The sequence below is a fragment of the Roseateles sp. GW823-FHT07B05 genome (genome assembly GCF_058794515.1).
In genome coordinates this window covers 282185-336125 of the sequence record NZ_JBXAGX010000007.1, presented here as the reverse complement: position 1 = coordinate 336125, position 53941 = coordinate 282185, and the positions used below count along the sequence as shown (strand labels likewise).

General features: G+C 71.0%; 57 protein-coding genes and 1 pseudogene (2 of these 58 cut by a window edge). 15 read left to right on the top strand and 43 right to left on the bottom strand.

The window, feature by feature from the left end; genetic code table 11:
- The 11 genes from AC1Q7O_RS17450 to AC1Q7O_RS17400 form a co-directional block, all read right to left on the bottom strand.
- Positions 1-81: the 5' portion of a protein-glutamate methylesterase/protein-glutamine glutaminase gene (locus AC1Q7O_RS17450; RefSeq protein WP_492660858.1), read on the bottom strand. Its footprint begins 975 nt before the window's first position; only the first 81 of its 1056 coding nucleotides appear in the window; it begins with the start codon at positions 79-81; the stop codon falls past the left edge of the window.
- On the bottom strand, positions 78-578 hold the full coding sequence (locus AC1Q7O_RS17445) for a chemotaxis protein CheD (RefSeq protein ID WP_492660859.1): 501 nt from the start codon (positions 576-578) through the stop codon (positions 78-80). The genes AC1Q7O_RS17450 and AC1Q7O_RS17445 overlap by 4 nt, the downstream gene beginning before the upstream one ends.
- Complete coding sequence (locus AC1Q7O_RS17440) at positions 575-1396, bottom strand: CheR family methyltransferase (protein WP_492660860.1); 822 nt, start codon at positions 1394-1396, stop codon at positions 575-577. The genes AC1Q7O_RS17445 and AC1Q7O_RS17440 overlap by 4 nt, the downstream gene beginning before the upstream one ends.
- A gap of 8 nt (positions 1397-1404) precedes the next feature.
- Positions 1405-1923 (bottom strand): chemotaxis protein CheW, encoded by a 519-nt coding sequence (locus AC1Q7O_RS17435; protein ID WP_492660861.1) that lies wholly within the window; start codon positions 1921-1923, stop codon positions 1405-1407.
- A gap of 15 nt (positions 1924-1938) precedes the next feature.
- Positions 1939-4155, bottom strand: a complete 2217-nt coding sequence (locus AC1Q7O_RS17430) for a methyl-accepting chemotaxis protein (protein ID WP_492660862.1) — start codon at positions 4153-4155, stop codon at positions 1939-1941.
- A 20-nt stretch (positions 4156-4175) separates the two neighbouring features.
- Positions 4176-6188: a methyl-accepting chemotaxis protein gene (locus AC1Q7O_RS17425; protein WP_492660863.1), complete on the bottom strand. Its 2013-nt coding sequence runs from the start codon at positions 6186-6188 to the stop codon at positions 4176-4178.
- Between the two features lie 35 nt (positions 6189-6223).
- The gene (locus tag AC1Q7O_RS17420) at positions 6224-8416 is read right to left on the bottom strand and encodes a chemotaxis protein CheA (protein ID WP_492660864.1); all 2193 of its coding nucleotides are present in this window, start codon (positions 8414-8416) and stop codon (positions 6224-6226) included.
- Entirely contained in the window at positions 8413-8712 is a 300-nt protein-coding gene (locus AC1Q7O_RS17415; RefSeq protein WP_492660865.1) for an STAS domain-containing protein, read from the bottom strand. The genes AC1Q7O_RS17420 and AC1Q7O_RS17415 overlap by 4 nt, the downstream gene beginning before the upstream one ends.
- A gap of 14 nt (positions 8713-8726) precedes the next feature.
- On the bottom strand, positions 8727-9098 hold the full coding sequence (locus tag AC1Q7O_RS17410) for a response regulator (protein ID WP_492660866.1): 372 nt from the start codon (positions 9096-9098) through the stop codon (positions 8727-8729).
- A gap of 9 nt (positions 9099-9107) precedes the next feature.
- Positions 9108-10217, bottom strand: coding sequence for a methyl-accepting chemotaxis protein (locus AC1Q7O_RS17405; protein WP_492660867.1), 1110 nt, complete (start codon positions 10215-10217; stop codon positions 9108-9110).
- A 343-nt stretch (positions 10218-10560) separates the two neighbouring features.
- Positions 10561-10980 carry a PilZ domain-containing protein gene (locus AC1Q7O_RS17400; RefSeq protein ID WP_492660868.1) on the bottom strand — a complete coding sequence of 140 codons (420 nt, stop codon included), beginning with the start codon at positions 10978-10980 and terminating at the stop codon, positions 10561-10563.
- Between the two features lie 240 nt (positions 10981-11220).
- On the opposite strand from AC1Q7O_RS17400, the gene AC1Q7O_RS17395 reads away from it, so the two are divergent.
- Positions 11221-13497 carry a putative bifunctional diguanylate cyclase/phosphodiesterase gene (locus AC1Q7O_RS17395; RefSeq protein WP_492660869.1) on the top strand — a complete coding sequence of 759 codons (2277 nt, stop codon included), beginning with the start codon at positions 11221-11223 and terminating at the stop codon, positions 13495-13497.
- A 178-nt stretch (positions 13498-13675) separates the two neighbouring features.
- Here AC1Q7O_RS17395 and AC1Q7O_RS17390 read toward each other — a convergent pair whose 3' ends face one another.
- On the bottom strand, positions 13676-14023 hold the full coding sequence (locus AC1Q7O_RS17390; protein ID WP_394513351.1) for an FKBP-type peptidyl-prolyl cis-trans isomerase: 348 nt from the start codon (positions 14021-14023) through the stop codon (positions 13676-13678).
- 30 nt (positions 14024-14053) lie between these two features.
- A pseudogene (locus AC1Q7O_RS17385) lies at positions 14054-14398 on the bottom strand (FKBP-type peptidyl-prolyl cis-trans isomerase); the annotation flags it as partial.
- An 84-nt stretch (positions 14399-14482) separates the two neighbouring features.
- Here AC1Q7O_RS17385 and AC1Q7O_RS17380 point away from each other — a divergent pair.
- Positions 14483-14845 carry an ankyrin repeat domain-containing protein gene (locus AC1Q7O_RS17380; protein ID WP_492660870.1) on the top strand — a complete coding sequence of 121 codons (363 nt, stop codon included), beginning with the start codon at positions 14483-14485 and terminating at the stop codon, positions 14843-14845.
- Here the strand turns inward: AC1Q7O_RS17380 and AC1Q7O_RS17375 are convergent.
- The 6 genes from AC1Q7O_RS17375 to AC1Q7O_RS17350 form a co-directional block, all read right to left on the bottom strand.
- Positions 14832-15602 carry a LytR/AlgR family response regulator transcription factor gene (locus tag AC1Q7O_RS17375; RefSeq protein ID WP_492660871.1) on the bottom strand — a complete coding sequence of 257 codons (771 nt, stop codon included), beginning with the start codon at positions 15600-15602 and terminating at the stop codon, positions 14832-14834. The genes AC1Q7O_RS17380 and AC1Q7O_RS17375 overlap by 14 nt on opposite strands.
- On the bottom strand, positions 15599-16618 hold the full coding sequence (locus AC1Q7O_RS17370; RefSeq protein WP_492660872.1) for a sensor histidine kinase: 1020 nt from the start codon (positions 16616-16618) through the stop codon (positions 15599-15601). Before AC1Q7O_RS17370 ends, AC1Q7O_RS17375 begins: the two co-directional genes overlap by 4 nt.
- Entirely contained in the window at positions 16611-17291 is a 681-nt protein-coding gene (locus AC1Q7O_RS17365) for a hypothetical protein (protein ID WP_492660873.1), read from the bottom strand. The genes AC1Q7O_RS17370 and AC1Q7O_RS17365 overlap by 8 nt, the downstream gene beginning before the upstream one ends.
- Positions 17292-17322: 31 nt before the next feature.
- Positions 17323-17985, bottom strand: coding sequence for a hypothetical protein (locus tag AC1Q7O_RS17360; RefSeq protein ID WP_492660874.1), 663 nt, complete (start codon positions 17983-17985; stop codon positions 17323-17325).
- 130 nt (positions 17986-18115) lie between these two features.
- Complete coding sequence (gene gluQRS / locus AC1Q7O_RS17355) at positions 18116-18988, bottom strand: tRNA glutamyl-Q(34) synthetase GluQRS (protein WP_492660875.1); 873 nt, start codon at positions 18986-18988, stop codon at positions 18116-18118.
- Positions 18988-19956 carry a LysR family transcriptional regulator gene (locus AC1Q7O_RS17350; protein WP_492660876.1) on the bottom strand — a complete coding sequence of 323 codons (969 nt, stop codon included), beginning with the start codon at positions 19954-19956 and terminating at the stop codon, positions 18988-18990. The genes gluQRS and AC1Q7O_RS17350 overlap by 1 nt, the downstream gene beginning before the upstream one ends.
- 100 nt (positions 19957-20056) lie before the next feature.
- Here AC1Q7O_RS17350 and AC1Q7O_RS17345 point away from each other — a divergent pair, with 100 nt between their 5' ends.
- The gene (locus tag AC1Q7O_RS17345) at positions 20057-20782 is read left to right on the top strand and encodes a pirin family protein (RefSeq protein ID WP_394394662.1); all 726 of its coding nucleotides are present in this window, start codon (positions 20057-20059) and stop codon (positions 20780-20782) included.
- 30 nt (positions 20783-20812) lie between these two features.
- Entirely contained in the window at positions 20813-21373 is a 561-nt protein-coding gene (locus AC1Q7O_RS17340) for a flavodoxin family protein (protein WP_492660877.1), read from the top strand.
- 151 nt (positions 21374-21524) lie between these two features.
- Here the strand turns inward: AC1Q7O_RS17340 and AC1Q7O_RS17335 are convergent, their stop codons facing one another.
- Positions 21525-22718 carry a DUF1501 domain-containing protein gene (locus AC1Q7O_RS17335; protein ID WP_492660878.1) on the bottom strand — a complete coding sequence of 398 codons (1194 nt, stop codon included), beginning with the start codon at positions 22716-22718 and terminating at the stop codon, positions 21525-21527.
- 4 nt (positions 22719-22722) lie between these two features.
- On the bottom strand, positions 22723-24243 hold the full coding sequence (locus AC1Q7O_RS17330) for a DUF1800 domain-containing protein (protein ID WP_492660879.1): 1521 nt from the start codon (positions 24241-24243) through the stop codon (positions 22723-22725).
- A 213-nt stretch (positions 24244-24456) separates the two neighbouring features.
- On the opposite strand from AC1Q7O_RS17330, the gene AC1Q7O_RS17325 reads away from it, so the two are divergent.
- Positions 24457-25389: an intradiol ring-cleavage dioxygenase gene (locus AC1Q7O_RS17325; RefSeq protein WP_492660880.1), complete on the top strand. Its 933-nt coding sequence runs from the start codon at positions 24457-24459 to the stop codon at positions 25387-25389.
- The gene (locus AC1Q7O_RS17320) at positions 25386-25517 is read left to right on the top strand and encodes a hypothetical protein (protein WP_492660881.1); all 132 of its coding nucleotides are present in this window, start codon (positions 25386-25388) and stop codon (positions 25515-25517) included. The genes AC1Q7O_RS17325 and AC1Q7O_RS17320 overlap by 4 nt, the downstream gene beginning before the upstream one ends.
- Positions 25518-25577: 60 nt before the next feature.
- Here the strand turns inward: AC1Q7O_RS17320 and AC1Q7O_RS17315 are convergent, their stop codons facing one another.
- Together AC1Q7O_RS17315 and AC1Q7O_RS17310 are read right to left on the bottom strand one after the other, a co-directional pair.
- Positions 25578-26567 (bottom strand): sulfate ABC transporter substrate-binding protein, encoded by a 990-nt coding sequence (locus tag AC1Q7O_RS17315; RefSeq protein ID WP_492660882.1) that lies wholly within the window; start codon positions 26565-26567, stop codon positions 25578-25580.
- Positions 26568-26642: 75 nt separating this feature from the next.
- Positions 26643-27602, bottom strand: a complete 960-nt coding sequence (locus tag AC1Q7O_RS17310; protein WP_492660883.1) for a CysB family HTH-type transcriptional regulator — start codon at positions 27600-27602, stop codon at positions 26643-26645.
- A gap of 127 nt (positions 27603-27729) precedes the next feature.
- On the opposite strand from AC1Q7O_RS17310, the gene AC1Q7O_RS17305 reads away from it, so the two are divergent.
- Complete coding sequence (locus tag AC1Q7O_RS17305) at positions 27730-28608, top strand: dienelactone hydrolase family protein (protein WP_492660884.1); 879 nt, start codon at positions 27730-27732, stop codon at positions 28606-28608.
- Between the two features lie 44 nt (positions 28609-28652).
- Here AC1Q7O_RS17305 and AC1Q7O_RS17300 read toward each other — a convergent pair whose 3' ends face one another.
- From AC1Q7O_RS17300 to AC1Q7O_RS17275, 6 genes are all read right to left on the bottom strand, one after another.
- Positions 28653-29240, bottom strand: coding sequence for an RBBP9/YdeN family alpha/beta hydrolase (locus tag AC1Q7O_RS17300; protein ID WP_492660885.1), 588 nt, complete (start codon positions 29238-29240; stop codon positions 28653-28655).
- A 13-nt stretch (positions 29241-29253) separates the two neighbouring features.
- Positions 29254-29472: a TOBE domain-containing protein gene (locus AC1Q7O_RS17295; RefSeq protein WP_492660886.1), complete on the bottom strand. Its 219-nt coding sequence runs from the start codon at positions 29470-29472 to the stop codon at positions 29254-29256.
- A gap of 692 nt (positions 29473-30164) precedes the next feature.
- Entirely contained in the window at positions 30165-31223 is a 1059-nt protein-coding gene (locus AC1Q7O_RS17290) for a sulfate/molybdate ABC transporter ATP-binding protein (RefSeq protein ID WP_492660887.1), read from the bottom strand.
- Positions 31223-32107, bottom strand: coding sequence for a sulfate ABC transporter permease subunit CysW (gene cysW, locus AC1Q7O_RS17285; protein ID WP_492660888.1), 885 nt, complete (start codon positions 32105-32107; stop codon positions 31223-31225). Before cysW ends, AC1Q7O_RS17290 begins: the two co-directional genes overlap by 1 nt.
- A complete protein-coding gene (cysT, locus tag AC1Q7O_RS17280; RefSeq protein ID WP_492660889.1) occupies positions 32104-32970 on the bottom strand; it encodes a sulfate ABC transporter permease subunit CysT in 867 nt (288 codons plus the stop codon). Before cysT ends, cysW begins: the two co-directional genes overlap by 4 nt.
- A gap of 167 nt (positions 32971-33137) precedes the next feature.
- Positions 33138-34148, bottom strand: a complete 1011-nt coding sequence (locus tag AC1Q7O_RS17275) for a sulfate ABC transporter substrate-binding protein (RefSeq protein WP_492660890.1) — start codon at positions 34146-34148, stop codon at positions 33138-33140.
- Positions 34149-34269: 121 nt separating this feature from the next.
- Here AC1Q7O_RS17275 and AC1Q7O_RS17270 point away from each other — a divergent pair, with 121 nt between their 5' ends.
- From AC1Q7O_RS17270 to AC1Q7O_RS17260, 3 genes are all read left to right on the top strand, one after another.
- Positions 34270-35430 (top strand): PAS domain-containing sensor histidine kinase, encoded by a 1161-nt coding sequence (locus AC1Q7O_RS17270; RefSeq protein ID WP_492660891.1) that lies wholly within the window; start codon positions 34270-34272, stop codon positions 35428-35430.
- Between the two features lie 130 nt (positions 35431-35560).
- Positions 35561-36208, top strand: coding sequence for a response regulator (locus AC1Q7O_RS17265; protein WP_492660892.1), 648 nt, complete (start codon positions 35561-35563; stop codon positions 36206-36208).
- Between the two features lie 96 nt (positions 36209-36304).
- On the top strand, positions 36305-37093 hold the full coding sequence (locus tag AC1Q7O_RS17260) for a hypothetical protein (protein WP_492660893.1): 789 nt from the start codon (positions 36305-36307) through the stop codon (positions 37091-37093).
- 26 nt (positions 37094-37119) lie between these two features.
- On the opposite strand, the gene AC1Q7O_RS17255 is transcribed toward AC1Q7O_RS17260, so the two are convergent.
- A complete protein-coding gene (locus AC1Q7O_RS17255) occupies positions 37120-38175 on the bottom strand; it encodes a pirin family protein (protein WP_492660894.1) in 1056 nt (351 codons plus the stop codon).
- A gap of 232 nt (positions 38176-38407) precedes the next feature.
- A complete protein-coding gene (locus tag AC1Q7O_RS17250) occupies positions 38408-39181 on the bottom strand; it encodes an FRG domain-containing protein (protein ID WP_492660895.1) in 774 nt (257 codons plus the stop codon).
- Between the two features lie 225 nt (positions 39182-39406).
- Here AC1Q7O_RS17250 and AC1Q7O_RS17245 point away from each other — a divergent pair, with 225 nt between their 5' ends.
- From AC1Q7O_RS17245 to cynS, 4 genes are read left to right on the top strand one after another with little or no spacing between them, the layout of a single operon-like run.
- Positions 39407-40789 carry a CmpA/NrtA family ABC transporter substrate-binding protein gene (locus AC1Q7O_RS17245; RefSeq protein WP_492660896.1) on the top strand — a complete coding sequence of 461 codons (1383 nt, stop codon included), beginning with the start codon at positions 39407-39409 and terminating at the stop codon, positions 40787-40789.
- 3 nt (positions 40790-40792) lie between these two features.
- Positions 40793-41662, top strand: a complete 870-nt coding sequence (gene ntrB / locus AC1Q7O_RS17240) for a nitrate ABC transporter permease (RefSeq protein WP_492660897.1) — start codon at positions 40793-40795, stop codon at positions 41660-41662.
- Complete coding sequence (locus AC1Q7O_RS17235) at positions 41652-42533, top strand: ABC transporter ATP-binding protein (RefSeq protein WP_492660898.1); 882 nt, start codon at positions 41652-41654, stop codon at positions 42531-42533. Before ntrB ends, AC1Q7O_RS17235 begins: the two co-directional genes overlap by 11 nt.
- Positions 42530-42973 (top strand): cyanase, encoded by a 444-nt coding sequence (cynS, locus tag AC1Q7O_RS17230; RefSeq protein ID WP_492660899.1) that lies wholly within the window; start codon positions 42530-42532, stop codon positions 42971-42973. Before AC1Q7O_RS17235 ends, cynS begins: the two co-directional genes overlap by 4 nt.
- Before the next feature lie 21 nt (positions 42974-42994).
- Here cynS and AC1Q7O_RS17225 read toward each other — a convergent pair whose 3' ends face one another.
- Genes AC1Q7O_RS17225 through modB form a run of 4 tightly spaced genes read right to left on the bottom strand, consistent with a single transcriptional unit; the run spans position 42995 to position 45907 of the window.
- Positions 42995-43792 carry a TOBE domain-containing protein gene (locus tag AC1Q7O_RS17225; RefSeq protein ID WP_492660900.1) on the bottom strand — a complete coding sequence of 266 codons (798 nt, stop codon included), beginning with the start codon at positions 43790-43792 and terminating at the stop codon, positions 42995-42997.
- Positions 43789-44490 (bottom strand): ABC transporter ATP-binding protein, encoded by a 702-nt coding sequence (locus AC1Q7O_RS17220; RefSeq protein ID WP_492660901.1) that lies wholly within the window; start codon positions 44488-44490, stop codon positions 43789-43791. The genes AC1Q7O_RS17225 and AC1Q7O_RS17220 overlap by 4 nt, the downstream gene beginning before the upstream one ends.
- Positions 44487-45224, bottom strand: coding sequence for a molybdate ABC transporter substrate-binding protein (gene modA / locus AC1Q7O_RS17215; protein WP_492660902.1), 738 nt, complete (start codon positions 45222-45224; stop codon positions 44487-44489). The genes AC1Q7O_RS17220 and modA overlap by 4 nt, the downstream gene beginning before the upstream one ends.
- Positions 45221-45907, bottom strand: coding sequence for a molybdate ABC transporter permease subunit (gene modB, locus AC1Q7O_RS17210; protein WP_492660903.1), 687 nt, complete (start codon positions 45905-45907; stop codon positions 45221-45223). The genes modA and modB overlap by 4 nt, the downstream gene beginning before the upstream one ends.
- A gap of 87 nt (positions 45908-45994) precedes the next feature.
- Here modB and AC1Q7O_RS17205 point away from each other — a divergent pair, with 87 nt between their 5' ends.
- Positions 45995-46924 carry a VTT domain-containing protein gene (locus AC1Q7O_RS17205; protein WP_492660904.1) on the top strand — a complete coding sequence of 310 codons (930 nt, stop codon included), beginning with the start codon at positions 45995-45997 and terminating at the stop codon, positions 46922-46924.
- A gap of 10 nt (positions 46925-46934) precedes the next feature.
- Here AC1Q7O_RS17205 and AC1Q7O_RS17200 read toward each other — a convergent pair whose 3' ends face one another.
- The 8 genes in view from AC1Q7O_RS17200 to mdcA are tightly spaced (at most 35 nt apart) and all read right to left on the bottom strand, a layout consistent with a single transcriptional unit that may run on beyond the window.
- Positions 46935-49058, bottom strand: a complete 2124-nt coding sequence (locus AC1Q7O_RS17200; RefSeq protein ID WP_492660905.1) for an alpha/beta hydrolase domain-containing protein — start codon at positions 49056-49058, stop codon at positions 46935-46937.
- Positions 49059-49093: 35 nt separating this feature from the next.
- Positions 49094-50011 carry an ACP S-malonyltransferase gene (locus AC1Q7O_RS17195; RefSeq protein WP_492660906.1) on the bottom strand — a complete coding sequence of 306 codons (918 nt, stop codon included), beginning with the start codon at positions 50009-50011 and terminating at the stop codon, positions 49094-49096.
- Positions 50012-50851 (bottom strand): triphosphoribosyl-dephospho-CoA synthase MdcB, encoded by an 840-nt coding sequence (mdcB, locus tag AC1Q7O_RS17190; RefSeq protein WP_492660907.1) that lies wholly within the window; start codon positions 50849-50851, stop codon positions 50012-50014. It lies immediately after the preceding gene.
- Entirely contained in the window at positions 50848-51501 is a 654-nt protein-coding gene (gene mdcG, locus AC1Q7O_RS17185) for a malonate decarboxylase holo-[acyl-carrier-protein] synthase (protein WP_492660908.1), read from the bottom strand. The genes mdcB and mdcG overlap by 4 nt, the downstream gene beginning before the upstream one ends.
- A complete protein-coding gene (locus AC1Q7O_RS17180; RefSeq protein ID WP_492660909.1) occupies positions 51498-52199 on the bottom strand; it encodes a biotin-independent malonate decarboxylase subunit gamma in 702 nt (233 codons plus the stop codon). The genes mdcG and AC1Q7O_RS17180 overlap by 4 nt, the downstream gene beginning before the upstream one ends.
- A complete protein-coding gene (locus AC1Q7O_RS17175) occupies positions 52199-53059 on the bottom strand; it encodes a biotin-independent malonate decarboxylase subunit beta (protein WP_492660910.1) in 861 nt (286 codons plus the stop codon). Before AC1Q7O_RS17175 ends, AC1Q7O_RS17180 begins: the two co-directional genes overlap by 1 nt.
- Complete coding sequence (gene mdcC, locus AC1Q7O_RS17170) at positions 53056-53370, bottom strand: malonate decarboxylase acyl carrier protein (RefSeq protein ID WP_492660911.1); 315 nt, start codon at positions 53368-53370, stop codon at positions 53056-53058. Before mdcC ends, AC1Q7O_RS17175 begins: the two co-directional genes overlap by 4 nt.
- 8 nt (positions 53371-53378) lie before the next feature.
- On the bottom strand, positions 53379-53941 hold the final stretch of the coding sequence (gene mdcA / locus AC1Q7O_RS17165; protein ID WP_492660912.1) for a malonate decarboxylase subunit alpha. Its footprint extends 1117 nt past the window's final position; the window shows 563 of its 1680 coding nt (coding positions 1118-1680); its start codon lies off the right edge, out of view; its stop codon occupies positions 53379-53381.

Below are 53941 nucleotides of genomic sequence, written 5' to 3'. Positions count from 1 at the left end.
GATGTCGGGCTGGCCCTGCAGCAGGGCCGCCATGGTCTGGCGCACGACGGCGGAATCGTCGATGACGAAGACTTTGATCATGGGGTGCTCGCTTTCGGCGCGGGGGGCGGCGCCATGTGCACGGCCTCGACCTCGGGCGCCTCGGGGCCGACGGTCCAGCGCAGCTTGCGGTAAGCGTGGCCGCCCACCGAGGCGCCCATCACGTGGACGCCGGCGCGTTGCAGGGCGGCCAGAGCCCAGGCCATGTTGGCGGCGCCGACGTTGCCCTGGGCCGCCGTGTCGCCCACCTGGCCCGGGAACATGTTGCCGCCGCCGTAGACCCAGGCCTGGCATTGCCGGGGGTCGATGCCGCGGCTGCGCAGCTGGCGCGCCATCTCGGCCAGCGCGCCGTCGCCGTAGGCGGTGTCGTGCCTGGCGGCGGGGGCGCCGGCATGCACCACATGGCACATCGCGCCGACGGTGCGGCGCGGGTCGGTCAGCACGATGGCCACGCACGACCCGAGCAGCGTCTCCAGCCGGTCGCCGCGGTCCACGCAGGCCACGTCGCCGGGGTGCAGCGTCACGCGCAGGGGTGTCATGGGCGGGCCTCCTTGCGGAAGGCCCCGGGGGCCAGCACGGTGAGCGGCGTCTTGCAGGGCACGCGGCCTTCGGCGGTACCGAGGAAGAACAGCCCGCCCGGGCGCAGTTGCGCGAGCACGCGGTCGACGACGGCGCTCTTGGTCTTGGCGTCGAAGTACAGCAGCACGTTGCGCAGGAAGACGACGTCGAACGGGCCCAGCGGCTCGATGGCGGCGCACAGGTTGAGCTGGCCGAAGCGCACGCGTTCGCGCAGCGTCTCGCGCACCTGCACCAGGCCTTCGCTGTCCCCCTCGCCGCGCAGGCAGTGGCGCTTGAGCCGCTGCGGCGTCACCTCGCGCAGCCGGTCGGCCGGGTAGATGCCCTGCACGGCGCTCTGCAGCACGCGCTCGCTGATGTCGGTGCCCAGCACCGACCAGTCCGGGCCGACGCTGCCCATCATCTCCAGGTCGGCCAGCAGCATGGCGGCGCTGTAGGCCTCGTCGCCGAAGGAGGAAGCGGCGCTCCAGACTGCGAGCTGCTGGGGCCGGGTGCGCTGCAGCTCGGCCTGCAGCAGCGCGAAGTGGGCGGGCTCGCGGAAAAAGTAGGTTTCGTTGGTGGTGAGCAGGTCCACGGCCATCTGGAACTCGCCGCCGTCGTCGGCGCTCTCCAGCAGGTCGATGTAGTCGTCGAAGCCGGCCAGGCCCAGGCGCTGCAGGCGGCCGGCCAGGCGCGAGTGCATCAGCGACTTCTTGTTGGGCCCGTAGGACAGCCCGACGCTGCCGTGCATCAGACGGGCGATGCGGGTGAAGCTGCGGTCGGACAGGGGAATGGAGGCCATTGGCGACCTCAGGCTGCCAGCGCGAGCTGGCCGCTCTCGCACAGCGCGGCCATCTCGTCGATGTCCAGCGCGCGGTCGGGGTCCAGCAGCACGAGGAAACGCTCACCGCGCTTGCCCATGCCGGCGATGAAGTCGCGACGGGTGGTGCCGCCGAACGGCGGGGCGGGCTCGATCTGGCCGGGCTCCAGCGAGATGACCTCGCAGACCGCGTCCACCATCAGCCCCAGCTCGACCCGCTCGCCGTCGCGCAGCGCGTCGAAGATGACGATGCAGGTCTTCTTGCCCACGCTGGCGGCGCCGCGGCCGAAGCGGGCCTGCAGGTCGATGACGGGCACCACGGCGCCGCGCAGGTTGATGACGCCGCGCACGAAGTCGGGCATCAGCGGTACCGGCGTCATGGCGCCGTGCTGGATGATCTCCCGCACGGTGCGGATGTCCAGGGCGAACAGCTCCGCGCCCAGCGTGAAGCTGAGGAACTGGCGCGCCTGGCTTGCGGCCTCGGCGGCTGCATCGACGGTGTGATTCATGCCGGCCTCCGGATGTCAGAAAGGGCGGAAGTTGCCGTGCGTGCCGGTGGCCTGCAGGCGTGTCGTGCCGGTGTTGCGCGGCGCGTTGCCCCGCATCGGCGAATTGGGCGCGCGGCGTTCGACGAAGGGCTGCGCGTCGTAGCGGCTGGGCACCTGGCCGACGCCGCCTTCGCCACGGGTGTTGAAGAACGCCACCGTCTGCTGCAGCTGCTCGGCCTGGCCGGAGAGTTCCTCGGACGTGGCGGCCAGTTCCTCGGACGCGCTGGCGTTCTGCTGCGTGGCCTTGCTGAGCTGGCCCATGGCGCCGCCGATCTGCGTGACGGACTGGCTCTGCTCCTGCGAGGCCGCGGCGATCTCCTGCACCAGTTCGCTGGTCTTCTGGATGCTGGGAACGATCTCGTCGAGCAGCTTGCCGGCGCGTTCGGCGGTGCTGACGCTGTTGCCGGCAAGGTCGCCGATCTCCTTGGCGGCTTCCTGGCTGCGCTCGGCGAGCTTGCGCACCTCGGCGGCGACGACGGCGAAGCCCTTGCCGTGCTCGCCGGCGCGGGCGGCCTCGATGGCGGCGTTCAGCGCCAGCAGGTTGGTCTGGTAGGCGATGTCGTCGACGATGCTGATCTTCTGCGCGATCTGCTTCATCGCGGTCACGGTCTGCGTGACGGCCACGCCGCCATCGGCGGCCTCGCGGCTGGCCTTGGTGGCCATGCCGTCGGTCACGCGGGCGTTGTCGCTGTTCTGGCCGATGCTGGCCGACATCATGTCGATGGACGCGGTGGTCTCCTCCACCGACGAGGCCTGCTCGCTGGCGGACTGCGACAGGCTCTGCGCCGTGGCGCTGACCTGGCCGGCGGCGCCGGTCAGGGCGTCGGCGGCGCTGCGCACTTCCTCAATGACGGCGGCGAGCTTCTCGCAGGTACTGTTGGCGTCGTTCTTGACCTGCTCGTAGGCGCCGTCCACCTCGGCGGTGATGCGCTGCGTGAGGTCGCCGGCCGCCAGACCGCCGAAGACGCGGCCGACGTCGGCGATGACGGCCGCGAGTTTCTCGGACGTGGCGTTGGCATCGTCCCTGAGGCCGCCGAAGACGCCGCTGTAGTCGGCCGTGATGCGCTGCGACAGGTCGCCGGTGGACAGCGCGGCGAACACGCGGCCCACGTCGCCCAGGATGACCGCCGTGGTCTCGATCAGCGCGTTCATGCCCTCGCACAGCGAGGCGACCTGGCCGGTCTTGGCATCCATGGGGATGCGCCGCGACAGGTCGCCGCTGCGTGCGGCGCTGGTCACCTGCTGGGCCTGGGCCACGGCCTCGTCCAGCATGCGCGCGGCACGCACCTGCGCGGTCACGTCGGTGGCGATCTTGACGACCTTCACGACGCGGCCCATCTCGTCCTTGACCGGCGCGTAGACGGCCTGGATCCACACGTCCTGGCCGGCCTTGTTGATGCGGTGGAACACGTCGTTCTGCGGCTTGCCGGCGTTCAGGTCGCGCCAGAACTGGGCGTAGGCCGGGCTGGCGGAGAGCGCGCCATCGCAGAACATGCGGTGGTGGTGGCCCTTCACCTCGTCCAGGCTGTAGCCCATGACGGCGAGGAAGTTCTCGTTGGCCGTCAGCACCTGGCCGTCGAGGTCGAACTCGATGTAGGCGTAGCTGCGGTCGATGGCGGCCAGGATGCCGCGGGCGTTCTGGCGCTCGATCTCCTGCTCGGTGATGTCGTAGCGCACGCCGAGGTATTTCATCGGCTTGCCGTTGTCGCCCAGGATGGGGGCGATGACGGCGTCGACGTAGTAGGGCGTGCCGTCCTTGGCGCGGTTCTTGACGACGCCGCGGAAGATCTCGCCGCGGCCGATGGTGGACCACATCTGCTTGAACACCTCCTTGGGCATGTCGGGGTGGCGCGTGGTGTTGTGGCCGTGGCCGATCAGTTCGCTGCGGCCGTACTTGGAGACCTGCAGGAACTTCTCGTTGATGGACAGGATGTCGCCCTTCCTGTCCGCCTCCGACACGATGCTGGTGACATTCATGATGTCGGTGCGCACCTTGAGTTCCGCCTCGACGAGCTTCAGTCGCGCCTGCATCTCGTCACGCTCGGTCCGCAGCTCATCGCAGCTGCGTTCGGCGGCCGCACGGGCCTGCTCGGCTGCGCTGCGGGCCTCGTCGGCGGTGGCGCGGGCCTGCTCGGCAGCGTCGATGCGATCGCCGGCCAGCATGCGGGTCAGCCAGGGGGTGGTAGCAGTCATGGGTTGCCTCTCGGTGCGGTTCAGAACGGGCGGAAGTTGCCGTGTGTGCCAGTGGCCTGCGCGGTGCTGATGGGCGTGCGCGGGCCTGGCTGGCCGCGCATGGGTGAGTGGGGCGCGCGGCGCTCGACGAAGGGCGCGGCGCCGGGGCGGTTCGATGTCCTCGCGCTGCCTTCCACGCGGGTCGTGAAGAAGGCGACGGACTGCTGCAGCTGCTCGGCCTGGCTGGACAGTTCCTCGGACGTGGCGGCCAGTTCCTCGGACGCGCTGGCGTTCTGCTGCGTGGCCTTGCTGAGCTGGCCCATGGCGTCGCCGATCTGCGAGACCGACTCGCTCTGCTCCTGCGAGGCCGCGGCAATCTCCTGCACCAGTTCGCTGGTCTTCTGGATGCTGGGGACGATCTCGTCGAGCAGCTTGCCGGCGCGCTCGGCGGTGCTGACGCTGTTGCCGGCGAGGTCGCCGATCTCCTTGGCGGCTTCTTGGCTGCGCTCGGCGAGCTTGCGCACCTCGGCGGCGACGACGGCGAAGCCCTTGCCGTGCTCGCCGGCACGGGCGGCCTCGATGGCGGCGTTCAGCGCCAGCAGGTTGGTCTGGTAGGCGATGTCGTCGACGATGCTGATCTTCTGCGCGATCTGCTTCATCGCGGTCACGGTCTGCGTGACGGCCACGCCGCCGTCGGCGGCCTCGCGGCTGGCCTTGGTGGCCATGCCGTCGGTCACGCGGGCGTTGTCGCTGTTCTGGCCGATGCTGGCCGAGATCATCTCGACGGAGGCGGTCGTCTGTTCCGCGGACGCCGCCTGCTCGCTGGCCGACTGCGACAGGCTCTGCGCGGTGGCGCTGACCTGGCCGGCGGCGCCGGTCAGGGCGTCGGCGGCGCTGCGCACCTCCTCGATGACGGCGGCGAGCTTCTCGCCGGTGCCGTTGGCGTCGTCCCGCACCTTGGCGAACACGCCGGCGTAGGCGTGGGTGATGCGCTGCGAGAGGTCGCCTTCCGCCAGCGCGCCAAAGACCCGGCCCACGTCGTCGAAGATGACCGCCGTGGTCTCCATCAGCGCGTTGACGCCCTCGCACAGCGTCCGCACGGCGCCCGACTTGCCGTCCATCGGGATGCGTTGCGCCAGGTCGCCTTCACGGGCGGCGCTGGTCACCTGCTCCGCCTGGGCGACGGCCTCGTTGAGCATGCGGGTGGCGCGCATCTGCTCCGTCACGTCGGTGGCGATCTTGACGACCTTCACGACGCGGCCCATCTCGTCCTTGACCGGCGCGTAGACCGCCTGGATCCACACCTCCTGGCCCGACTTCGCGATGCGGCGGAAAACGTTGTTCTGCGGCCGCCCGGCGTTGAGGTCCTGCCAGAACAGCGCGTACTCGGCGCTGGCGGCGAACGGTGCGTCGCAGAACATGCGGTGGTGCCGGCCCTTGACCTCCTCCAGGCTGTAGCCGAGGGTCTTCAGGAAGTTGTCGTTGGCGTGCAGGACGTGGCCCGTCAGGTCGAACTCGATGAAGGCGTAGCTCTGATCGATGGCGGCCAGGATGCCGCGGGCGTTCTGGCGCTCGATCTCCTGCTCGGTGATGTCGTAGCGCACGCCGAGATATTTCATCGGCTTGCCGTTGTCGCCCAGGATGGGGGCGATGACGGCGTCGACGTAGTAGGGCGTGCCGTCCTTGGCGCGGTTCTTGACGACGCCACGGAAGATCTCGCCGCGGCCGATGGTGGACCACATCTGCTTGAACACCTCCTTGGGCATGTCGGGGTGGCGTGTGGTGTTGTGGCCGTGGCCGATCAGCTCGCTGCGGCCGTACTTGGAGACCTGCAGGAACTTCTCGTTGATGGACAGGATGTCGCCCTTCTTGTCCGCCTCCGACACGATGCTGGTGATGTTCATGATGTCGGTGCGCACCTGCAGTTCGCTTTGTGCGAGCTTGAGGCGGCTCTCGGCATCGGCGCGCGCTGCCTCGGCGGCCAGTCGGGCGTTCTCGGCGGCGTGGAGTTCCTTGCCGGCCAGCAGGCGGGCGATCCAGGAGGGGGAAGTCATGTGGGTTGTCCTTTGCAGCGGTTGCGGTTGCCGGATCAGGAAGATGTGCGTTCGGCGATGGGGGGGCTGGCCAGCCTCGGGCGACGCGGCTCGGCGGCCAGCTGGCCAAGCGCCGGCACGTCGAAGATCAGCGCGACTTCGCCGTTGCCCAGGATGGAGGAGCCCGACACGCCCCGCAGGCTGCGGAACAGCCGCCCCAGCGGCTTGATGACCGTCTGGTGCTGGCCGAGCAGCGCATCCACGAGCACGCCGAAGCGGGCATGCCCCGACTTCAGCACGACGATGCTGCCGCGCGCGGCGACAGGCCCGCCGATGTCGTACAGCGTGCGCAGGCTGACGACCGGCAGCACCTGCCCGCGCAGCTCGACGACGCCGCGCCCGCGGCTGTCGAGGGTGGCGTCGCCCGCCCGGCCCTCGATGACCTCCACGACGGTATCGAGCGGGAAGATGAAGCGCGCGTCGCCGACGGAGATCAGGAAGCCGTCGATGATGGCCAGCGTCAGCGGCAGGCGGATCTCGATGTTCGATCCCCGGCCCTCCGTGCTGTCGAGCAGCACGCTGCCGCGCAGCGCCTCGATGTTGCTGCGCACGACGTCCATGCCCACGCCGCGGCCGCTGAGGTTGGTGACCTTCTCGGCCGTGGAGAAGCCGGGCTCGAAGATGAGGCGCAGGATGGCCTCGTCGTCCGGCACGACGCCGGCTTCCACCAGGCCGCGCGCCCAGGCACGCTCCAGCACCTTGTGGCGCTGGATGCCGCGGCCGTCATCGGTGATGCAGATGACGATGCTGCCGGCCTCGTGGCGGGCGGACAGCGTCAGCCGGCCCTGTGGCGGCTTGCCTGCCGCCTCGCGCTGCGCGGCGGTCTCCAGCCCGTGGTCCAGCGCGTTGCGCACGAGGTGCATCAGCGGGTCGGCGATGCGCTCCACGACGCTCTTGTCGAGCTCGGTCTCGCCGCCCTGGATCTCGAGCTGCACGTCCTTGCCCAGCTCGGCGGCGGTGTCGCGCACCACGCGGCGAAAGCGCGCGAAGGTCTCGCCGATGGGCACCATGCGCAGCTGCAGCGTGCCGTTGCGGATCTCCTCAATGAGGCGGCTGATCTGCTCGTTGGCTTCCATCAGCTGGCGCTGCTGCGTCTCGCGGGCCAGCAGCGCGGCGCCGGCGCCGGCGATCACCAGCTCGCCCAGCAGGTTGATGACGGCGTCCAGCCGGTTGGCCTGCACGCGGATGAAGCGGTGGTCGTCGCCCGCTGCGGTGGCCGGCGCGTCGGCGCGCTGGCGGCGCTGCTTGCGCAGCGCGGCATCCACCACCTGCGGGGCCAGGCCGGTCTGTTCGGTCAGCAGCTGGCCCAGCAGCGCCGGCTCGCCCTGCGCGGCCGCTGCCTGCTGGCTGCGCAGGCCCTGCTGCAGCTGGGCCGGGCTGATGGCGCCCACGGCCACCAGGATCTCGCCCAGCCGCGGGTTGCCCGGCATGGCGTCGATCAGGTCGGCGAACTGGGCCGGCGTGGCGCCGGGTGTGATGACGTGCAGCTGGCAGTCTTCGCGCACGAAGCTGAAGGCGTCCTCGATCTGCTCGCGGCTGACCTCCGTGGCCAGGCCGAACAGGAAGCCCAGGTGGCAGCTCTCCGGGTCCAGCGCCTCCAGCAGCGGCACGCCGCCGACGTCGCAGACGATGTGGGTGATCTCGCCCAGGCCGCGCACGTAGTTCAGCACGGCCAGCGGGTCCATGCCGTTGCGGAACACGTCGCTGCCGAACGCCACGGACACATGCCACGGCCGGCGGTTGGGCGCGGGCATCGGGCTGCCGGGTTCGGCGGCCACGGCCGGCGTCACGCCGGCGGCAGCCTGCAGCCGCGCCACCAGCGCGTCGCGCTGCGTGGCGGCGTCGGCGTCCTGCGGCGCGCCGCCGGCCTCGGCCACCAGCGCGCGGATCTGGTCATTGCATTGCAGCAGCAGCGTGCTGAGCTCGGGCGTGAGCGCCACCTGGCCTTCGCGGACGCGCTGCAGCAGCGTCTCGACGTGGTGGGTGAAGTCCACCACGGCATCCAGCCCGAACAGGCCGGCCGAGCCCTTCACGGTGTGGGCGCAGCGGAACAGCGCGTTCAGCAGCTCGATGTCGCCGGGGCAGCTCTCCAGCTGCAGCAGCAGCGCCTCCAGGCTTTCGACCTGCTCCTCGGCCTCGCTGAGGAAGGCGGGCAGGGCCTCGGCAATGAAGTCGGCATCCTGGGTCATGCGGCCTCCGGGGTAGGGTGGTGCGCGGTCTGCGCCAGCCAGCCGGCCAGGCCGAGGGCCGTGCAGGCCTCGCGCAGCGGTCGGCTCGGGGCGCGCAGCTGCAGCGCCACGCCGCGCGCGGCCAGGCTGTGCTGCAGCGCCACCAGCAGCTGCATGCCGGCGCCGTCCACCTGGTCGACGGCGCTGGCGTCTGCCGTGGCGTCGGGGCCGGTGTGCTGCGCCGCCCAGGCCAGCCACCGCGGGTGCAGCTCGGCGGCGGTGTAGATGCTCAGCTCGGCAGGGAGCAGCAGTTCCATGGGGCCTCCGGCGCTCATGGCAGCACCAGCTTGGACACGGCGTCCAGCAGCTGCGGCGGGTTGAAGGGCTTCACCATCCACGCCTTGGCGCCGGCCTGGCGGCCCCGGGTCTTCGCGTCCTCCTCGCCCTCGGTGGTCAGCATGACGACCGGGATGAAGCGGTGGCGCGGGTGGGCCTTCAGCTGCGTCACGAAGGTGATGCCGTCCATCCTCGGCATGTTCACGTCGCAGACGATGAGGTGCACCTTGGGCGCCTGGTTCAGCGCCTCCAGCCCGGCGAGGCCGTCGCCGGCCTCCAGCACGTCGTAGCCGGCGCGGGTCATGGCCAGGCGCACGACGGTGCGCAGGGAACTGGAGTCGTCGACGATGAGAATGGTCTTGGCCATGCGGGCTCCTCAGAAGAAGGTGGTCTCTAGGTTTCGGGCCGGCGTGGCCTGCACGGGCTGGCCGTGCGAGACGGCGCGCTGCTCGGCCGTCGTGTAGCCGGCTGCCAGCAGCTCGCGCCAGTGGTCGGCGTCCGGGGCCTGGTCGGCGGCGGCCGACTCCTGCAGGACGGCGGTGGCCTGCGCCATGGAGCCGCGCAGCTGGTCCAGGATCTGGTGCACGCGGTCCTGGAACTGGAAGGCCATCAGCAGTTGCTCCACCTGGGCCCTGACCAGCTCGCCCTGGGTGCTCTGCTCGGCGCTGCGCTGCTGCAGCGCGGCCACCGTGGCGTTGACCTGCGCCACCACCTCGCCCACGGTCTGCTCCGAGGCCTGGATGGCCTGTGCGTCCTGGGCTGCCTGGCTGGTGGCCTGCCGCAGCGCCTGCTGCATGCGTTCGTTGAAGTCGGTCAGTTGGCCGCCGATGCGCCGGCCCGTGTCACCCGACTCGGCCGACAGCCGGCGCACCTCGCTGGCCACGACGGCGAAGCCGCGGCCGGCGGGGCCGGCGCGTGCCGCCTCGATGGCGGCATTGATCGACAGCAGGTTGGTCTGGCGCGCGAGGCTGGACACGTCTTCGGCCATGGTGTGCAGCCGCCCGGATGCCTCGCCCAGCGTGCGCACGGTGCCCAGCGTTTCATCGCGCGACTGCACGAAGCCGTCGAAGTTGCGCAGCAGGCCGCGCAGCTGCTCGTCGCAATGCGCCAGCAGGGCCAGCCGGGCTTCGCCGTTGCCGTCGCCGGGGCCCGCCAGCCCGTCCAGCTGCTGGAGGATGTCGCCGAACGACGCGAGCATCTGCTCGACCGCGTCGCGCAGCTGCGTCTGCGCCGTGCTCACGTGGGTGGCCCAGGTGGTGGCGGCCTCGTCCAGTCGGGCGGTGAGCTGGCGATGCCGCGCCGCGGTGGCATCGGCCGGCTCCTGGCCCAGGCGGGCCAGCAGGCCCTGCAGCGCCAGCAGGCCGCCTGCCAGGCTCCACTGGGCCCAGGCCGCCGTCACGACACCGGCCGCCAGCGCGCCGCCGGTTGCCAGCCAGGCCGCGGCAATCCAGGGCAGGCGAGCACGCCCGGCGCCGGGTCGCTGCAAGAGGTGGGTGAATCGCAAAAATGCTGTTTTGATCATTTCTTGCCGTGCCTGCAAGGCGTCGCTCCCAGGAGGTCCGGAGCTGCCGCTGGCAATGTCTTGAAATCGAATAAATCGTTGGTATCAATTTTGCCAAATTTGAGGGGCGGAAAAGCCATGGCGCCGCGGCGGCGGGGCGCGAATCGGGTGTTTCCGGAACTTTTTGGCGAAGCGGCACGAGCGCCGCGGGCGTCATCCCGACGCGGGCGCGACCGTGTCGCCGGGCATCAGCACCGGCGCACGGGCGAGGGGCCGCCTGGTTGGCGGCTAGGCAGGCGCGGCCGTTGTGCGCGGCCGCGGGGTGGCGTCAGGCCAGCGCGGTCATCCGCTCCACGAGCACGCAGCGCACCCACTTGCGTGCGGTGATCTGCGCCGTCTGCGTGCGCAGGAACTCCTCGGCCTGCGAGTGGGCCGACTCGAACTCGAAGCCGCACAGCTGCACGATGCGGCTCAGCGGCCGGCTCCACACGCGGCGCACCGAGGCGCTGAACAGCGGCACGCCGTCGTCCTCGCCCAGCAGCAGGCGCAGTTCGTAGTGCTGCGCGTCCAGCGGCGGCTCGGCGGCGGCCAGGACCTGCAGGCCTTCCTCGCTGAGGTTGACGACCACGCCGCCACGTGCGTCGGCCAGGCTCTGGGGCTTGATGACCCAGACTGGCAACTGCTCGTGTTCCTCGGGGACGAGGAAGAACTCGACGCGCGGGGAACGGCGTTGGTCGGTCACGGACATGGCGGAGTGCTCCATTCAAGTGGCAGGCGGATGATGCAAACGACACGCAGAAGACCAGCGTCCCATGACATCGTGGTGAAGTCGCTCGTTACTATGCAGCGCAAGAGGGACAGCACGGCAGAAAGCGCATTCATGACGCGGGCTGAAGGGATTTGGGGGCGGTTGCGGCGGACGTTCGAGCTGTATGTTGACAGCGATGCGGAGTCTGCGCGCGTCCGTGCGGAACATCTTGACCAATTGGTGCGGCTGACGCCGGCGCTGATGGCGGCCAACCTGCTGGCCGGCGGCCTGGTGTGCCTGGCCGTGGGCCGCGCCGGCGGCGCCTGGCTGGCCGGCTGGCTGGGCCTGCTGCTGCTGCTGTCGTCGGCGGGGCTGTACGGCTGGTGGACGCGACGGGGCCGCAAGCCCGGCACGGTGTCGGCCAAGGGCTACCGCCGTGGCAGCTGGCATGCAGCGCTGCTGGGCCTGTGCTGGGGGCTGGCGGCGGCCTGGTGGTTTGTGCCGGCTGCGCCGGCGGAGCGCGTGCTGATCGCCACGCTGGTGACGGGCATGCTGGGCGCCGGCGCGTTCGCGCTGGCCATGCTGCCGCTGGCCAGCCTGGCCTACACCTGGCTCATCGTGGCCGGCTCGCTGCTGGCGCTGTGGCGGGCGGGCGATCCGATCTTCCTGGCCGTGGGGGCGCTGCTGCTGGCCTATGCCGGCGTCGTCTCGCTGGCGGCGATGGCGCTGGCGCGGCAGTCCACCGCGCTGCTGCGGGCGCGTTTCTCGCACGCGCGGCAGCAGCAGGTGGTGTCGCTGCTGCTGCGGGACTTCGAGGAGAACGCCAGCGACGCGCTGTGGGAGACCGATGCCGCCGGCCACCTGGTGCACCGCTCGGCGCGGCTGTCCGCGTTGCTGGGCCTGCCGCAGGAGCGGCTGGGCGAGGTGCGGCTGCCGCAGTGGTTCGCCGCGCGGTCGCAGCAGGCCGGGCCGCTGCTGGCCGCCTGGGCGCTGGGCCGGCCGTTCCGCGACCTCAAGCTGCAGCTGGGGCGCGGCGAGCAGGCGCGCTGGTGGGCGCTGAGCGCCAAGCCCATTGCCGCCGCGGACGGCACCACCGGCGGCGGCTGGCGCGGCGTGATCGCCGACATCACCGAGGCCCAGCGCTTCGAGAACCAGCTGCGCCTGCAGGCCGAGCAGGACGCGCTGACCGGGCTGGCCAACCGGCGCAACCTGATGAATGCCGCGCAGGCCGCCATGGCACTGGGCCAGCCGGGCTGGCTGCTGTCCATCGACCTGGACCACTTCAAGGTCATCAACGACAGCTCGGGGCACACCACCGGCGACGAGGTGCTGCGCGTCGTGGCGGGCCGGCTGCTGTCGCTGGTGGAGGAGGGCGACCTCGTCGGCCGGCTGGGCGGTGACGAGTTCGCGATGCTGCGCCTGGGCACCTCGCCCCGGCGTGCGCCGCAGGCGATGGCCGCGCTCATCATCGACAGGCTCAGCGAGCCCATCGAGGTGGGCCCGAAGCGCCTGCACGTGGGCGCCAGCGTGGGCCTGGCGCGGCTGGACCCGGGCGTGGCCAACGTCGAGGACCTGATGGTCAACGCCGACCTGGCGCTGTACGACGCCAAGCGCTCGGGGCGCGGCCGCAGCGTCGTCTACGCCAGCTCGCTGGGCGCCGCCAGCCGGCGCATGCACACCGTCGAGCAGGCCTTGCGCGAGGGCCTGGCGCAGGGGCAGTTCGAACTGCACTTCCAGCCCAAGGTCGACTCGCAGACGCTGCAGGCGCTGGGTGTCGAGGCGCTGATGCGCTGGGAGCATCCGACGCTGGGCTCCATCTCGCCGGGCGAGTTCATCCCGGCGGCCGAGCGCTGCGGCCTCATCCACGAGCTGGGTGCGCTGGCGCTGAAGCAGGCCTGCCTGGCCGCGCGCCAGCTGCCGGGGCTGAACGTGGCGGTCAATGTGTCGCCGCTGCAGCTGATGGAGCCGGGCTTCGTCGAGAGCGTGGAGCGCGTGCTGGTGCGCGCCGGCGTGGGGCCGTCGCTGCTGCACCTGGAGGTGACCGAGTCGCTGATGCTGGAGGACGCGCAGGCCGCGCTGCGCCGGCTGCACGCGCTGCGCGAGCTGGGCGTGCATGTGGCGCTGGATGACTTCGGCACCGGCTTCTCGTCGCTGGCCTACCTGCGCGCGTTCCCGTTCCACACGCTGAAGATCGACCGCTCCTTCGTGCGCTCGCTGACCGAGCACGCCGATGCGCGCGCCATCGTCAACACCATCGTGCAGATGGCCCGCGTGCTGGGCATGCGCACGGTGGCCGAGGGCGTGGAGACCGAGCGCGAGCTGGCCATCATCCGCACCATCCGCTGCGACGAGGTGCAGGGCTACCTCGTCGCGCGGCCCATGCCGCTGCCCAAGCTCCGCGACTGGCTGGCCGGCCGGCCGCTCACGGGGCCGGTCGACGACGTGGACTCCCGCATCCTGCCGTGGCGGCTGACGCAGTACTCACCGCCGACGACGATGTTCAGCACCGAGCTGTAGCCCACCGCCGGGTGTTGCCCGGGTCGAGAGCCAGGGCGCCGGGCGTCGGGCTTTCATCGGGCCGAGCGCCGGGCCGCCCCAAGCCGGCCCGTCTGGCGATGTGCTTGCGGCTAGACGCCGCAAGCATCGCCGTCCCCTCGGGGGACCGGCCAAGGTACTCCTTGGACGAGGGGCTCCGTCAGACGGACAACAGATCCACCTCGAACAGCAGCGTTGCATTCGGCGGGATCACGCCGCCGGCGCCGTAGGCGCCATAGCCCAGCTCGGGCGGCAGCACCAGCATGCGCGTGCCGCCCACCTTCATGCCCTGCACGCCCTCGTCCCAGCCGGCGATGACCTCGCCGCCGCCGAGGCGGAACTTGAAGGGCTGGCCGCGGTCCTTGCTGGAGTCGAACTTCTTGCCCTTCATGCCGTCCTTGTAGAGCCAGCCGGTGTAGTGCACCGACACGCGCTGGCCCTTGGCGGCCTCGGCGCCGTCGCCGACCGTGCGGTCCTCGTATTGCAGGCCGCTGGAGGTGGTGTGCAGGTTCAGCTCCACGGGCTCGGGGCCGCCGGCCACGCCCAGCAGCTCCACGTCGAAGCACAGCGTCGCGTTCGGCGGGATCACGCCGCCGGCGCCGCGCGCGCCGTAGCCCAGCTCGGCCGGGATGATGAGCGTGCGCTTGCCGCCGATCTTCATGCCCTGCACGCCTTCGTCCCAGCCGCGGATGACCATGCCGGCGCCCAGCTCGAACTCGAACGGGTCGCTGCGGTCCTTGCTGGAGTCGAACTTGGCGGCCTTGGCGCCGTCGACCCACAGCCAGCCGGTGTAGTGGACGGTGACGTCCTGGCCGGCCACCGCCGTCTTGCCGTCACCCTCGACGGTGTCTTCGAACTGCAGGCCGCTGGGCGTGGTGTTCATGGGGAAATCCTTGCGTTGGAGAAACGGGCGATTGTCGCCTGCGCCTATAGAGTCCGGCCGTCGGCGCTTCAGCAGGGACGGGTCATGTCGGGTGGGAACTGGAAGGAGATGTATCAGGCGGGTTGCGAGGGCGACCTCGCGCTGGTCGAGTACCACGTCAAGGCGGGCGTGGACGTCAACTACGCCCACCCGGAGTTCCTGTCCACGCCGCTGGTGGCCGCCATCCTGGCGGGCCAGGAGGCGGTGGCGCTGTACCTGCTGGCGAACGGCGCGGCGCCCGACCTGCCGTCCGAATTCGACGCGGCCACGCCGATGCTGGCGGCGCGGCGCAGCGGGCTGGCGGCCGTGGAGGACCGGCTGTACGAGCTGGGTGTCGCCCGGCCGGCGCCGGCGTCCGCGCCCCGCGGCTGGCTGGCGCGGCTGCTGGGCCGCGCTACATCGGCTTGAAGCGCGACTGGAAGCTCTGGCTGACCGGCAGCCGCGTGTCGCTGCCCTTGAGCAGCACTTCCATGCCGGTGAGCCGCCGCTCGACGCGGGCCACATGCGCCAAGTTGATGACGACGGCCCGGTGGATCTGCCAGAACTGACCCGGGTCCAGCTGCGCCAGCAGCTCGCGCAGCGACAGCCGCAGCAGGAACTCGCCCTCCGCCGTCACCGCGCAGGTGTACTTGTTGTCGCTGCGGAAGTGCGTCACGTCGGCCGCCATGACGAGGTGCAGCCGCTCGCCCTGCGAGGCCTGCAGCCAGCGCAGCGGTGCCGCGGCTGGCGGCGGCGCGCCGGCCGGTGCCAGCGTGGGCGGCGCCCACTGCTGCAGCCACTGCGCCAGCTGCGCCGGTGGCCACTGCAGGCGTTGCTGCAGCCGCTGCACGGTCTCGCGCAGGCGGGCTTCGGCCAGCGGCTTGAGCAGGTAGTCGATGGCGCCGTGCTCGAAGGCCTGCACCGCGTGCGCGTCGTAGGCGGTCACGAAGACGATGTGGGCCAGGCCCTTCAGGCGCCGTGCCAGCGACAGGCCGTCCAGCCCCGGCAGGCGGATGTCGACGAACACGATGTCGGGGCGCAGGTCCAGCGCCAGCGCCAGGCCCTGGTCGCCGTCCTCGGCCTCGGCCAGCACCTGCAGCTGCGGCCACAGCTGGGCCAGCCCGTCGCGCAGCCGCTGGCGGGGCAGGGCTTCGTCTTCGATGAGGAGCGCGGTGGGGGTGTTCATGCGGCGGCGGTCAAGGGCAGGGTGATGCGGGCCAGCACGCCGCCACCGTCGGCCTGCTGGATGCTCAAGTGTGCGGCGGGGCCGTAGAGGCTGGCGAGGCGGTCGCGCACGTTGGCCAGCCCCAGGCCCTGCGACGCGCCGGCGGCGGGCGAAGCGGGCTGCAGGCCGGCGCCGGTGTCGGCCACCTCCACCACCAGCCGCTCGCCATCGCGGCGCGCGCCGACGCGGATGCTGCCGCCCGGCGCCAGCGGCTCGATGCCATGGCGCACCGCGTTCTCCACCAGCGTCAGCAGCATCAGCGGCGGTATCGCATGGGCGGCGCAGTCGGCGTCGGCCTGCACGTGGAATCGCAGCCGCGCGCCCAGCCGCGTGGCCATCACGGTCAGGTAGGCGCGGGTCAGCTCGAACTCCTTGCCGACCGTGGACAGCGGCTCGCGCAGCGACGGCAGCGCCAGGCGCAGGTAGTCGTGCAGCTCGCCCAGGAAGCGTTCGGCCGTGGCGGGCTGCTGGCGGATCAGCTGCTGCAGGCTGGCCAGCGCGTTGAACAGGAAATGCGGCTCCACCTGGGCCTGCAGCGCCTTCAGCTCGGCCACGCTGACCTGGCGGGCCAGGTCGGCCATGGCCGCCTGCTGTTCGGCCTGGGCCACGCGCAGCCGCACGGCCTGCCCCTCGCGCCAGCGCCACCAGCGCAGCGGCAGGTGCACCAGCACCGCAAAGCCCCAGGCCGGCAGCGCCAGCCGCGCGACCTCCCAGGCCTGGCCCCAGGGCACGCCGCGCGGGCCCGGCACCAGGGCCAGCCCCAGCAGCGCGCCGGCGGCCGCGGCCACCGGCACGCCCACGGGCCACCACCGCCAGCGCAGCACCAGCAGCGCGGCGCTGTAGGCCAGCCACAGCTGGGCCGACAGCACCAGCCAGCGCGCGCCTGGCCATTGCAGTGCGGCCAGCGCCCAGCCGGCCCAGAAGATCAGGCCGGGCAGCAGCGTGGCCAGCAGCCGGGTGGGCAGGCGCTCAGTCAAGGCGGGCATTGGCGAGGGGTTGCGGCGGCACCTGCGCCATCACGCGGCGGCTCTCGGCGAAGCTCTGGCGGGCGCGGGCCCAGTCGATGTTCAGCGTGGTGGCCGTCACGGGCACGTCGGGGCCCACGACGTCGAAGCGAAGCTGGCGCGCCCACAGCTGGCCTTCGCCCACCAGCGCCAGGCCGACGCTGATCAGCGGCGCATCGGCCGGTACGTCCATGACGACGCTGACCGGCTGCCAGTCGCCACCGGGCTGCACGGCGCTGCCGGGTGGCAGGCGGTGCTCCACGCCCGGGGCACCCTCGGCCATGCGGTTGAGCATGCCGCCGTCGCCGGGCGTGAGGTAGACCCCGGCCCACGGCGCGGCGCCCTCGGCTCTCATCTCGGCGCTGAAGCGCACGCGCTGGCCGGCGTAGCCGTAGGCCGGCTGCGTCAGCGCGCCGACGTTGGGGCCCAGCGGCAACTGGGGGCGCGTCGAGCGGATCGTCAGCGTGGGTGTGCCGGCGGCGTCGCCGACCGGGGTGAGGCCGATCTCGAAGCCGTTGCTGGTATCGGGCTTGTCGCTGTGCGAGATGGCGAAGACATGCCAGCCGTCCGGCACGCGGGGCGCGGCGGCGCTGACGCTGAGCACGAAGGCGGCCAGGGGAACGAGGGCCAGGGCGCGGTAGTCCATGAGGGTCTCCTGATTCGGGGTGTGGCGGGGCTCAGCGCAGTGCCAGGTTGCTGGGCGGCGTGGGCTGGCCGGCCTGGGCGCGCTGGTTGCGCCCGATCAGCTCGCGCAGCGCGGCGGTCTGTGCGGCGGCGAAGCGGTGCGTCGTCAGCGGCGTGTCGGTGCCGACGACCTCCAGCCTGAAGCCGCGCGCCCATACCTGCCCGTTGCCCAGTAGCGCCAGGCCCACGGTGGCGGCGCCCATGCCGTCGGCCGGGACGTCGGCGACGACGCTGACCTCGCACCAGTCCGCGCAGGCCGCGGCACCGGCCTGCGCGGCGGGCTCGGGTTCGTCGGCGCTCGTGGGCAGCAGGTACAGCGGCAGGAAGCCGTCGCGCACCACCAGCCCGGCCCAGCCGTCGGCGCCGGTGGCCTTGACCTCGGCCGTGAAGCGCACCCGCTTGCCGGTGTAGCCGACGACGCTCTGCCAGACGGCGCCCAGCTCGGTGGGCTGGCGCCGGCCCAGGGATTGCACGGTCAGCGCACGTGCAGCTTGCTGCTCGGTGGTGGGCGCCACGCCGTAGGCATAGGTCGCGCTGGCCGGCCAGGTGAGGCTGGCGCCGCCCTGCCAGCCGGTCGGCAGGCGCAGGGGCTCGGCGCTGCTGGCGCTGAGCGCCAGCACGGCGATGGGAATGGCGAAGAGGCTGCGGTAGTCCATGGTGAGGTGCGTGTGGGTGGCTGACGGGGCGCAGTGTCTGCACCGTCCGCCGGGGTGCCCAGCGCGCTGCGACGAGCGCCCGGCGTGGGCGACGAGGGCGAGCCGGTGGCGACGAGGGCCCGTCGGCGTTTCAACGCCCCGGGCCGTACCGCGCCGCCCAGGCCTGCTGCGCGGCGGCCAGCGTGTCGGCCAGGCCCAGGTGCGCCGCCGGTGCCGGCAGCCCCAGCCGCGCGGCCGCCTCGCGCAGCCGCGCGGGCGGGTCGGCCAGGTCGATGGCGGCGGCGCCGTTCTGCTTGGACAGCTTGTGCCCGTCCGCGGCCAGCACCAGCGGCGTGTGCAGGTAGCGCGGCGTCGGCAGGCCCAGCGCGCGCTGCAGCGCGATCTGGCGCGGCGTGTTGTCGGCCAGGTCCTCGCCGCGGACGACGTCGGTGATGCGCTGCTCGGCGTCATCGACGACGACCGCCAACTGGTAGGCCCACAGGCCGTCGGCGCGCTTCAACACGAAGTCGCCCACTTCCGCGTCCAGGTCCTGCGACTGCGCGCCGAGCTGCCGGTCCTGCCAGTCGATGTGGCCCGCCACCCGGAAGCGCCAGGCGCGTGCCGGCCGGCCGCGGGTACCTCCACGCTCGGGCCGGCAGGTGCCGGGGTAAATCAGCTCGCCGTGCTTGGCCCGCGGGCCCATCGCCGCGGCGATCTCGGCCCGCGTGCAGGCGCAGCCGTAGGCCAGGCCCGACGCGATCAGCCGGTCCAGCGCCGCCTGGTACAGCTCGCCGCGGCGGGATTGCCAGGTGGGCGGCTCGTCCGGCACCAGGCCGAGCGCCGCGAGCTGGCCGAGGATGAGCGCGTCCGTGCCCGGCGGGCAGCGCGGGCCATCCACGTCCTCGATGCGCACCAGCCACTGCCCGCCGTGCGCGCGGGCGTCCAGCCAGCTGGCCAGCGCGGCCACCAGCGAGCCGGCGTGCAGCGGGCCGGTGGGCGAGGGGGCGAATCGTCCCCGGTACATTAGAGGAGCAGGCCTTCGTGCTGCTCCAGCAGCGCCTTGCGCGTGGCGTCGCTGCGCAGCTTGTCCAGCCACCAGGCCAGCGCCTTGCCGGGCGTCTGGCCCGTGTCGCGCCAGGCGTAGTGCATGACGCCCGCGCGGCGGCCCTCGTAGGTGGCCTTGCGCACGAGGCGGCCGGCCTCCAGGTGGCGGCGCACGATGCTGACCGGCAGCGAGCCGCAGCCCAGGCCTCGCAGCAGCGCCTCCAGCTTGGTGGCCATGGAGGGCATGGTCAGCACGTCCTGCCCCGGCAACAGACCGACAGTGATGGGCCGCAGCGTGCGGGCGCTGTCGGCCACGGCGATGATGCGGTGCTCGGCGATGGCGGCGGCCGTCAGCGGCTCGGGCAGCTCGGCCAGCGGGTGGTGCGGCGCGACGCAGAACGCGAACTCCAGCTCGCCGGCCGGCTCGCAGTGGATGGTGCTGCTGGCCGACTGGGCCGGCACGCCCAGCGCCAGGTCGGCCTGGCCGTGCAGCAGCGCCTCCCAGGTGCCGGCCAGCACCTCCACGCGCAGCTTCAGCCGCGTGGGCGGCGGCGTGCCGTCGTCCAGCCGCTGCGCGTAGAAGGCCTCCATCAGGTCGAACACGGCGCGGCGGGCGATGGCGTCGTCCATCACCAGCGTCAGTTCGCTCTCCCAGCCAGTGGCGATGCGGCGCACGCGGTTGGCCACCGCATCCAGCTCCTGCAGCAGCCGCCGGCCTTCCACCAGCAGCTCCTGGCCGGCGGACGTCAGCACGGCCTGGCGCGAGCTGCGGTCGAACAGCAGCACGTCCAGCGCGTCCTCCAGCTGGCGCACGGAGTAGGTCAGCGCCGACGGCACCCGTCCCATCTCGCGGGCGGCGGCGGCAAAACTGCCGGTGCGGGCGATGGTGTCCATCATGGACAGGGCTTCGGGGGTCAGCGCGCGGCGCTTGTCGAGGGTGTGCGGCATGCGTTCAGTCTATTTGAACGGTGTCCTCAAGCCGTGCTGGTCGATGAGAGACGGGGCGGCTCCTACATTGACTCCATCGCCAACAAGCAAGGAGCCTGAGATGACCACCCAACTGATCAAGTCCAGCGACCGCGGCTACGCCGATCACGGCTGGCTGAAGTCCTTCCACAGCTTCTCGTTCGCCGACTACTACGACCCGGCCCGCATGGGCTTCGGTGCGCTGCGCGTCATCAACGAGGACAAGGTGGCCCCCGGCCGCGGCTTCGGCACGCACGGCCACCGCGACATGGAGATCATCAGCTACGTGCTGTCGGGTGAGCTGGCGCACAAGGACAGCATGGGCAACGGCGAGGTGGGCGGCGCCAACGCGGGCGTCATCCGCCCCGGCGACGTGCAGCGCATGAGCGCGGGCACCGGCGTCATGCACAGCGAGTTCAACCATGCCAAGGACGAGACGACGCACTTCCTGCAGATCTGGATCATGCCGGACCAGCGCGGCATTGCCCCGAGCTACGAGCAGAAGCACTTCGACCCGGCGTCCAAGCGCGGCAAGCTGCGGCTGGTCGCCGCCAACGATGGCGCCGACGGGGCTGTGACCATCCACGCGGATGCCAAGCTGTATGCCGGCTTGTTCGACGGCGCGGAGAGTGCCGAGCTGGCCCTGGACCTCACCCGTCTGGCCTATATCCACGTGGTGCGTGGATCGCTTAACGTCAACGGGCAAGACCTGACGGCGGGTGATGCCTTGCAAGTTCGTGAAGCATCGCGCCTCTCGCTTTCGGCCGGCAAGGACGCCGAGGTTCTCGTTTTCGACTTGGCCGCCTGATCTCTTTCATTCCAACCGAGGAAATCCACCATGAGCAAGATCGTTGTCCTGTACCACTCCGGCTACGGCCACACCAAGAAGGTCGCCGAGGCCGTTGCCGGCGCCGCCGGTGCGCAGCTGATCGCCATCGACGCCGAGGGCAACATCACCGAAGCCGACTGGGCCTCGCTGGCGGCGGCCGACGGCATCGTCTTCGGCACGCCCACCTACATGGGCGGCCCGAGCTGGCAGTTCAAGAAGTTCGCCGACGCCAGCAGCAAGCCCTGGTACGCCCAGGTCTGGAAGGACAAGATCGCCGCCGGCTTCACCAACAGCGCCACGCTGAACGGCGACAAGCAAGGCACCATTCAGTACCTGCACACGTTGAGCCAGCAGCACGGCATGATCTGGGTGGGTATGGGCCTGAAGGCGCCCAACCACAAGGCCGCCACGCGCGACGACATCAACAACCTCGGCGGCTACGCCGGCCTCATCACGCAGACGCCCAGCGACGCGTCGGCCGAAGAGATGGTGCCGGGCGACATCGCCACGGCCAAGACCTTCGGCGAACGCGTGAAGGCGGTCGTCGAGCGCTGGGTTGGGAACCGCTGAACGCGCCCCTCGCGGCATGCGCACCCCGGCTGCGGGCGCATCGCTGCGTTGCAAATGCTCGCCATAGCCCGCTATGGCTCCGCTTTGCGCCTTGCGCTGCATCCCGCAGCCGGGCGCGCACGCTCGCGCGGGGCCCGTTCAGCGGTTCCGCTTAAACCAGCCCGATGTCGCGCGCACTGGCCCCGGGGAAGACCTGGGCCAGCTGCGCCTCGTTAAGGCCGTACATGCGCCTGAACAAGCCGCCCAGCGTCGCCCGGTACTCGTTGAGGACCGGATAGTCACGGTTCTGGAACAGCGTGGCGGCCTTGACCTCCACCTGTTCGCCCGCGATGCGCCCGCCCTTCACGCCGCCGCCCAGCACCCAGTAGGCGCTGCCGTGGCCGTGGTCGGTGCCGCGGTTGCCGTTCTCGCGGACCGTGCGGCCGAATTCGCTGACCACGACGACGACGGTGTTCTGCCACTTCGGCCCCATCTCGTCGGCGAACAGCGCCAGGCCCTTGCCGAGTTCGCTCAGGCGGGTGGCGAGCTGGCCGGTGGCGCCGCCCTGGCCCACGTGGGTGTCCCAGCCGCCCACGTCGATGAAGCCCAGCGTGACGCGCTCGCGCATCAGCCGCGCAATGCGCCGGGCCTCCAGCGCGAAGCCCTTGGCGGCGATGGCGCCACGGCTGGCGGCCTCCATCTCGCCGGCCATCTCGCGCGACACCTCCTCGCGCACCTCGAAGCCGCCACTCACCGTGCCGGCCAGCCGCGTGTTGGCGTACATGCCGGCGATCACCTGCGCCTGGCTCGCGTTGATGGCCGGCTTGCCCAGCTCGCGCAGCGCCTGGTTGGCCACGGGGCGGTCGCCGCGCAGGATCAGCGGCACCTGGTCAGTGAAGGCCATGGCCTCCAGGCGTGAGCTGACCTGCGCACCCGCGCCCAGCACACCGGCCAGCCGGTTCATGAAGCCGCTGCGGAAGTCGCGCGACCCGCCATCGCCCTGGCCCAGCTCGATGTGGTCCTGCGTCTCGAAGTGGCTGCGCGACGTGTCGTGCGTGCCGGCGAACGGCACGAAGGCCAACTCGCCCCGGCCCCACAGCGGCTGCAGGCTGTCGGCCATGGCCGGTGCGAGCCCCCAGTCCGCGTCCAGCGGCAGCGCGTCCTTCCGGGCGATGGCGATGTTGGGGCGCGCCTCGTAGTAGAAGCTGGACGACGTGGGCACCAGCAGGTTGGCCGCGTCGTAGGCGCCGCGCAGAAAGACGACGAGCAGCCGCGGCTGTGATCCCGACACAGCGGGCGCAGCAGCCCAGAGTTGCGCCGGCATCGTGGCGCCCAGGCCGAGTTGGAGCAGGAGGCGTCTATCCATCACATCACCTATGCATGAAGTCGGGGGAGGCCAGCAGGTAGGTGTTCCATTCCTGCGGCGACGTCGCCTGGCCCAGCGCCTGCTGCGTGGCCGCGGCCAGGCGTGGCGCGATGCCGTCGTAGTACAGCGGGTTCGCGATCTGCGGGAAGGCCGGCCGTTCCCTGGCCTCGCCGTCGACCCTGAACAGGCCCGCGCTGCCGCTGCCGATGGCGCGGGCGATCTCGAAGCGGGTGGTCATCTGGCCCGGGCCGGCCCAGGCGTTCTCGTCCAGCGGGTAGCCGTCGGGCGTCTGGCGGTTGTAGGGCGCCTGGCCCAGCCGGTACAGCCAGCCGATCATCGGGCCCGTGTTCAGCACCACCTTGTCGGCATAGGCCAGCCGCACGGCGGAGACGACGTAGTGCGTCGGGTCCTTGAACTTGCGGCCCAGCGAGGCCTCGAACTCGGGCGAGGCCACCATCGTGCGCAGCACATCGGCGATGCGGCCGTCGCTCTGCAGCCAGCGCTGGACCATGCGCTCCACCAGCGCCGGTGGCGGTGTGTCGGCCACGAAGTACTGCGCCAGCCTGGCGCTGACGAAGCGCGCCGTGCTGGGGTGCTTCGCCAGCAGGTCCAGCACCTGTTCCAGTTCGGCCTCGCCCTGGCCCTTCACCGTGATGCCCAGCAGCGTCTTGTCGCCGAAGTCGTGCCGCGCCGGGTTGAACTCCATCGGTCCGTCGCGCCGATACTGTGCCTCCTGCGCGGGCTTCAGTTTGGGCTTCGCGTCCGTCAGGTTCACGCCCAGGCCGGTCAGCACGCGGGCCAGTTCCTGCACGTCCTTCTGGCTGTAGCCACCGCCCACGCCCAGCGTGTGCAGCTCCAGCAGCTCGCGCGCGTAGTTCTCGTTGATGCGGTTGGCGGCGTTTTGCTCGTTGTCGAGGTAGCGCAGCATCACCGGGTGGTGGGCCGTGTAGCCCAGCAGGTCGCGAAAGCGCCCCAGCGCCCGCTCGCGCAGGCCCTGCTCATAGTCGCCCACCATGACGCGCAGGTTGCTCTTGAACTGGTGCACGTTGAAGTGGTTGAACCAGAACCAGGTCAGCTGCTCCTGCACCTGGTTGGGTGAATAGAGCGCGTTGAGCAACGCACGGGCCGAGGCCTCGCGGGCCAGCTGGGTCAGCGCCTGCTGGTAGGCCTTCTGCGCGTCGGCCTTGGCGGCGTCGTCGGTCAGCGCATCCGCGGCCTTGCGCTGCGCCTCCAGGCGCTGCACCAGCGGCAGCAGCGGAGCCTGGGTGATGGACAGGGCCTGGATCTGCGCCTGCGCGGCCTCGGGCAGCGGGGCCGGCGCGCGGGCGGCGAGCTGGGCCTCCAGCCAGGCGCTGCGGCCCTGGCGGCGCACGGCTGCCAGGTCGGCGCTGCCGGCGCCCCAGCTGAGGCGGTCCAGCCACAGCGCGTCGTCGGCGGGCGAGCCCGTGGCGGGAGCCGGGGGCTGCGCGGCGCAGCCGGCCAGCAGGGCGGCGACGCACAGCGCGAGGCGGGGCAGGTGTTTCATCGGGCTGGCCTTGCAGAGGGGGCGGATGGGGCAACGGCGGCCCGGCGCCCCAGGTTGACCGCGGCAGGCTAGCAGAGACCCTGATGCCGCCTGTGTCTGTCGGTTGCCGTCGGGGGCGTCTTTGTGTCCGGGCGGAAACATCTCGCAGACACGCGCGAAACCGGGCCTGGCGACAGTGACGGCAGCCGGCGATGGACGCCGGACTCCTCTCACATGACAAGCAATCTTCCAACTCCGGCGGACACCGGCCCCGAGAACCCATCACGCCGCCGCGGGCTGCTAGGCGCCGCGTTGGGCGGCGCTGCGCTGGCGGGCTGTGCCGCTACCGGCCGCCCGGCCGGCAGTGCTGCCTCGCCGGATGCCGGCACCGAGGCCAGCCTGGCCCGGCTCGTCGCCGGCACCCCCGGCTGCAGCCTGGCGCCGACCGAAACCGAAGGTCCGTTCCCGCTGCGCGCCATGCTGGCCGGCGATGCGCTGCTGCGCGCCGACATCACCGAGGGCCGGCCCGGCGTGCCGCTGGCGCTGCGCATCCGGCTGGTGGACGTCACCCGCGGCTGCCGGCCGCTCGCCGGCGCCTGGGTCTATGTGTGGCACTGCGACCGCGACGGCGCGTACTCGGGCTACGACGGCATGGCCGGCCCGAGCTCCTCGCCGACGACCTTCCTGCGCGGCATCCAGAAGAGCGACGCCGACGGCTGCGTGACGTTCAAAACCGTCTACCCCGGCTGGTACGAGGGGCGCATCACGCACATCCACTGCATGGTGTTCCTGGCCGGCGCACCGCTCACCGGCGCCAGCGCATCACAGGCGACGACGCAGTTCGCCTTCCCGGCGGACGCAACGGCCGCCGTCTACGCCAGCCGGCTGTACGGCAAGGGGCCCAACACCTCGGTGCTGCGGCTGGAGGACGACAACGTGTTCGGCGACGGCGCCGTCAGCGAGATGCTGACGCTGACCGGCAGCGTGGACGCGGGCTTTGCCGCGGGCATCGTCGTGGGGGTGGACCCGAGCGTGTCCAACCCCGTCATGGCCGACGGTCCGCCCGGCGGCATGCCGCCTCCCGGCGGACCGCCGCGCCCGCCGCGCATGGGCTTTGGTGCACCACCGCGCGGCGCGCCGCCTCGTGGCCGGGGCGGGCCGCCGTGAAGAAGAGGCGGCAACTGGCAGTCATGGTCGCGGTCGTGCTGCTGGCCTGGGGCGGGCGGCTGGCCGCGACTGCGGAGGGCACCCGTGGTGCGCTGTATCTGGCCGACGCCGCCGTAGCGCAGCCGTGAATGAGAGAAGGCCAGCGTCCGCAAGGACGCTGGCCTTCCGAATGTCATCAATGCGGGGTCTTACTTGCCGGGGGCGTAGATCTTGTCGAACGTGCCGCCGTCGTCGAAGTGGGTCTTCTGCACCTGGCGCCAGCTGCCGAACAGCTCGTCGATGGTGAACAGCTTGACCGGGCCGAAGGTCTTCGCGTACTTGGCGGCGACCTTGCCGTCACGCGGGCGGTAGTAGTTCTGCGCCGCGATCTCCTGGCCTTCCGGGCTGTACAGGTAGTTCAGGTAAGCCTCGGCCTGCTTGCGCGTGCCGCGCTTGTCGACGACCTTGTCGACGATGGCCACGGGCGGCTCGGCCAGGATGGAGATGCTGGGCGTGACGATCTCGAACTTCTCCGGGCCCAGTTCCTTGACGGCCAGGTAGGCCTCGTTCTCCCACGCGATCAGCACGTCGCCGATGCCGCGTTCGACAAACGTCGTCGTGGAGCCGCGGGCGCCGGAGTCCAGCACCTTGGTGTTGGCGTAGATCTTCTTGACGAAGTCCTGCGCCTGGGCCGGCGTGCCGCCGTTCTTCAGCGAGTAGCCCCAGGCGGCCAGGTAGTTCCAGCGCGCGCCACCGCTGGTCTTGGGGTTGGGCGTGATGACCTCGACGCCGTTGCGCACCAGGTCCGGCCAGTCCTTGATCGCCTTGGGGTTGCCCTTGCGCACCAGGAACACGATGGTCGACGTGTAGGGCGTGGAGTTCTGCGGCAGCTTCTTCTGCCAGTCCAGCGCCAGCAGCTTGTGGTCGGCCAGCGCGTCGATGTCATAGGCCAGCGCCAGCGTGACGACGTCGGCTTCCAGGCCGTCGATGACCGAGCGGGCCTGCTTGCCCGAGCCGCCGTGCGAGGCCTTGATGCTGACGGCTTCGCCGGTCTTGGTTTTCCACTGGGCGGCGAAGGCCTTGTTGAAGTCCTGGTACAGCTCGCGCGTCGGGTCGTAGGAGACGTTCAGCAGCGTGGTCTGGGCAAAGGCGCCGGTGGCGGCGACGGCGAAGGAGAGAGCGGTGAGGATTCGGCGCATGGTGTTGGAGTTAGGAGGGGAGACCTCACTCTAGGGAGGCGGGGATATGCGGGGAACGAAGAAGAACGCTTGAGCTCATGCGGCTTTCGACCAAGCCAGCACGGGCTCGGCCGCCGGCACTTCATGGCGCGCGGCGTCCACCACCTCGCGCCGCAGCGGCGACGCGAAGGTCTGGATGAACTCGTACACGTAGTCGCGCAGGTAGGCGCTGCGGCGCACGGCCAGGCGGGTCATGTTGTCGGCGAACAGGTGGCGGGCGTCGAGGGCGCGCAGGTGGCGGTCGCGCTCCTCGTCGAACGCGATGGCCGCGACGATGCCCACGCCCAGGCCCAGCTCGACGTAGGTCTTGATGACATCGGCGTCCATCGCGGACAGCACGATGTGCGGCGTGAGCTGCGCGGCGGCAAACGCGTCGTCGATGTGGGAGCGGCCGGTGTAGCCGGGCTCGTAGGTCACGATGGGGAACTGCGCCAGGCGCGCCAGCGTCAGCGGGCCGTCCAGCAGCGGATGGTCGGGCGGCACGACGACCGAGTGCGTCCAGCGGTAGCAGGGCAGCGCGACCAGCTCGGGGTACTGCGCCAGCGCCTCGGTGGCGATGCCCACGTCGGCCTCGCCATCGAGCAGCAGCCGCGCGATCTGCTGCGGCGAGCCTTGCTGCAGGTGCAGGCTGACGTCGGGGTGGTGGGCGCGAAAGTCGCGCACGGCGGGTGGCAGCGCGTAACGCGCCTGGCTGTGCGTGGCGGCGATGCGCAGCCGGCCGCTGCCGGCCTGCGCGAAGTCGTCGGCGGCGCGCTTGAGGTTCTCGGCCTCCTGCAGCAGGCGCTCGATGACGGGCAGCACCTGCTCGCCCGGCTCGGTCAGGCCGGTGAGGCGCTTGCCCACGCGCACGAACAGCTCGATGCCCAGTTCCTCTTCCAGCTCGCGGATCTGCCGGCTGACACCGGGCTGGGACGTGTGCAGCGCCTGCGCGACTTCGGTCAGGTTGAAGCCGCGGCGCTGGGCCTCACGGACGGAACGGAGTTGCTGGAAGTTCATGCGGCGGGATTCTGCGAACCGCGCCTTAGTCTGTCGTCGAATGATTCGCCATATCGTTATGCAATTCCTGGCGGTTGCCGGCGCCGGATCGACCTCTACAGTCGCCTTACCCCACAGGAGCCCGTCCATGCACAAGCCGCCCATCCCCGACCAGGCCTGGCCTCTTTTTGACCGCTACGTGCACGGCGACCTCAGCCGCCGTGGCTTCCTGGAGCAGGCGGCCACCTTCACCGGCGGCCCGGCCGGCGCCGCGGCGCTGCTGGCCGCGCTGAGCCCCAACTTCGCGGCTGCCCAGCAGGTCAAGCCCGACGACGCGCGCCTCGTCACGCGCCGCCAGGCCTTCCCGTCGCCCGACGGCACGGGCCAGGTGCAGGGCTATCTCGCCAAGCCGGCGGGCGCCGCGGGCAAGCTGCCGGCGGTGCTGGTGGTGCACGAGAACCGGGGGCTGAACCCGCACATCGAGGACATCGCCCGCCGTGTCGCGCTGGCTGGCTATGTGGCCTACGCGCCCGATGCGCTGGCGCCGCTGGGCGGCTACCCGGGCAACGAGGACGACGCCCGCGCGCTGTTCCAGAAGCTGGACCCGGCCAAGGCCCGCGCCGACATCGTGGCCGGCGCGCGCGGGCTGCTGACGCTGGCCGACGCTAACGGCAAGGTCGGCGTTGTGGGCTTCTGCTACGGCGGCTCGCTGGCCAACCACATCGCCACGCAGCTGCCCGAGGTGGCCGTGGCGGTGCCTTTCTACGGCGGCGCCCCGGCGCTGGAGGAGGTGCCGCGCATCAAGGCGCGGCTGCTGATCCACCACGCCGCCAACGACGAGCGCATCAATGCCGCATGGCCGGCCTACGAGGCGGCGCTGAAGGCGGCCGGCGTTCGCTACGAGCAGCACAGCTATGCCGGCACGCAGCATGGCTTCAACAACGACACCACGCCGCGCTACGACGCGGCGGCGGCGGCGCTGGCGTGGGAGCGGACGCTGGCGGTGTTCAAGGCGGCGTTGGGCTGACGAAAAAGGGCCGCTTCAAGCGGCTCTTGGGCCCTCGTTCAGCATCAGATCGCGAACGCCCATTCCCTGAATTCCGCATGTCGCGGCCGCTGCTCCGCCGCATGGCGTGCCCGCGCCGCCTCGACCCAGCTCTTGGCCACCGGCAAAGGGCCGAAGCCGGACTCGGCGTTGATATGCCCCACGGCACCGAGGTTGCTGTAGCTGGCGCCCCAGCGGTGCGCCCAGCGGGCAGCGCTGGCGGCGCTCATCCATGGGTCGTTGCTGCTGGCCAGCAGGCGCGAGCGGCGCGGCAGGCGGTGGTGGGGCAGGGCTTCGGCGAGCCCGAACTTGTCGGGCTCGGCCGGCGCGACGAACAGCGCTTCGCGGATGGGCGAGTCGGGGTGGTCGGCCAGGTGTTTGGCCAGCGCCAGCGAGCCGAAGCTGTGCGCCACCGCCAGCCATTCGCCCGGGCCCGCCACCTCCAGCGTGCGCTGGATGCGCTCGGCCCAGCGCTCCAGTTCTGGGCGGCTGGGGTCGCGCTGCGTGACGCGGCGGGCGTCGCGGTACTGGCCTTGCAGCCAGGTCTGCCAGTGCGCCGGGCCGCTGTCGTGCAGGCCCGGGATGATGAGGACGCGAGGGGCGCTGTAGGGCATGGCCGTCTCCGGTTCAGAGCGTGGCGATGGACACCTCGGTGGACTTGACCAGGGCCACGACCTCGCGGCCGACTTCCAGCCCCAGGTCCTTGACCGAGCGCGTCGTGATGACGGACGTGACGACGTCACCGCTGCGGGTGATGACGTCGACTTCGGAGACGACGGGGCCTTCGATGATTTCCTTGATGGTGCCGCGGAACTGGTTGCGGACGTTGATGGCGGTGATGCTCATGAGAGGAAGACTCCTGGGTGATGAGCTTCCAGTGTGCGCAGGGCCGTCAGGTGAGGGAACGAATGAAAGTGAGGGTGGGCATGCGCGGGGTGTCTATCGCGGAGGGCTTCGCGCGATGGCGGCTTGGCGCGTGAGGTCCATGCCGGGACATCGCCCCGGCGGGCGACCTTCTTTTTGAGCGACCAAAAAGAAGGCAAAAAGTCGCCCCTGCAAAACCGGCCCTGCGGGCTGCCTTGCGATGCTCGGAACCCAGGGCCGCGGCGAACTCGCTCCGCTACGCTCTGCTCAAACAGGCGCCGCGAGTCAGTTCTTGAGGTGCGCTTCGCGCACGCCCTGGGTTCCTGCGCTTCTCAGCGGTTTTGAAGGGGAGCCCCAAACAGCCCAACAGCCAAACCCGCCAGCCGGCTGGCGCCGGCTGTTCGTCTGCCCCCTTGAGCACCGCCGAGCAACGCAAGCCCCGAAGCCCGCGAGCGCAGCTCGCCTCGACCACTGACTCACGACGACTGTCCGAGCGGAGCGTAGCGGCGCGAGTTCGGCGTGGGGCTTCGGGGCTTGTGTTGCTCGGGCACCCGAGCGAAGCGAGGGCGGTGCGGTCGGGGGGAGCTCTTTGCCTACTTTCTGGCGGTCCAGAAAGTAGGTCGCCCGCCGGGGCGAAATCCCGGCACGGCTCTCACGCGCAGACCCAGTGGCGCTTAGATGCCTGCCCCTGCCTCGAACAGGCTCAACCGGGCAGCACTCAGCTTCACCCGCTGCCCGCCCTGCAGCCGCAGGCCCTCGGCTTCCTCGCGCGTCAGCTCCGCTTCCAGCGGCTGCCCGTCCGGCCCAATCAGCTCGACACGGGCGCTGGCGCCGAAGGACAGCACGCGCTCGACTGTCGCAGACAACCCGGGCGCCGACTCGTCGGTCTGGATCTGCAGCTCATGCGGCCGCGCATAGGCCTGCACCTCGCCCTCGCCATGCGAGCCTGCATGCGGCAGCTGGTGCTCGCCGATGTGCAGCACGCCACCGCGCGCGTGCCCGACGAAGCGATTGACCGCACCCAGGAAGCCGTAGACGAACGGCGTGGCCGGGCGCTCGTAGACCTCCTGCGGCGTGCCGACCTGTTCCACGCGGCCGTGGTCCATCAGCACGATGCGGTCGGCCACTTCCAGCGCCTCGTCCTGGTCGTGCGTGACGAAGATGCTGGTGATGTGCAGCTCGTCGTGCAGCCGGCGCAGCCAGCGGCGCAGCTCCTTGCGGACCTTGGCGTCCAGCGCACCGAACGGTTCGTCCAGCAACAGCACGCGCGGTTCCACGGCCAGCGCGCGGGCCAGCGCGATGCGCTGGCGCTGGCCGCCCGACAGCTGCGGCGGAAAGCGGTCGCCCAGCCAGTCCAGCTGCACGAGCTTGAGCAGCTCGGTGACACGCTTCTTGATCTCGGCCTCCGGCAGGCGCTGCTTGCGGGGCTTCACGCGCAGGCCGAACGCGACGTTGTCGAACACGGTCATGTGGCGGAACAGCGCGTAATGCTGGAACACGAAGCCGACCTGGCGCTCGCGCACGTGGGTGTCGGAGGCGTCCTGGCCGTCCAGCAGCACGCGGCCGCGGTCGGCCTGCTCCAGGCCGGCAATGATGCGCAGCAGCGTCGTCTTGCCGCAGCCCGAGGGGCCCAGCAGCGCGACCAGTTCGCCGGTGGGGAAGTCCAGCGACACGTCACCGAGGGCGGTGAAGTTGCCGAAGCTCTTGTGGATGTTCTGGACCTGGATGCCCATCATGCTTCCTTGACGTTCGACTGGCTGGCGCGCCACTCGATGAATTGCTTGATCACCAGCGTCACCAGCGCGAGCAGCGCCAGCAGCGAGGCCACGGCGAAGGCGGCGGCGAACTGGTATTCGTTGTAGAGGATCTCGACGTGCAGCGGCAGCGTGTTCGTCAGGCCGCGGATATGGCCCGACACCACCGACACCGCGCCGAACTCGCCCATTGCCCGCGCGTTGCACAGGATGACGCCGTACAGCAGGCCCCACTTGATGTTGGGCAGCGTGACGCGGCGGAAGGTCTGCCAGCCGCTGGCGCCCAGCACGGTGGCGGCTTCTTCCTCGTCCTTGCCCTGGGCCTGCATCAGCGGGATCAGCTCGCGGGCGACGAACGGGAAGGTCACGAACACGGTGGCCAGCACGATGCCGGGTACGGCGAAGATGATCTTCACGTCGTGCTCCTGCAGCCAGGGCCCGAACCAGCCCTGCGCGCCGAAGATCAGCACGTACATCAGGCCGGCCACGACGGGCGAGACCGAGAACGGCAGGTCGATCAGCGTGATGAGCAGCTGCTTGCCGCGGAACTCATGCTTGGCGATCAGCCAGGCCGCGCTGACGCCGAACACGAGGTTCAGCGGCACCGCGATGACGGCCGCCGTCAGCGTGAGCTTGATGGCCGAGAAGGTCTCCGGGTCGGCCAGCGACGCGAAGTACAGCTCCCAGCCCTTGCGCAGCGCCTCGGTGAACACGGCCACCAGCGGCAGCAGCAGGAAGATGGCGAAGAAGCCCAGTGCCAGCGTCAGCAGCGTGAACCTCACCAGCGGCGATTCGCGCGTGGCGGGGTTGTCCTGGTACTTGGCGCGGGCACGGGCCGGCGCGAGATGGAGAGCCGTGCTCATCGGGCACCTCGTTTGCTGGTCCAGGCCTGCAGCCCGTTGATGATGAGCAGCAGCACGAAGCTGAAGATCAGCATGACGGCCGCGATGGCGGTGGCGCCGACGTAGTCGTACTGCTCCAGCTTGGAGATGATCATCAGCGGCGTGATCTCGCTGACCAGCGGGATGTTGCCGGCGATGAAGATCACCGAGCCGTACTCGCCGACGGCGCGCGCGAAGGCCAGCGCGAAGCCGGTCAGCAGCGCCGGCAGCAGCGTGGGCAGCACGACGAAGCGGAAGGTCGTCCAGCGCTGCGCACCCAGCGACGCGGCGGCTTCTTCCAGCTCGGTCTCCATGTCCTCCAGCACCGGTTGCACGGTGCGCACGATGAAGGGCAGGCCGATGAAGATCAGCGCCAGCAGCACGCCCAGCGGCGTGAAGGCGATCTTGGTGCCCTCGGGGCCGAACAGGAAGGCCAGCGCGCCGCCCGGGGCGAAAAGCGAGCCGACCCAGCCGTTGGGCGCGTACAGCGCCGTCAGCGCGATGCCGGCGACGGCGGTGGGCAGCGCGAAGGGCAGGTCGATGAGGGCGTCGACCAGCTTCTTGCCCGGGAACTCGTAGCGCACGATGCACCAGGCCAGCATCAGCCCGAACACGAGGTTGATGAGCGCGGCGATCAGCGACGCGCCAAAGCTGAGCTTGTACGACGCGATGACACGCGGCGACGTGGCCGCGGCCCAGAAGGCGTCCAGGCCGTGGCCCGACGACTTCAGGAACACCGCGGCCAGCGGGATCAGCACGATGAGGGACAGGTAGAACAGCGTGAAGCCGAGCGTCGGCGCGAAGCCGGGGAGCACGCGGCGTCTACCCAGGGAGAAGGAAGCCATGTTGTTGTGATTGGTTTTGCATTTGGGGCCGAGCGCCGGGCCGCCCCAAGCCGGCCCACGTGGGCGATGTGCGAGCGGCTTAACGCCGCGAGCATCGCCATCCCCTCGGGGGATCGACCAGACCCGCCCGCGTTCAGCGCGGCGGGCTGGGCGAGGGGCTAACAGTCCTACCGTTTGATGCTCGCCATCACCTGGTCAAACGAGCCGCCGTCCGCAAAGTGCTGCTTGCTGACCTTGGCCCAGCCGCCCAGCGTCTGGTCCACCGTGAACAGCTTGATGTTGGCGAAGCGCTGCTGGTGCTTCTTGAAGATGGCCGGGTCGCGCGGGCGGAAGTTGTTCTTGGCGATGATTTCCTGCGCTTCCGGGCTCCAGTGGAAGTCCAGGTAGGCCTTGGCCAGCGCGGCCGTGCCCTTCTTGGCGGCGACCTTGTCGACCAGCGCGACCGGCGCGTCCGTCTCGATGGAGATGCTGGGGTTGACCTGCTCGAAGTTGCCCTTGCCGAACTCGTTCTCGATCAGCTCCACCTCGGCCTCGAAGGTGACGAGCACGTCACCGATGCCGCGCTGTGTGAAGGTGGTGGTGGCACCGCGGCCGCCGCCGTCCAGCACGGGCACGTTGGTCAGCACTTTGGTGACCAGCTCGCGCGCCTGGGCCTCGGTGCCGCCATTGGCGATGACGCTGCCCCAGATGGCCAGGTAGCTGTAGCGGCCGTTGCCCGTCACCTTGGGGTTGGGCAGGATGACCTGCACGCCGGGGCGGGCCAGGTCGGTCCAGTCCTTGATGCCCTTGGGGTTGCCCTTGCGCACCAGGAAGGTCATCGTCGACGAGTAGGGCGCCGCGGCGTTGGGGAAGCGGCTGCGCCAGTCGGTGGGCGTGAGGCCGCTGCTGGCGAGCTGGTCCACGTCGGTGGCCTGGTTCATCGTCACCACGTCGGCTTCCAGGCCGCCGATGACGGCGCCGATCTGCTTGCTGGAGCCGCCGTGGCTCTGGTTCACGGCGACGGTCACGCCCTTGGCCTTCTGGGCGGCGATGAAGGCCGGATTGATCTGCTTGTACAGCTCGCGGGCCACGTCGTAGGAGACGTTCAGCAGCGTCGGGTCCGCGGCGAGCGCGGGCAGGGCGGTGGCGGAAGCAATCAGCGCGAGGACGGTGCGGCGGGTGGGCAGGAAGGAGGGCATGGCGGACCGGTCGATGGAACGAAGCCGCGAGGGTGCCCGAAGTCGCTTATTCGCGGAACGACAGTTTCCTTATTTCCTTATTCGAATTGCGCCAAAGCGTGGCACAGAGCTTGCACCTCTCATGAGCATGCCGTTCGCCCTGACCACCCCACCCGTGGCCTCCGAGGAGGCCAACCGCCGGCTGACTCTGCTGCTGGAAAGCACCGGCGAGGGCATCTTCGGCATCGACATGGGCGGCTTCTGCACCTTTGTGAACCGCGCCGCCTGCGATCAGCTCGGCTGGCGCACCGAAGAGGTGCTAGGCCGCAACATGCACGCGCTCATCCACCACTCGCACGGCGACGGTGCCCACTACCCGGAGTGCGACTGCCCCATCTTCAACGCGTTCCGCCGCGGCGAGCCCTGCCGCATCGACGACGAGGTGCTGTGGCGGGCCGACGGCAGCGCCTTCCCGGCCGAGTATTCGAGCTACCCGGTCATCGAGCATGGCGAGGTGCAGGGCGCCGTCGTCACCTTCGTCGACATCTCCGCCCGCCGCCAGGCCGAGGCCGCGCTGCGCGCCAGCCATGACGAGCTGGAGCAGCGCGTGGCCCAGCGCACCGCCCAGCTGCGCGAGCTGGCCCACCACCTGGAGGCCGCCCGCGAGGCGGAGCGCAAGCGCATCGCCCGCGAGGTGCACGACGAGCTGGGCTCGCTGCTCGTGGCGCTGAAGATGGACGTGGACTGGCTGGCCCGCCGCGTGGGCGACCCCGGCCAGCGCGAGCCCATGGTGGCCAAGTGCCAGCGCATGGGCGGCCTGGTAGACACGGCGGTCGATTCGGTGGGCCGCATCATCACGGACCTGCGCCCCAGCATCCTCGACCACCAGGGCCTGTGGGCCGCGCTGGAGTGGCAGGCGCAGGAGTTCCAGCGCGCCGGCAGCGACGAGTGGCAGGTGGACGTCAAGATGCATGTCGCCGCCGGCGTCGCGCCGCCCGAAGGGGGCCTGGCCATTGCCGTGTTCCGCATCTTCCAGGAGGTGCTGTCCAACGTGGCGCGGCATGCGCGGGCGCGCCGGGTCGCCATCCGCATCGACGTGGACGCGCCGCCCGCGCCGGTGCTGTACCTGCAGGTGCGTGACGACGGCGTGGGCGCGGCGCCCGAGGCGCTCGCCGACCCGCGCAGCTACGGTGTGCTGGGCATGCGCGAGCGGGCCGCGCATTTCGGCGGGCGCATCGGCATCGAGAGCGCCCCCGGCCGCGGCACGACGGTTCGGCTGGTCATGCCGCTGGAGCAAGCATGAAGCCCCTCGTCCAAGGGGTACCTTGGCCGGTCCCCCGGGGGGACGGCGATGCTTGCCGGATTGACCGTCAAGCAAATCGCCAGGACGGGCCGGCTTGGGAGCGGCCCGGCGCTCGGCCCGTGGAGAGAACATGATTCGTGTGCTGATCTGCGACGACCACCTCATCGTCCGCCAGGGCATCAAGCAGGTGCTGGCCGAGGCCGAGGACATCCGCGTGGTCGGCGAGGCCGCCAACGGGCCCGAGGCCATCCAGCTGGCGCGGGCGGTGCAGGTGGACGTCGTGCTGCTGGACATCGCGATGCCGCAGCGCGACGGGCTGGACATCCTGAAGGTGCTGAAATCCGAGTTCCCCCGGCTGCCGGTGCTGATGCTGTCCACCTACCCCGACCGCCAGTACGCCGTGCGCAGCCTGAAGCTGGGCGCCGCCGGCTACCTGAACAAGAGCGCCGACAGCGAGCAGATGATCGACGCCGTGCGCAGCGTGGCGCGCGGCAAGCTGTTCATCACGCCCAGCGTGGCCGAGCAGCTGGCCGGCGCCATCGGCGCGGGCGGGCGCACGCCGCAGGACGAGCAGCCGCTGCACGAGACGCTGTCGCACCGCGAGCACCAGGTCTTCCAGCTGCTGGCTGCCGGCCGCAGCGTCGGCGAGATCGCCGGGCAGCTGGTGCTGTCGCCCAACACGGTGTCCACCTACCGGGCCCGCGTGCTGGAGAAGCTCGGCGTGCGCAACGACGTGGAGCTGGCGCTGTTCGCCGTGCGCCGTGAACAACTGGGATAGGTGTGCTTTCAAAAAAGTAAAACCGCGTTCCGTTTTTGCGCGTTACATTGCCGGCCGCATGCAACACCGCGCCGGCTGGCGCACAGAAAGAGTTCCATGAGCGCCACCCAAGCCATCGCCGAAGCCTTCACCACCGCCCGCGCCGCCGGTCGTTCCCTTGACGCCTACCCCGGCACGCCGCCCGCCACGCTGGCCGAGGCCTACGCCATCCAGGCCGCCGCCATCGCCCGCTGGCCCGACGCCGTCAAGGGCTGGAAGGTGGCCCGCGTGAACCCGGCGTTCGCCGCGCAGTTCCCCGAGGAACGCCTGATCGGCCCGGCGTTTGCGCCCAACGTCCACCATGTCGAGGCTGGCGGCACCGCCACCTGCCCGGTGTTCGAGGGCGGCTTCGCGGCCGTGGAGGCCGAGGTCGTCATCGTCGTCGCGCAGGACGGCCCGGCCGGCAAGGCCGACTGGACGGCCGACACCGTCGCGCCCTTCGTCAAGTCCATGCACATCGGCGTGGAAGTGGCCAGCAGCCCGCTGGCGACGCTGAACGACGTCGGCCCGGGCGCGGTGATTTCCGACTTCGGCAACAACTGGGGCGTCGTCGTCGGCGCCGAGATCGCCAACTGGCGCGAGCTGGAAACGATCGACGTCGAGACCTTCATCGACGGCAAGTCGGTCGGCACCGGCAAGGTCGCCATCAAGCCGGGCCCGCTGGGCGCGCTGGCCTTCACGCTGAACAAGCGTGCGCAGCAGGGCACGGTGCTGAAGGCCGGCGACGTGATCTCCACCGGCATGATCACTGGCGTGCACGACATCCGCATCGGCCAGCAGTCGCGGCATGTGTTTGCCGGCGCGGGCGAGGTCAGCGTGCGCATCACGAAGGCCGCGGGCCGCTGAGCAGCTGAGCGGCCGAGCCGAGGGGCTCAGGCCTCCTGCGACGGGAACCGGTCGGTGTGGCCGTCCGCGTGCCGGGCGAAGCGGTCGGCGCTGTCGCCGTGCACCGGCGCCGGGTCGGGCCAGGGCCAGCCGCCGAACTGCGTGCGGCGGTAGTCCTCGAAGGCCTGGCGCAGCTCCTGCTCCGTGTTCATGACGAACGGGCCGTATTGCGCGACCGGCTCGCCGATAGGTCGGCCCTGCAGCATCAGCAGCTCCGCGGCGTCGGTGCCCTCGTTGACGAGCGTGACCGCGGCTCCGGCCCGCAATTCCATCGAATGCCGCACGGCCACGGGCTGGCCGTCCACGGCGAGGCGCGAGCCGGCGAAGAAATAGAGCTTGCGGCGCGTGCCGTCGCCCATCGCTGCGGGCAGCACCCAGCGCGCGCCGGGTTCCAGGCGCAGCGTCCAGATGGCCAGGTCTGCGTGCAGCCGCGAGGCCCACGAATCCGGCGGCGGCGACAGCGGGGACAGGACGCCGTCGGGGACGGGCAGGGCGCCCGCGATGCAGACCACGTCCGTCGCGCGCCCGGCCTCATCGACGAAGCGGTGCCGCGGGATGTCCTGCGACCAGAACATCGTGAAGTGCGGCGCCACCATCTTGCTGTCCGCCGGCAGGTTCAGCCAGATCTGGAACAGCTCCAGCGGGTTGGGCTGGTCGGTGCGCAGCAGCGGGAACATCTCCGCGTGCACGATGCCCCGGCCGGCCGTCAGCCACTGCACGTCGCCCCCGCCGAAGCGCGCGGCGGCACCCAGCGAGTCGGCATGGTCGATGCGACCCTGGCGCACGATGGTCACCGTCTCGAAGCCACGGTGCGGATGGGCCGGAAAGCCCGGCACCTGCTGGCCGTGGTACATGCTCCAGCCCGCTTTGCCCGAGAAATCCGAACCGATCTGGCGGCCCTTCAACAACGCGGCATCCGGCCCATGGCGGCCGTTGCCGGGCGGGTAGGCGTCGTCGTGATGCACGCAGAACAGGAAGGGATCGAGCGTGTCCCAGGGCATACCCAGCGGGGCGATGGAGAGAAGGGTGTCGGGGTGGGGCATGTGATGTGACGGTGCGCTTGCGCCGCCGAGCGAAGTCCGGACACGGGCGCGCGAAACTGTGCTGCTGCCCAACAGCGCGTCGCCTATGCCAACCTTGCCGGACCGCAGTAAGCAGGTTGGGGTGAAGGAGCTGAACCCCAAAGTGTGCAGTTGATATAACTGCGCTGTGGTTTGCCTTGCACTCCAAACTAGGGGCTGGCCTAGCTGCTGAATATTCAGCGTTGATGAGGAGCTAGAACTCGTCCCCTACGAAACCTGTGGTGCGGCCTGATTCAAGATTCGGCTGGATCTCAAGCTGGAAATTTGAGAACATTGATGAGCCAATGAGATCAGGGAAAAGCGACGCATGGTTTATATTCATGTTGTTGAGCGCGGCGAGCATGTCTGCGCGAATATTGTCCGGAAATTCAAATTTGTACATGGTGACGTATTCTTGGTCCTTGCTTGAGGACACAAGCTCGTCTGCGCTCGAACCTACAGGTACGTCAAGAAAGAGGCCGTTCTGACTCACGAGACGCTGGTTCTCATGATCGAAAGGATGGACAACTCTTAACCCGTTTGCCGCACCCCCAACAGGCCAGAATTCTTCAATATCAGATTCAAATATTGCCCAGAGAGCACGCTTCCCCGACTCGCATGGGCCGAAGAGCGAGAAGAACAGCGCAACGTAAGGCGAACGGCTCCAATCGAGCAGCGGTGTATACAGGCCAAAATGCTGTCCTAGAGCCCACACTCGATCATCGCTTGCAGACGTGAGATCGAGGGTGCATCTGCCGCGAATATTGCGCTTAAACGATTGTAGATGCTGGGCAGCAAGTTGTTGAATTTGGTTTGCGTCAGCGGTTGGATAAGTTTTTCGAATGGCTCTGGTAAGACTGGACTCCAGTCTCCATTGGCTGTCTGCCTGCCCGCGAAAAATATATCCCTCGTAGTGAGTGAAGTATTCGTCGATTTGGGAATGAAGGTCGTGCCAGTGGTGTGCGGCGACTGTCTCGATGATGGCCATTCGAGTTCCAACTTGTTCTGGGATCGCGGGCGTCGCTTGCCGGCGCGCTGCGCGTGTGTAGGTGGGCTGATGATGCCAGCCGCGTTGATCTCTCGGCCCTTTCTACCGCCCTCTGCCACTCCAGGTTTCCCCTCGTAGTGCCACCCCTACAAAAACTCACCGCCCACCACGATTCCGCGGCGGTGCGTCGGTTCCTAGAGTCGCTCCCAACCCCAGGAGCACGCTATGACCCATGATCCCTACGACGCTGACCGGCCCTTGCTGATGCACTGCGCCTGCGGCCGCCACGGCAGCGCCGCCGAGCATGCAGCGGATGAACTGAAGTCCCGCAGCGAGACGGCGGACTTCGAGGCTGAATCGGCCAGCTTCGTCGAGGCGTCGCTCGTGAAGGCGCTGTTCCCGCAGGACGCGCTGCGGCGCCGCTTCCTGAAGGCCGTGGGCCGCAACACGGCGATGGCCGCCATCTCCAGCGTGCTGCCCGTCGCGTCGCTGCAGGCGATGGCCCAGGGCACTACGGGCCCGCTGGAGAAGAAGGACCTGAAGATCGGCTTCATCCCCATCACCTGCGCCACGCCGCTGATCATGGCGCACCCGCTGGGCTTCTATGCCAAGCAGGGGCTGAACGTGGAGGTCGTGAAGACGGCGGGCTGGGCGCTGATCCGCGACAAGATGCTGAACAAGGAGTACGACGCGACGCACTTCCTGTCGCCGATGCCGCTGGCCATCAGCCTGGGGCTGGGCGCGCCGGCCACGGCCATGAACGTGGCGACGATCCAGAACACCAACGGCCAGGCGATCACGCTCAGCGTCAAGCACAAGGACAGGCGCGACCCGGCGACCTGGAAGGGCTTCAAGTTCGCCGTGCCCTTCGAGTACTCGATGCACAACTTCCTGCTGCGCTACTACGTGGCGGAAGCGGGGCTGGACCCGGACCGCGACATCCAGATCCGCGTGGTGCCGCCGCCCGAGATGGTGGCCAATCTGCGGGCCGGCAACATCGACGGCTTCCTGGGCCCCGACCCGTTCAACCAGCGCGCGGTGTTCGAGGAGGTGGGCTTCATCCACATCCTCACCAAGGAGCTGTGGGACGGCCACCCCTGCTGCGCATTCGGCACCAGCAGCGAGTTCATCCAGAAGCACCCCAACACCTTCATCGCGCTGTACCGCGCGGTGCTGACGGCCGCCGCGATGGCGCGCCAGGCCAAGAACCGCGAGCTGATCGCCAAGGTCATCGCGCCGCAGGCCTATCTGAACCAGCCCGAGACCGTCATCGCCCAGGTGCTGACCGGCAAGTTCGCCGACGGCCTGGGCAACGTGAAGGTGGTGCCCGATCGCGCCGACTTCGACCCCATGCCCTGGCAGGGCATGGCCGTGTGGATGCTGACGCAGATGAAGCGCTGGGGCTACCTGAAGGGCGACGTCAACTACAAGCAGATCGCCGAGAAGGTGTTCCTGCTGACGGACGCCAGGAAGCAGATGAAGGCGCTGGACATGGCCGTGCCGGACGACAGGGCCGGCGGCTACCCGAAGTTCAAGGTCATGGGCCGGGAGTTCGACCCGGCCAAGCCCGATGCCTACGTGAACAGCTTCGCGATCAAGCGCACCTGAGCCATGCAGTCGTTGAACTTCCGTGCAGCGCTGCTGTCGCTGCTGATCCTCGCCGTGCTGCTGCTGGTGTGGCAGCTCGCCACGCAGGCGCGCGCCACCGCGGCCGCGCCGGTGGCGGCCATGACGCCCGAGCAGATCGAGTACGCCAGGCTGATGGGCAAGCCGGTGGACGCGGCGCCGGCCGCGGCCAAGAGCGGCTTCCCGACGCCGCTGCAACTGGGCGCCACCATCGCGCAGCAACTGGCCGACCCCTTCTACGACCGCGGCCCCAACGACAAGGGGCTGGGCCTGCAGCTGGCCTACTCGCTGGGCCGCGTGGGGCTGGGCTATCTGCTGGCGGCGCTGGTGGCCATTCCGCTGGGCTTCGTCATCGGCATGAGCCCGCTGATCCACCGCGCGCTGGACCCGTTCATCCAGGTCTTGAAGCCCATCTCGCCGCTGGCCTGGATGCCGCTGGCGCTCTACACGATCAAGGACTCGGCCGCGAGCGGCATCTTCGTCATCTTCATCTGCAGCCTGTGGCCCATGCTGATCAACACCGCCTTCGGCGTGGCCGGCGTGCGGCGCGAGTGGCTGAACGTGGCGCGCACGCTGGAGGTCAGCCCGCTGCGCCGCGCGTTCGAAGTCATCCTGCCGGCGGCGGCGCCCACCATCCTGACGGGCATGCGCATCAGCATGGGCATCGCCTGGCTGGTCATCGTGGCCGCCGAGATGCTGGTGGGCGGCACGGGCATCGGCTACTTCGTCTGGAACGAGTGGAACAACTTGAGCCTGCCCAACGTGCTGTTGGCCATCCTCGTCATCGGCCTCGTGGGCATGGCGCTGGATCTGCTGTTTGCCCGCGCGCAGAAGGCGGTGACCTATGCCGACTGAACTCGTGCAAGTGCAAGGCCTGGCCAAGCGCTATGGCGACGCGACCGTCTTCGACGGCGTCAACTTCACGCTGACCGAAGGCGAGTTCGTCTGCATCATCGGCCACAGCGGCTGCGGCAAGACGACCATCCTCAACGTGCTGGCCGGGCTGGAGCAGGCCAGCGGCGGCCATGTCTTCATGGCCAACCGCGAGGTGAACGCGCCGGGGCTGGAGCGCGGCGTCGTGTTCCAGGGCCATGCGTTGATGCCGTGGCTGACGGTGCGCCAGAACATCGCGTTCGCGGTGCGCAGCAAGTGGCCGGGCTGGAGCCGTGCCGAGGTCGACGCGCAGGTGCAGAAGTACGTCGCACTGGTCGGCCTGACGCCGGCGCTGGACAAGCAGCCCAGCCAGCTGTCCGGTGGCATGAAGCAGCGCGTGGGCATCGCGCGCGCCTTTGCCATCGAGCCGCGCATGCTGCTGCTGGACGAGCCCTTCGGCGCGCTGGACGCGCTGACGCGCGGCACCATCCAGGACGAGCTGCTGAAGATCTGCGCCGCCACGCGCCAGACCGTCTTCATGATCACGCACGACGTGGACGAGGCGATTCTGCTGGCCGACCGCATCCTGCTGATGGCTAACGGCCCGCAGGCGCGCTTGGCGGAGATTGTCGTCAACACGATGCCCCGCGACCGTCAGCGCGCCACGCTGCACCACGACCCGCAGTACTACCGCATCCGCAACCACCTGGTCGACTTTCTCGTCGAGCGCAGCGCCACGCTGTCGCACGGCAAGGCGCCGGAGCACCCGCCAGAAGTGCGGCCAGGCCTGGCGCCGGTCGCCGAAGTCATTCCCCTCGAATCCGTCCCCACCCATCAAAGGAGCCACGCATGAGCCGCCTCGAAGTCACCGAAAAGATCATCGCCACCAAGGTCGCCAAAGGCATCAAGTGGGCCGACGTGGCCGCCGACATCGGCCTCAGCAAGGAGTGGGTCACCGCCGGTTGCCTGGGCCAGATGACCTTCAACGACGAGCAGGCCGCCAAGCTGGCCAAGACCTTCGACCTGACCGAAGCCGAGACGCAGTGGCTCAAGGTCGTGCCCTACAAGGGCAGCCTGCCGACCAGCGTGCCGACCGACCCGCTGATCTACCGCTTCTACGAACTCATCAGCGTCTACGGCACGACGTTCAAGGAGCTGATCCACGAGGAATTCGGCGACGGCATCATGAGCGCCATCGACTTCAAGATGGACCTGCAGCGCGAGCCCAACGCGATGGGCGACCGCGTCAGCATCGTCATGAGCGGCAAGTTCCTGCCGTACAAGACCTACTGAGGCGACGTGCGCCGTGCGCCTTCAGTCGCGCACCGCCAGCATCACGGCATAGGCCTTGAACACGGCGGTGGCCTGCTGGCCCACGGCCAGCCCCAGGCCGTTCACCGCGTCGTTGGTGACGCTGGCGGTGACGACCGTGCCGCCCGGCAGCGTCAGGCCGATCAGCGACGACACCGCGCCGCGCTCCACGCGCGACACGGTGCCGGCCAGCTGGTTGCGCGCCGACAGCCGGTAGCCGCCGAAGTCCGTCACCAGCACCACCTCGCTGCTCTTCACCAGCGCCAGCGCCTCCTTGCCGGTGCGCACCTGCAGTTCCTGCGCGGCCTGCGTGGTCAGCGAGGCGGTCACCTCCTGCCCGCTGTCCAGCGCGATGCGCACGATGGTCGTCGCGGGCCCCGGGTTCACGCCGGCGATGCGACCGAAGAACTGGTTGCGGGCGGTGGTCTTCATGCTCATCCTTTTCAGCAGCGCGTCCAGCGCCGGTTGCGTGGCCAGCCAGGCCGCCTGCTCGTGCAGGAAGGCGGCGTGGCGGGCCTGCAGCTCGCGCCACGCGGCCAGCAAGGCCTGGCCCTCGGGCGTCAGCCGCGTGCCGCCGCCACCCGTGCCGCCTGTAGCCTTGTCCACCAGCGGTGCGTGCGTCAGCGCATTGGCTGCGTCCAGCACCAGCCAGGCGCCCTTGTAGCTGTAGCCGGCCGCCTTGGCGGCCTTCTGCAGCGAGCCGGTCAGCGACAGCGCGGCCAGCAGGTCGAAGAAGCGGCCGTCCAGCCGGCCGGCCAGGCGCAGCTCGCCCTGCAGCAGCGGGTGGTCGTGCGCGGTCATCCCAGCCGCGCCCGCAGGTCGTGCTCGCCGGGGCGCAGTCGCTCGGCGATGCGGCCGCCGTCGAACACCACCACCTCGTCGGCCAGTTCGATCACGTCGTCCACGTCATGGCTCACCATCACGGCCGGCATGCCCCGCTGCGCGCACACGCGCTTCAGCTCGGCGCGCAACTCGCGGCGCAGCGCGCTGTGCAGCGCGGCAAAAGGCTCGTCCAGCAACAGCACCTGCGGTTGGCAGGCCAGCGCGCGCGCCAGCGCCACGCGCTGCTGCTGGCCGCCGGACAACGTGGCCGGCTTGCTGGCCGCCATCGCCGTCAGGCCGAAGGACGCGATCAGCTCGTCCACGCGCGCCGCGTCGTCGGCCTTGAGGCGCCGCCGCCAGCTCGTCAGGCCGAAGGCGATGTTGTCGCGCACGCTGAGGTGGGGGAACAGCGCGTAGTGCTGGAACAGGTAGCCCACGCCGCGCGTCTCGGGCGGCAGGTTGACGCCGGCGGCGGTGTCCAGCAGCGCGCGGCCGTTCAGCCGCACATGGCCGGCCTGCACCGGCAGCAGCCCGGCCATGGCCTGCAGCGTCAGCGACTTGCCGGCGCCCGACGGGCCGTACAGCGCCACGAAGGGCGCGTCGGTCGCGAAGGCGATGTCCAGGTCGAAGCGGCGGCGCGCGTCGCTGACCGAGAGCTGGAGGCGGACGTCGATCAAGGCCGCGCGAAGCCGTACTTGGCGAGGATGGCCTGCGCCTCGGCGCCGTGGAGGAAGCCGACGAAGTCGCGTGCCAGCGCCGGCTGCCGGCTGTCCGCGACGACCGCCGCCGGGTAGGTGATGGGCGTGTGGCCGCCCACCGTGGCCGCCACGCGCACCTTGTCCCTCGCGATCCCGGCATCGGTGCGGTAGACGAAGCCGGCCTCCACCTCGCCGCGGGCCACGTAGTCCAGCACCTGGCGCACGTTGTCGGCAAAGACGAGTTTGGGGCTGAGCGCCGACCACAGCTGCGCGCTGCCCAGCGCCTGCTGCGTGTAGCGGCCCACCGGCACGGAGGCCACCTTGCCGACGGCGATGCGCTTCACGGCGGGCGCCGTCAGGTCGGCCACGCGCTGCACGGGGCTGTCGGCCGGCACCACCAGCACCAGCGCGTTGGCGGCGAAATCGCGCCGCGTGTCGGCGGCGATGAGCTTCTGCACTGCGCCGCGGTCCATGGTGTCCTGGTCGGCGCTGGCGAACACGTCCACCGGCGCGCCCTGGGCGATCTGCTGCACCAGCACGCCCGACGCGGCGAAGTTGAAGCGCACCGTCACGCCGGGCTTGGACGCCTCGAAGCGCGGGCCGATCTCCTTGAACGCGTCCGTCAGGCTGGCGGCGGCGGAGACGGTCAGCTGCTGCGCGGCGGCCAGCAGCGGCAGCGAGCAGGCGAGGGCGGCGATCAGGCGTTTCATCATGGCGGGGGCGGGCGTTGCAGGAAGCGGTTGGACAGCACGAGGATGGCGACCGACACGGCCGACACGATCAGGGCCAGCAGCAACGCGACGTCGTCGCGGCCGGCCTGCACGGCGTCGTAGATGGCCATGGAGGCGGTCTGCGTCTGGCCGGGGATGGAGCCGGCCACCATCAGCGACGCGCCGAACTCACCCATCGCACGGGCGAACGCCAGCAGCGTGCCGGCCAGGATGCCGGGCCAGGCCAGCGGCAGCGTCACGCGCACGAAGGTGCTCCACGCGGACTGGCGCAGCGTGCGCGAGGCGGCCTCCAGGTGGCGGTCCACCTGCGCGAAGGCGCTGCTGGCGCCCTTGAGCACCAGCGGCAGCGCCACCAGCGTGGACGCGATGACGGCGCCGTGCCAGTGGAAGATGACCGTGTAGTCGAAGTGCTCGCGCAGCCAGGCGCCCAGGGGGCTGCGCCGGCCCATCAGCACCAGGATGCCGTACCCCAGCACCGTGGGCGGCAGCACCAGCGGCAGCATGCAGACCGCCTCCAGCACGCCGCGGCCCGGCAGCCTGGTGCGCGCGAACACCCAGCCCAGCGCGATGCCTAGCGCCAGCGCCAGCACCGTGGCGACGCCGGCCACGCGCAGCGTCAGCGCCAGCGGCGCGGCGTCGAACTGGGTCCAGAGGTCGGTGGGCATGGGGTCGTAATGTAGTTCACTACATCGCGATGGGCCGGCAGCGGCGCGGGGCTTCGCCGCGCGGCTATCCTCGCGGGCCGGATGCCCATGGACCTGCTCACCGACCTCTTCTCCCACCACGGCCTCGTCGCCGTGGCCGCCGCCGTGCTGCTGCACCAGCTCGGCGCGCCGCTGCCGTCCACGCCGCTGCTGCTGCTGCTGGGGGCGGAGTCGGCCACGCGCGACGGCTTCGCGTTCCGTGCGTTCGCCGCCATCACCGGCGCGGCCATGGTGGCCAACGCGGTGTGGTTCTGGGCCGGGCGGCGGCTGGGGCGCCGGGTGCTGAACGCGCTGTGCGTCGTCTCCATCTCGCCGGACACCTGCGTGCGCCAGAACGAGCTCAGCTTCGCCCGCCGCGGCGTGCTGACGCTGCTGATCGCCAAGTTCGTGCCGGGCCTGTCCATGCTGGCGCCGCCGCTGGCCGGCGCGTTGGGCATGCCCACCGGCCGCTTCCTGAGCTGGAACCTGTTGGGCTCGGCCGCGTGGGCGGCCGCGGGCCTGCTGGCCGGCCGGGTGTTCCACGCGCAGATCGACGCGCTGCTGCGCGGGCTGAGCCAGCTGGGCGGTGCCGCGCTGGTGCTGTGCGCGGCGGTGGTGGCGGCCTACCTGGCCTGGCGGCTGTGGCACCGCGCGCGGGTGCGCCGCGAGCTGAACCGCTTCGAGCGCCTGGAGCCGGCCGACGTGGCGGCGCTGCAGCAGCAGGGCTGCCAAGTCGTGTTCGTCGACGTGCGCGGCGGCCCGCCGGCCAGCCGCATTCCCGGCGCGCGCCACCTCGACCTCGGCGCGCTCGGCGATGCCGCGCTGGTGGGCTGGCCCGTGGAGGCGGAGTTCGTCACCTACTGCGCCTGCCCCAACGACGTGTCCGCCGCGCGGGCCGCGCAGTGGCTCAAGGCGCGGGGCTACCAGGCGCGCGTGCTGCGCGGTGGTGTCGACGCCTGGGTGCGGGCCGGGCTGGCGCTGGAGCCCGAGGCCGCGTAGGTCGCGCCCGTCAGCGCGGCGCCGCCCACAGCTGCGGCGACAGCTTCTCGCCGTTGGCGCGATAGACGTGCTCGGCGTCCAGCGGCAGCAGCAGGCCTTGGCGCACCAGCGCCTGCGTGGCGGTATTGAACCGGGCGAGATAGTCGGCGCGGCCCGCGTAGCGTTCGGACAGCGGCGGGCGTGGGTCGCCGGGCAGCCGGGATGCGGCATCGGCGGCGAACGGGATCGCGCTGCCGGCCGCGCTGCAGCCCTCGCCCTCGGCATGCCCCGCGCGGCGCGGGTTCCAGCCCAGGTAAGTGGCCAGCGGCACGGTCACCTCGGGCGTGGCGATGCCGGCGGTCTCGTTGCCATCGGCGTTCACGGCCGGCACCCGCTGTTGGTAGGGCTTGGCCAGGTCCACGCGCGGAACGCCGTCCACGTGCTCGGTGACGAACAGCTCGCTGACCCGGCCCGTGCCGGCCAGCGGCACGGGCATGGGCAGCACGGCGCTGCCGTCGCCCACGCGCGGATGCGCCGATGCCGGCGGCTGCTTGCCGTGCACCACCCAGTCCTCGAGCGCGACGACCAGCGCCCGCTCGATGGGCGTCATCGTGACCGGGCTGTTGGCCAGCTGGCAGGCGCTGCCGCTGTCGGGCGGCTTGACGAGGCCGGTCGTCACGCCGCCGCCGCCACCGTGCTGCGTGCCGGGCACGAGGTAGTAGCGCACGTTGGCCGGCAGCGGCACATCGCGACCGGCGCCGTCGGTGACGTTCAGCGAGCCGCGGCCGCCCCACCACTCGAAGCTGCCGTCGATCTGCATGACCTTGGGGCAGGTGTTGTCGGCCTGGCAGCGCTTGAGCAGGCCGTCGGTGCGGCCGCTGACGGGGTCGGTGATCGTCGCGTAGCTGAACGGGAACTGGTCGCCCTGCATGAAATGGTCTTCATGCTGGCGCGACCAGCGGCCCTGCTGCGCGAAGCGCACCGCCGTCCACGTGCGGCGGCCGCCGGGGATGATGGCCAGCAGGCCGTCGAAGACGGGTTGGCCCTCGGCGGCCTTGTTGAAGCCGCGGTACAAAAAGTCGCGCAGGAAGCGGCCCGACTGCGACGTGCCTTCGCCCAGCGTCACGTCGAAGTTGGTGGCGGGCTCGGCGGGGCAGTCGCCGCCCACGGCGCAGGGCGCGGCCTTCATGTCGTTCAGCGGGTTGGGATGGCCCTGGGCGTCGGCGTCGGCCTTCTTCAGGAAGTGCAGCAGGTCGCGCACCGCGGCGAAGCCGATGGCCGCGACGCGCGGCTCGGCGGCGCGGTAGACGAAGCTGTAGATCGTGCCCTTGTCCGTCGCCACGGTGCCGCCACCGGCCACGGGCAACGCGGCGGGCGGCGTGAAGCGCACGGCCACGCTGCCGTTGGGCTGGGCCACGTACTGCCAGTCGGTGACGGCGGCGGACGGGGTGCCGGCGTAGTCGGCCTGGCCCTTGGCGTTGCGCCAGGCCGGGCGGGCCGTGAAGACGACCTCGCTGCGGTCGGTCATCGACGCCGGCCGGTAGTTCAGCGTCAGCGTGGTGCCGCCGCCGGCCTGGTCGGGGATGAACTCCTCGCGGCTCAGGCCGGTCAGCGGCGAGCCATCGGCGGCCGTGGCGACGGGAAAGCGCGTGCCCAGAGCGGCCGTGGCGCCGCGGCCGGTCTGCGCGATGTCGCCCTGCCAGCCGCTCCACACCACGGTGTAGCCGCGGCGCAGCAGCGACGGGAAGTGAGGCCCCGGTGCCGCGCCATCGGTCAGCGCGCCGCCGCCGATGAACACGCCCTGGCCCAGCCGGCCGCCGCGGTTGACGACGTCGTAGAACAGGATGCGGCGCGCATCGCGGGCGTGCTTGGGCCGCAGCACGGTGGCGTCGGTGGAGTAGCGCACCCAGCCGTCGGCATCGCGCGGCGCCAGCGGCAGGTCGACGATGTCGGCGTTGTCGGGGTGGGTCGGGTCCAGCCGGCCGTGCACGATGGCCGTGATGACGACATACGGACCGGCCGCGCCGGCCGGCGTGGCGCCGTTGTAGGCGTCCTGCGTGGAGACGATCTCGAAGCGGTCGACGACGCCCGCCGGTGCGGCGAGCGCGCCGGAGGCGGCCAGCGCGGCGGCCGGCAACAGTGTCAGGAAACGCATGCGGAACAGTCCTCCCAGGTCAGCGGATCGGCAGCTTACTGTCCGGCGAGCTGGGCGCTCACCCAGCCGGCCACGCCGCCGGGGCCGCCGAACTCGTCCACCGAGCGCACCGGGATGCCGGGGTGGCGCTCCCGCCACATCGCCGACAGCGCCGAGCCAGGGCCCATCTCCAGCACGCAGCGCACCTGGCGCTCGGCCAGGGTGTCCATGCACTCATCCCAGCGCACCGTGCTCGCGATCTGACCGGCCAGTGCCGTGGCGAGTTGCGCCGGATGGCGCGCAGCGCGGGCGTTGAAGTTGCAGACGACCGGCGTGCGGGCCGGCTGCAGGTCGGCCGCCGCCAGGTGTTCCGCGAACACCGCCACCGCGGGCGCCATGGCCGGCGTGTGCGACGCGATGGCGATGGGCAGTCGCGCGCAGCGCAGGCCGGCAGCGCTCCAGCGCGCGGCGTGGGTGTCCAGCGCCGTGGCGGGGCCGCCGACGATGACGCGCTCGGCGCTGATGCGGATGGCAATCGCCAGCGGGCCAGCCGCCTCGGCCAGCCCCAGGGCGCCCGGGCCTTGCAGGGCCAGCAGCCCGGTGTCCTGCCCGGCGACGCTGTCGTCCATGGCCTGCGCGCGCGCCGCCGCGAGGGCCAGCACCGTGGGCGCGTCGAACACGCCGGCCGCCGAGCATGCGGCCAGCTCGCCGACGCTGTAGCCGGCGACGACGGCAGGCGAGGGCAGGTGCGCGGCCAGCGCCTGCCAGGCGGCCAGGCACACGCCCGTCAGCAGCGGCTGGGCGACGGCGTTGGCGTTCATCCAGGCCGGGTCGGCCAGGCCGCTGCGCCAGGCGCGGCCAAGTTGGCGGGTGAGCGCTTCCAAAACGGGCGCGGCCTCGGGCTGAGCGTCCAGCCACGGCAGCATGCCGGCGTGCTGGGCGCCCTGCCCGGGGAAGAGCAGGGCCAGCGTCATCTAGCCCAGGCGCGCCAGCCAGCAGGCGGCCGCCAGCGTGTCCGCCGAGCCGCCGGGGGACAGGTTGCGGCGCACGAACTCGGCGCCGATGGCCTCGGCCGCGGGCCGCCCCTGCGCAGCCCCGCCGGCGGCGAGGAAGCCCCGCGCCGCGGCCTGCGCGAAGCGCAGCCCCGCCAGCCCGCCGCGGTGGGCGAGGTTGCTGTCGTCCAGCGTGGCGATGACGGCGAACAGCGTGTCCAGCTGCGCCGCCTGCCGCGGCAGGCCGCGTGCGACGGCTGCGCGCCATGCCGGCACGGCGGTGTCGAACAGCGTCGGGAAGCCCAGTGCCGCCTCGGCAGAGGCACCGCGCAGCCCCAGCCGGCGCGCGGCGATGCCGCCTGGCAGCGTGGACGCGCGCGTGGCGCGCCGGGCCAACGCGTCGCCCCATTGCCGGTCCAGCGCGGCACGCACGCCCTCGGCGGTGGGCCGCTCGCCTTGCGCGGCGAGCGCACCGGCCGAGGCGCACAGCAGCCCCAGCATGAAGATGGCCCCCCGGTGCGTGTTGATGCCGCCGGTGGCCGCCAGCATGCGGGCCTCGGCGGCAATGCCGGCCTGCTCCAGCGCCTCGAACGGCGCGCCCGCGGCGCCCAGCTCGGCGATGCGCACGAAGTAGCTGCGCAGTGCAAACAGGCTGCGCATGAAGGTGTGCGCATCCATGTCGGTGTGGCTGCCGCGGTCGGTCAGCGTGACGAGGCCGGGCTTGGGCGACAGGGCCAGTTCGTCGTGCAGCGCCAGCGTGGCAGCGCGGCCGATCTGCTGCGCGGTGGGCGCGGCGGCGCGGCGCGCGAGCGAGGCAGTCATGCCAGCGCCTCGCTCGGCTCCCACGCCTCCATGGCCGCGCCGTGCAGGCGCTTCACCAGCAGCGACGGTGCGCGGCCGGCGCGCCACGCCAGCCATTCGCGCCAGGCCACGGCGCTGTCGCCGGGGAAGACGAGTTCGCCGTCCAGCCGGCATTGAGGCGCTGCAAAGGCATTCAGCGCCGCGGCCACGGCGTCGGCCTGCTCGGCGTCGGCCACGCCGATCCACAGGTCGACGTCAGAGCCCTCGCGCACATGCGCCAGCCCCGTGAGCTGCTGCCAGCCGTGACTGCCATAGACGCGCGCCGTGGCGCAGCAGCCCTGCAGCGCCGCGGTCAGTTCTCGCGCGGGCAGGCGGGCCCCGCAGGGCAGTTGTGCAACGACTTTCTCCAGCCGCGGGAACTCGTCGAAATACAGCACGTCGGCCCGCGCCACGCGCAGCGCCAGCCGGCGGCGGCTCCACCGGGCCGGGGCGCACAGGCCCAGCGCGATGGCGTCATCGTCCTGCGCCTGGCGCGTGACGACGACCGGCAGGCTGTGTTCTGCCCAGTGGTGCAGGCAGGCATGGGCTTCGTCGTCCCAGTCACCGTCCAGCAGCCGCTGCCAGCCGGGGTGCGACAGCCAGGCGATCTGGTGGCGGTGCAGCGGCGTCATGCCGCGCCCAGCACCTGCTGCGCGACCTGCGCGGCCAGCCGCCGGCCGCCGCGCACGGCGCCGTCTTCGGCGCGGCGATCGTCGGCCGGCGCGTGGGCCAGCGCCTCGCGCAGCGCGTCGGCGAGGTCGCCTCGCCACAGCTTGCGCACGCCGCCCATGGCGACGTAGTTGCCCACGCCCGGCGCGAACACGGGGTTGGACTCGGACAGCTCGGCGAGCATCGCCTCGGGCAGCTTGGTGACGCGGGCCATGGCCGGCAGGCGCATGACGCGGATCTCGGCCTCGGGCAGCGCGTCGCACGCGTCAGCGATGAGGCCGGACGTGATGAAGCCACCCGACAGTGCCTGGTCGTACACCAGGCCCAGCACGCGGTGGCCGCGGCGGCGGGCCAGGTCGATGCACAGGCCCAGGTGCGCCATCGCGCGGTTGATGCCCAGCAGCTCATCGCGGCGGCGCAGCTGCTGGCCTTGCGTGTCGATGAGCAGCAGGATGGCGCGGCCCGGGTGCTGCGCCATCGTGTCGAGCACGGCGCGCGCCTGGGCCAGCGCGAGCTGCACGCCGATGGGGGCGTGGTCGGTGGTGCCGATGACCGTCAGCGGCTCGCCATCGAAGGTCACGGTGCCGCGCAGCAGGTCGCCGTCGCGGGTGATGCCGTGGTCGGCGCCGAAGAGGCGGGTTGCCAGCGTCTGCCAGTCCATCAGTGCGCTCCCAGGGCCAGCACGGCGGCCACGTCGAGGTCGGGCACGCGGGCCGCGTCGGGGATGCCCTGGGCTGCCCACAGGTCAACGGCCTCGGCGCCGCTGAAGGCGAGCCGGGCGGCGAGCCGGGCGTGTTCTTCTTCCAACGCGGCCAGCGTGACCGGCCGGGAGGCATCCAGCGCCGCGAGGGCGGCGGTGCGGAAGGCGTCCACGTCGTCTTCCACCAAGGTGTCGCAGTCGCCGGTCAGCCAGCGGTGCTTGCCGCCGGTGGTGCGCCACACCAGAGCGCGGTCGCGCGAGTCGTATTCCTCCACGCCGTGCGAGGCCTCGATGACCTCGGGGCCCGACATGGCCAGGCGCCCGATGTCGCTCATGACGATGTTGTCGGCGCAGCGGGCGACGATGCCCATCCCGCCGAAGCAGCCGCCCGAGCCGCCGATCAGCACAACGACCGGGATGCCGGCGGCGCGTACGTCCAGCAGCGCGCGCATCACCTCGGACACGGCGATGAGCCCGGCGTTGGCCTCGTGCAGGCGCACGCCGCCGGATTCGGCCAACAGCAGCACCGCGTCGGGCTGGTCTCGCAGCGCGCGCTGCAGCAGCCCCACGAGCTTGGCGCCGTGCACCTCGCCCACGCCGCCGCCCATGAACTGGCCTTCCTGCGCAGCGACGAACACCGGGCGGCCCGCCAGCGTGGCGCGGCCGATGGCCACGCCGTCGTCAAACGATGATGGCACGCCCAGTTGGGCCAGGTGCGGGCTGGTGAGCTTCATCGCCGGCGGCAGCCATTCGTGGAAGCTGCCTTCATCCAGCAGCAGCGCCAGCCGCTCGCGCGCGGAACATTCGGCAAAGGAGATCATGGCTGCAGCTCCTGCGCGGCCTGGTCCAGCCGCAGGCTGACGACGGCGGGCGTGGCGCCCATGTCATGGATGGAGACCTGCACGCCGGCCAGCGCGTGGCGTGCGTGAAAGTCCTGCACCACCGCGGCCCAGATGGCGCTGAAGCCGCGGGCCGAGGTTTCGATGTGGACGCGGCAGTCGTTGCCGGCCGCCGGCTCCAGCAGCACTTCCAGGTTGCCCGAGCCCACCACGCCGACCAGCACGGGCGTGAAGGCGCCGGCCGGGCGCGTGCCGGGGAAGGTGTAGTCCAGGGTTTCGAGTCCGGGTTGCATGGTTGAACTCACCAGTTGCGGAAGCGCTTCGGGGGCGCATACAGGCCACCCGAGGCGCGCACGAGGTCGCGCATGCTGCGGGCGGCCAGCAGGTTGCGGGTGGCGTCGCGCGGGTCGATGCCGAGATCGGCCGGGCGCTTGATGACGCCGCGGTCGCGCAGGTTCTCCACCATGGCCTTGTCACGCGCCAGACCCACGGCCGTGTAGCCCGCCACGCCGCGGATGGCCTGCTCGCGCTCCTCGTCGCTGCGGCACAGCAGCAGGTTGGCGATGCCTTCCTCGGTCAGGATGTGGGTCACGTCCTCGCCGTAGATCATGATGGGCGGCAGGTCCATGCCGGCCTGTTGCTGCAGCGTCCACGCGTCCAGCGTTTCGACGAAAGCGGGCTGCATGTGCTCCCGGAACGTTTCCACCATCTGCACGACGAGCTTCTGGCCGCGTGGCGTGCCGGCGGCGCCCTGGCGGCCGGCGCGGGCCTCGGCGCCGGCCTTGAGCCAGGCGGGGCTGGCGTGCCGCCGGCCACGCGCGTCGGCACCCATGTTGGGCGCGCCGCCGAAGCCGGCGATGCGGC

Coding starts and splice junctions, on each gene's coding strand:
- mdcG (WP_492660908.1), bottom strand. CDS start 51,501: ATGACGCCGCTGCACCGCCACCAGATCGCCTGGCTGTCGCACCCCGGC.
- AC1Q7O_RS17425 (WP_492660863.1), bottom strand. CDS start 6,188: ATGACTTCCCCCTCCTGGATCGCCCGCCTGCTGGCCGGCAAGGAACTC.
- AC1Q7O_RS17330 (WP_492660879.1), bottom strand. CDS start 24,243: ATGAAACACCTGCCCCGCCTCGCGCTGTGCGTCGCCGCCCTGCTGGCC.
- AC1Q7O_RS17360 (WP_492660874.1), bottom strand. CDS start 17,985: ATGGACTACCGCAGCCTCTTCGCCATTCCCATCGCCGTGCTGGCGCTC.
- AC1Q7O_RS17445 (WP_492660859.1), bottom strand. CDS start 578: ATGACACCCCTGCGCGTGACGCTGCACCCCGGCGACGTGGCCTGCGTG.
- AC1Q7O_RS17235 (WP_492660898.1), top strand. CDS start 41,652: ATGCCGACTGAACTCGTGCAAGTGCAAGGCCTGGCCAAGCGCTATGGC.
- AC1Q7O_RS17290 (WP_492660887.1), bottom strand. CDS start 31,223: ATGGGCATCCAGGTCCAGAACATCCACAAGAGCTTCGGCAACTTCACC.
- AC1Q7O_RS17195 (WP_492660906.1), bottom strand. CDS start 50,011: ATGACGCTGGCCCTGCTCTTCCCCGGGCAGGGCGCCCAGCACGCCGGC.
- AC1Q7O_RS17435 (WP_492660861.1), bottom strand. CDS start 1,923: ATGAATCACACCGTCGATGCAGCCGCCGAGGCCGCAAGCCAGGCGCGC.
- AC1Q7O_RS17310 (WP_492660883.1), bottom strand. CDS start 27,602: ATGAACTTCCAGCAACTCCGTTCCGTCCGTGAGGCCCAGCGCCGCGGC.
- AC1Q7O_RS17420 (WP_492660864.1), bottom strand. CDS start 8,416: ATGACCCAGGATGCCGACTTCATTGCCGAGGCCCTGCCCGCCTTCCTC.
- cysW (WP_492660888.1), bottom strand. CDS start 32,107: ATGAGCACGGCTCTCCATCTCGCGCCGGCCCGTGCCCGCGCCAAGTAC.
- AC1Q7O_RS17400 (WP_492660868.1), bottom strand. CDS start 10,980: ATGTCCGTGACCGACCAACGCCGTTCCCCGCGCGTCGAGTTCTTCCTC.
- AC1Q7O_RS17255 (WP_492660894.1), bottom strand. CDS start 38,175: ATGCCCCACCCCGACACCCTTCTCTCCATCGCCCCGCTGGGTATGCCC.
- AC1Q7O_RS17295 (WP_492660886.1), bottom strand. CDS start 29,472: ATGAGCATCACCGCCATCAACGTCCGCAACCAGTTCCGCGGCACCATC.
- AC1Q7O_RS17380 (WP_492660870.1), top strand. CDS start 14,483: ATGTCGGGTGGGAACTGGAAGGAGATGTATCAGGCGGGTTGCGAGGGC.
- AC1Q7O_RS17225 (WP_492660900.1), bottom strand. CDS start 43,792: ATGACCGCGCACGACCACCCGCTGCTGCAGGGCGAGCTGCGCCTGGCC.
- AC1Q7O_RS17345 (WP_394394662.1), top strand. CDS start 20,057: ATGACCACCCAACTGATCAAGTCCAGCGACCGCGGCTACGCCGATCAC.
- AC1Q7O_RS17250 (WP_492660895.1), bottom strand. CDS start 39,181: ATGGCCATCATCGAGACAGTCGCCGCACACCACTGGCACGACCTTCAT.
- AC1Q7O_RS17175 (WP_492660910.1), bottom strand. CDS start 53,059: ATGATCTCCTTTGCCGAATGTTCCGCGCGCGAGCGGCTGGCGCTGCTG.
- AC1Q7O_RS17180 (WP_492660909.1), bottom strand. CDS start 52,199: ATGGACTGGCAGACGCTGGCAACCCGCCTCTTCGGCGCCGACCACGGC.
- AC1Q7O_RS17410 (WP_492660866.1), bottom strand. CDS start 9,098: ATGGCCAAGACCATTCTCATCGTCGACGACTCCAGTTCCCTGCGCACC.
- gluQRS (WP_492660875.1), bottom strand. CDS start 18,988: ATGTACCGGGGACGATTCGCCCCCTCGCCCACCGGCCCGCTGCACGCC.
- AC1Q7O_RS17315 (WP_492660882.1), bottom strand. CDS start 26,567: ATGCGCCGAATCCTCACCGCTCTCTCCTTCGCCGTCGCCGCCACCGGC.
- ntrB (WP_492660897.1), top strand. CDS start 40,793: ATGCAGTCGTTGAACTTCCGTGCAGCGCTGCTGTCGCTGCTGATCCTC.
- AC1Q7O_RS17205 (WP_492660904.1), top strand. CDS start 45,995: ATGGACCTGCTCACCGACCTCTTCTCCCACCACGGCCTCGTCGCCGTG.
- cysT (WP_492660889.1), bottom strand. CDS start 32,970: ATGGCTTCCTTCTCCCTGGGTAGACGCCGCGTGCTCCCCGGCTTCGCG.
- AC1Q7O_RS17325 (WP_492660880.1), top strand. CDS start 24,457: ATGACAAGCAATCTTCCAACTCCGGCGGACACCGGCCCCGAGAACCCA.
- AC1Q7O_RS17350 (WP_492660876.1), bottom strand. CDS start 19,956: ATGCCGCACACCCTCGACAAGCGCCGCGCGCTGACCCCCGAAGCCCTG.
- AC1Q7O_RS17260 (WP_492660893.1), top strand. CDS start 36,305: ATGAGCGCCACCCAAGCCATCGCCGAAGCCTTCACCACCGCCCGCGCC.
- modB (WP_492660903.1), bottom strand. CDS start 45,907: ATGCCCACCGACCTCTGGACCCAGTTCGACGCCGCGCCGCTGGCGCTG.
- AC1Q7O_RS17335 (WP_492660878.1), bottom strand. CDS start 22,718: ATGGATAGACGCCTCCTGCTCCAACTCGGCCTGGGCGCCACGATGCCG.
- modA (WP_492660902.1), bottom strand. CDS start 45,224: ATGATGAAACGCCTGATCGCCGCCCTCGCCTGCTCGCTGCCGCTGCTG.
- AC1Q7O_RS17200 (WP_492660905.1), bottom strand. CDS start 49,058: ATGCGTTTCCTGACACTGTTGCCGGCCGCCGCGCTGGCCGCCTCCGGC.
- AC1Q7O_RS17300 (WP_492660885.1), bottom strand. CDS start 29,240: ATGCCCTACAGCGCCCCTCGCGTCCTCATCATCCCGGGCCTGCACGAC.
- AC1Q7O_RS17340 (WP_492660877.1), top strand. CDS start 20,813: ATGAGCAAGATCGTTGTCCTGTACCACTCCGGCTACGGCCACACCAAG.
- AC1Q7O_RS17305 (WP_492660884.1), top strand. CDS start 27,730: ATGCACAAGCCGCCCATCCCCGACCAGGCCTGGCCTCTTTTTGACCGC.
- AC1Q7O_RS17375 (WP_492660871.1), bottom strand. CDS start 15,602: ATGAACACCCCCACCGCGCTCCTCATCGAAGACGAAGCCCTGCCCCGC.
- mdcB (WP_492660907.1), bottom strand. CDS start 50,851: ATGACTGCCTCGCTCGCGCGCCGCGCCGCCGCGCCCACCGCGCAGCAG.
- AC1Q7O_RS17275 (WP_492660890.1), bottom strand. CDS start 34,148: ATGCCCTCCTTCCTGCCCACCCGCCGCACCGTCCTCGCGCTGATTGCT.
- AC1Q7O_RS17415 (WP_492660865.1), bottom strand. CDS start 8,712: ATGGAACTGCTGCTCCCTGCCGAGCTGAGCATCTACACCGCCGCCGAG.
- AC1Q7O_RS17270 (WP_492660891.1), top strand. CDS start 34,270: ATGAGCATGCCGTTCGCCCTGACCACCCCACCCGTGGCCTCCGAGGAG.
- AC1Q7O_RS17265 (WP_492660892.1), top strand. CDS start 35,561: ATGATTCGTGTGCTGATCTGCGACGACCACCTCATCGTCCGCCAGGGC.
- mdcC (WP_492660911.1), bottom strand. CDS start 53,370: ATGCAACCCGGACTCGAAACCCTGGACTACACCTTCCCCGGCACGCGC.
- AC1Q7O_RS17440 (WP_492660860.1), bottom strand. CDS start 1,396: ATGGCCTCCATTCCCCTGTCCGACCGCAGCTTCACCCGCATCGCCCGT.
- AC1Q7O_RS17430 (WP_492660862.1), bottom strand. CDS start 4,155: ATGACTGCTACCACCCCCTGGCTGACCCGCATGCTGGCCGGCGATCGC.
- AC1Q7O_RS17365 (WP_492660873.1), bottom strand. CDS start 17,291: ATGGACTACCGCGCCCTGGCCCTCGTTCCCCTGGCCGCCTTCGTGCTC.
- AC1Q7O_RS17245 (WP_492660896.1), top strand. CDS start 39,407: ATGACCCATGATCCCTACGACGCTGACCGGCCCTTGCTGATGCACTGC.
- cynS (WP_492660899.1), top strand. CDS start 42,530: ATGAGCCGCCTCGAAGTCACCGAAAAGATCATCGCCACCAAGGTCGCC.